This is a genomic window from Streptomyces sp. NPDC001153 (assembly GCF_053598315.1).
Map to the genome: position 1 here is coordinate 55,281 of NZ_JBSFJZ010000004.1, position 56,433 is coordinate 111,713.

The 56,433-nt window shown below is 71.6% G+C and carries 51 protein-coding genes and 2 tRNA genes (2 of these 53 running past the window's edge); 31 read left to right on the plus strand and 22 right to left on the minus strand.

Going from position 1 to position 56,433, the window contains the following annotated elements:
• On the plus strand, positions 1-795 hold the 3' portion of the coding sequence (locus tag ACWDEN_RS05485; protein WP_351608905.1) for an acyl-CoA dehydrogenase family protein. It extends 366 nt beyond the left edge of the window; only the last 795 of its 1,161 coding nucleotides appear in the window; its start codon lies off the left edge, out of view; its stop codon occupies positions 793-795.
• Positions 796-849: 54 nt separating this feature from the next.
• On the opposite strand, the gene ACWDEN_RS05490 is transcribed toward ACWDEN_RS05485, so the two are convergent.
• From ACWDEN_RS05490 to ACWDEN_RS05500, 3 genes are all read right to left on the minus strand, one after another.
• Positions 850-1,593: a dienelactone hydrolase family protein gene (locus ACWDEN_RS05490; protein WP_450857401.1), complete on the minus strand. Its 744-nt coding sequence runs from the start codon at positions 1,591-1,593 to the stop codon at positions 850-852.
• A 232-nt stretch (positions 1,594-1,825) separates the two neighbouring features.
• Positions 1,826-2,518: a biliverdin-producing heme oxygenase gene (locus tag ACWDEN_RS05495; RefSeq protein ID WP_351608910.1), complete on the minus strand. Its 693-nt coding sequence runs from the start codon at positions 2,516-2,518 to the stop codon at positions 1,826-1,828.
• Complete coding sequence (locus ACWDEN_RS05500; RefSeq protein WP_351608912.1) at positions 2,515-3,648, minus strand: polyprenyl synthetase family protein; 1,134 nt, start codon at positions 3,646-3,648, stop codon at positions 2,515-2,517. The genes ACWDEN_RS05495 and ACWDEN_RS05500 overlap by 4 nt, the downstream gene beginning before the upstream one ends.
• Before the next feature lie 243 nt (positions 3,649-3,891).
• On the opposite strand from ACWDEN_RS05500, the gene ACWDEN_RS05505 reads away from it, so the two are divergent.
• The 6 genes from ACWDEN_RS05505 (at position 3,892) to ACWDEN_RS05530 (ending at position 10,930) form a co-directional block, all read left to right on the plus strand.
• Positions 3,892-4,935 carry an ABC transporter substrate-binding protein gene (locus tag ACWDEN_RS05505; RefSeq protein ID WP_450857403.1) on the plus strand — a complete coding sequence of 348 codons (1,044 nt, stop codon included), beginning with the start codon at positions 3,892-3,894 and terminating at the stop codon, positions 4,933-4,935.
• A 10-nt stretch (positions 4,936-4,945) separates the two neighbouring features.
• The gene (locus ACWDEN_RS05510; RefSeq protein WP_450857405.1) at positions 4,946-5,800 is read left to right on the plus strand and encodes a siderophore-interacting protein; all 855 of its coding nucleotides are present in this window, start codon (positions 4,946-4,948) and stop codon (positions 5,798-5,800) included.
• Positions 5,801-5,927: 127 nt separating this feature from the next.
• On the plus strand, positions 5,928-7,370 hold the full coding sequence (desA, locus tag ACWDEN_RS05515) for a lysine decarboxylase DesA (protein ID WP_450857407.1): 1,443 nt from the start codon (positions 5,928-5,930) through the stop codon (positions 7,368-7,370).
• Positions 7,354-8,634: a lysine N(6)-hydroxylase/L-ornithine N(5)-oxygenase family protein gene (locus tag ACWDEN_RS05520; protein ID WP_450857409.1), complete on the plus strand. Its 1,281-nt coding sequence runs from the start codon at positions 7,354-7,356 to the stop codon at positions 8,632-8,634. Before desA ends, ACWDEN_RS05520 begins: the two co-directional genes overlap by 17 nt.
• Positions 8,631-9,161: a GNAT family N-acetyltransferase gene (locus ACWDEN_RS05525; protein ID WP_450857411.1), complete on the plus strand. Its 531-nt coding sequence runs from the start codon at positions 8,631-8,633 to the stop codon at positions 9,159-9,161. Before ACWDEN_RS05520 ends, ACWDEN_RS05525 begins: the two co-directional genes overlap by 4 nt.
• Positions 9,158-10,930 carry an IucA/IucC family protein gene (locus ACWDEN_RS05530; RefSeq protein ID WP_450857413.1) on the plus strand — a complete coding sequence of 591 codons (1,773 nt, stop codon included), beginning with the start codon at positions 9,158-9,160 and terminating at the stop codon, positions 10,928-10,930. Before ACWDEN_RS05525 ends, ACWDEN_RS05530 begins: the two co-directional genes overlap by 4 nt.
• 124 nt (positions 10,931-11,054) lie before the next feature.
• On the opposite strand, the gene ACWDEN_RS05535 is transcribed toward ACWDEN_RS05530, so the two are convergent.
• The gene (locus tag ACWDEN_RS05535; protein ID WP_450857415.1) at positions 11,055-12,656 is read right to left on the minus strand and encodes a beta-N-acetylhexosaminidase; all 1,602 of its coding nucleotides are present in this window, start codon (positions 12,654-12,656) and stop codon (positions 11,055-11,057) included.
• Between the two features lie 62 nt (positions 12,657-12,718).
• Here ACWDEN_RS05535 and ACWDEN_RS05540 point away from each other — a divergent pair, with 62 nt between their 5' ends.
• A complete protein-coding gene (locus tag ACWDEN_RS05540; RefSeq protein WP_450857417.1) occupies positions 12,719-13,618 on the plus strand; it encodes a DUF4429 domain-containing protein in 900 nt (299 codons plus the stop codon).
• Positions 13,619-13,662: 44 nt separating this feature from the next.
• Here the strand turns inward: ACWDEN_RS05540 and ACWDEN_RS05545 are convergent, their stop codons facing one another.
• A complete protein-coding gene (locus ACWDEN_RS05545; protein WP_450857419.1) occupies positions 13,663-15,228 on the minus strand; it encodes a fibronectin type III domain-containing protein in 1,566 nt (521 codons plus the stop codon).
• A 165-nt stretch (positions 15,229-15,393) separates the two neighbouring features.
• Between ACWDEN_RS05545 and ACWDEN_RS05550 the strand changes: the two genes are divergently transcribed.
• Both ACWDEN_RS05550 and glmS read left to right on the plus strand, forming a co-directional pair.
• Complete coding sequence (locus ACWDEN_RS05550; protein ID WP_351608938.1) at positions 15,394-15,651, plus strand: hypothetical protein; 258 nt, start codon at positions 15,394-15,396, stop codon at positions 15,649-15,651.
• Positions 15,652-15,663: 12 nt separating this feature from the next.
• On the plus strand, positions 15,664-17,481 hold the full coding sequence (gene glmS / locus ACWDEN_RS05555) for a glutamine--fructose-6-phosphate transaminase (isomerizing) (protein ID WP_351608941.1): 1,818 nt from the start codon (positions 15,664-15,666) through the stop codon (positions 17,479-17,481).
• Between the two features lie 69 nt (positions 17,482-17,550).
• On the opposite strand, the gene ACWDEN_RS05560 is transcribed toward glmS, so the two are convergent.
• Positions 17,551-18,093 carry a GPR1/FUN34/YaaH family transporter gene (locus ACWDEN_RS05560; protein ID WP_450857421.1) on the minus strand — a complete coding sequence of 181 codons (543 nt, stop codon included), beginning with the start codon at positions 18,091-18,093 and terminating at the stop codon, positions 17,551-17,553.
• Between the two features lie 115 nt (positions 18,094-18,208).
• Positions 18,209-18,736 (minus strand): universal stress protein, encoded by a 528-nt coding sequence (locus ACWDEN_RS05565; RefSeq protein ID WP_351207354.1) that lies wholly within the window; start codon positions 18,734-18,736, stop codon positions 18,209-18,211.
• Positions 18,737-19,052: 316 nt separating this feature from the next.
• On the opposite strand from ACWDEN_RS05565, the gene ACWDEN_RS05570 reads away from it, so the two are divergent.
• From ACWDEN_RS05570 to ACWDEN_RS05585, 4 genes are all read left to right on the plus strand, one after another.
• Positions 19,053-19,322, plus strand: a complete 270-nt coding sequence (locus tag ACWDEN_RS05570; RefSeq protein ID WP_351608947.1) for a hypothetical protein — start codon at positions 19,053-19,055, stop codon at positions 19,320-19,322.
• 378 nt (positions 19,323-19,700) lie between these two features.
• Positions 19,701-20,918 carry a helix-turn-helix domain-containing protein gene (locus ACWDEN_RS05575; protein WP_351608950.1) on the plus strand — a complete coding sequence of 406 codons (1,218 nt, stop codon included), beginning with the start codon at positions 19,701-19,703 and terminating at the stop codon, positions 20,916-20,918.
• Between the two features lie 117 nt (positions 20,919-21,035).
• Positions 21,036-21,638 (plus strand): oligoribonuclease, encoded by a 603-nt coding sequence (orn, locus tag ACWDEN_RS05580; protein ID WP_351608953.1) that lies wholly within the window; start codon positions 21,036-21,038, stop codon positions 21,636-21,638.
• A gap of 129 nt (positions 21,639-21,767) precedes the next feature.
• Positions 21,768-21,840, plus strand: a tRNA-His gene (locus ACWDEN_RS05585).
• A gap of 99 nt (positions 21,841-21,939) precedes the next feature.
• Here the strand turns inward: ACWDEN_RS05585 and sigJ are convergent.
• Positions 21,940-22,884, minus strand: a complete 945-nt coding sequence (gene sigJ, locus ACWDEN_RS05590) for an RNA polymerase sigma factor SigJ (RefSeq protein ID WP_351608955.1) — start codon at positions 22,882-22,884, stop codon at positions 21,940-21,942.
• Positions 22,885-23,014: 130 nt separating this feature from the next.
• Between sigJ and ACWDEN_RS05595 the strand changes: the two genes are divergently transcribed.
• Positions 23,015-23,401 (plus strand): DoxX family protein, encoded by a 387-nt coding sequence (locus ACWDEN_RS05595; protein WP_351608958.1) that lies wholly within the window; start codon positions 23,015-23,017, stop codon positions 23,399-23,401.
• 212 nt (positions 23,402-23,613) lie between these two features.
• Here ACWDEN_RS05595 and ACWDEN_RS05600 read toward each other — a convergent pair whose 3' ends face one another.
• Positions 23,614-24,669 carry a LacI family DNA-binding transcriptional regulator gene (locus ACWDEN_RS05600; RefSeq protein ID WP_351608961.1) on the minus strand — a complete coding sequence of 352 codons (1,056 nt, stop codon included), beginning with the start codon at positions 24,667-24,669 and terminating at the stop codon, positions 23,614-23,616.
• A 320-nt stretch (positions 24,670-24,989) separates the two neighbouring features.
• On the opposite strand from ACWDEN_RS05600, the gene ACWDEN_RS05605 reads away from it, so the two are divergent.
• From ACWDEN_RS05605 to ACWDEN_RS05620, 4 genes are all read left to right on the plus strand, one after another.
• Complete coding sequence (locus ACWDEN_RS05605; RefSeq protein WP_351608963.1) at positions 24,990-26,324, plus strand: ABC transporter substrate-binding protein; 1,335 nt, start codon at positions 24,990-24,992, stop codon at positions 26,322-26,324.
• The gene (locus tag ACWDEN_RS05610) at positions 26,321-27,346 is read left to right on the plus strand and encodes a carbohydrate ABC transporter permease (protein ID WP_450857425.1); all 1,026 of its coding nucleotides are present in this window, start codon (positions 26,321-26,323) and stop codon (positions 27,344-27,346) included. The genes ACWDEN_RS05605 and ACWDEN_RS05610 overlap by 4 nt, the downstream gene beginning before the upstream one ends.
• Positions 27,343-28,227 (plus strand): carbohydrate ABC transporter permease, encoded by an 885-nt coding sequence (locus ACWDEN_RS05615; protein WP_450857427.1) that lies wholly within the window; start codon positions 27,343-27,345, stop codon positions 28,225-28,227. Before ACWDEN_RS05610 ends, ACWDEN_RS05615 begins: the two co-directional genes overlap by 4 nt.
• Positions 28,228-28,337: 110 nt before the next feature.
• Positions 28,338-29,765, plus strand: coding sequence for a GH1 family beta-glucosidase (locus ACWDEN_RS05620; protein ID WP_450857429.1), 1,428 nt, complete (start codon positions 28,338-28,340; stop codon positions 29,763-29,765).
• Positions 29,766-29,875: 110 nt separating this feature from the next.
• Here ACWDEN_RS05620 and ACWDEN_RS05625 read toward each other — a convergent pair whose 3' ends face one another.
• The 4 genes from ACWDEN_RS05625 to ACWDEN_RS05640 all read right to left on the minus strand — a co-directional run bounded on the left by ACWDEN_RS05625 (position 29,876) and on the right by ACWDEN_RS05640 (position 34,857).
• A complete protein-coding gene (locus tag ACWDEN_RS05625; RefSeq protein ID WP_450857431.1) occupies positions 29,876-30,940 on the minus strand; it encodes an IS110 family transposase in 1,065 nt (354 codons plus the stop codon).
• Positions 30,941-31,171: 231 nt separating this feature from the next.
• Entirely contained in the window at positions 31,172-32,638 is a 1,467-nt protein-coding gene (locus ACWDEN_RS05630; RefSeq protein WP_450857433.1) for a glycoside hydrolase family 18 protein, read from the minus strand.
• 132 nt (positions 32,639-32,770) lie between these two features.
• Positions 32,771-34,153, minus strand: a complete 1,383-nt coding sequence (locus ACWDEN_RS05635; protein WP_351621923.1) for a sensor histidine kinase — start codon at positions 34,151-34,153, stop codon at positions 32,771-32,773.
• Complete coding sequence (locus ACWDEN_RS05640; protein ID WP_351621921.1) at positions 34,150-34,857, minus strand: response regulator transcription factor; 708 nt, start codon at positions 34,855-34,857, stop codon at positions 34,150-34,152. Before ACWDEN_RS05640 ends, ACWDEN_RS05635 begins: the two co-directional genes overlap by 4 nt.
• Positions 34,858-34,956: 99 nt before the next feature.
• On the opposite strand from ACWDEN_RS05640, the gene ACWDEN_RS05645 reads away from it, so the two are divergent.
• Positions 34,957-35,469 carry a hypothetical protein gene (locus tag ACWDEN_RS05645; RefSeq protein WP_351621918.1) on the plus strand — a complete coding sequence of 171 codons (513 nt, stop codon included), beginning with the start codon at positions 34,957-34,959 and terminating at the stop codon, positions 35,467-35,469.
• A 54-nt stretch (positions 35,470-35,523) separates the two neighbouring features.
• Here ACWDEN_RS05645 and ACWDEN_RS05650 read toward each other — a convergent pair whose 3' ends face one another.
• Together ACWDEN_RS05650 and ACWDEN_RS05655 are read right to left on the minus strand one after the other, a co-directional pair.
• The gene (locus ACWDEN_RS05650; RefSeq protein ID WP_351621915.1) at positions 35,524-36,411 is read right to left on the minus strand and encodes a spermidine synthase; all 888 of its coding nucleotides are present in this window, start codon (positions 36,409-36,411) and stop codon (positions 35,524-35,526) included.
• 461 nt (positions 36,412-36,872) lie between these two features.
• Positions 36,873-37,295, minus strand: a complete 423-nt coding sequence (locus tag ACWDEN_RS05655; protein ID WP_351621912.1) for a hypothetical protein — start codon at positions 37,293-37,295, stop codon at positions 36,873-36,875.
• 264 nt (positions 37,296-37,559) lie between these two features.
• On the opposite strand from ACWDEN_RS05655, the gene ACWDEN_RS05660 reads away from it, so the two are divergent.
• Positions 37,560-39,032 (plus strand): hypothetical protein, encoded by a 1,473-nt coding sequence (locus tag ACWDEN_RS05660; protein ID WP_450857437.1) that lies wholly within the window; start codon positions 37,560-37,562, stop codon positions 39,030-39,032.
• Positions 39,033-39,052: 20 nt separating this feature from the next.
• On the opposite strand, the gene ACWDEN_RS05665 is transcribed toward ACWDEN_RS05660, so the two are convergent.
• Positions 39,053-39,649: a histidine phosphatase family protein gene (locus ACWDEN_RS05665; protein ID WP_450857439.1), complete on the minus strand. Its 597-nt coding sequence runs from the start codon at positions 39,647-39,649 to the stop codon at positions 39,053-39,055.
• Positions 39,650-39,834: 185 nt separating this feature from the next.
• On the opposite strand from ACWDEN_RS05665, the gene ACWDEN_RS05670 reads away from it, so the two are divergent.
• From ACWDEN_RS05670 to ACWDEN_RS05700, 7 genes are all read left to right on the plus strand, one after another.
• Complete coding sequence (locus ACWDEN_RS05670; RefSeq protein ID WP_450857441.1) at positions 39,835-40,779, plus strand: phosphatase PAP2 family protein; 945 nt, start codon at positions 39,835-39,837, stop codon at positions 40,777-40,779.
• Complete coding sequence (locus ACWDEN_RS05675; RefSeq protein ID WP_450857443.1) at positions 40,676-41,899, plus strand: hypothetical protein; 1,224 nt, start codon at positions 40,676-40,678, stop codon at positions 41,897-41,899. The genes ACWDEN_RS05670 and ACWDEN_RS05675 overlap by 104 nt, the downstream gene beginning before the upstream one ends.
• The gene (locus ACWDEN_RS05680; RefSeq protein ID WP_351618755.1) at positions 41,890-43,488 is read left to right on the plus strand and encodes a hypothetical protein; all 1,599 of its coding nucleotides are present in this window, start codon (positions 41,890-41,892) and stop codon (positions 43,486-43,488) included. Before ACWDEN_RS05675 ends, ACWDEN_RS05680 begins: the two co-directional genes overlap by 10 nt.
• Positions 43,485-44,822, plus strand: coding sequence for an AAA domain-containing protein (locus ACWDEN_RS05685; protein WP_450857445.1), 1,338 nt, complete (start codon positions 43,485-43,487; stop codon positions 44,820-44,822). The genes ACWDEN_RS05680 and ACWDEN_RS05685 overlap by 4 nt, the downstream gene beginning before the upstream one ends.
• 317 nt (positions 44,823-45,139) lie before the next feature.
• On the plus strand, positions 45,140-45,508 hold the full coding sequence (locus tag ACWDEN_RS05690; RefSeq protein ID WP_351618750.1) for a hypothetical protein: 369 nt from the start codon (positions 45,140-45,142) through the stop codon (positions 45,506-45,508).
• A 111-nt stretch (positions 45,509-45,619) separates the two neighbouring features.
• Positions 45,620-46,189 carry a bifunctional DNA primase/polymerase gene (locus tag ACWDEN_RS05695; RefSeq protein ID WP_351618748.1) on the plus strand — a complete coding sequence of 190 codons (570 nt, stop codon included), beginning with the start codon at positions 45,620-45,622 and terminating at the stop codon, positions 46,187-46,189.
• Positions 46,180-46,253 (plus strand) — tRNA-Lys (locus tag ACWDEN_RS05700). Before ACWDEN_RS05695 ends, ACWDEN_RS05700 begins: the two co-directional genes overlap by 10 nt.
• A gap of 69 nt (positions 46,254-46,322) precedes the next feature.
• On the opposite strand, the gene ACWDEN_RS05705 is transcribed toward ACWDEN_RS05700, so the two are convergent.
• Entirely contained in the window at positions 46,323-47,582 is a 1,260-nt protein-coding gene (locus tag ACWDEN_RS05705) for a M6 family metalloprotease domain-containing protein (protein WP_351618745.1), read from the minus strand.
• Positions 47,583-47,912: 330 nt separating this feature from the next.
• Here ACWDEN_RS05705 and ACWDEN_RS05710 point away from each other — a divergent pair, with 330 nt between their 5' ends.
• Entirely contained in the window at positions 47,913-49,712 is a 1,800-nt protein-coding gene (locus ACWDEN_RS05710; protein WP_351618742.1) for a putative bifunctional diguanylate cyclase/phosphodiesterase, read from the plus strand.
• 218 nt (positions 49,713-49,930) lie between these two features.
• Here ACWDEN_RS05710 and ACWDEN_RS05715 read toward each other — a convergent pair whose 3' ends face one another.
• The 3 genes from ACWDEN_RS05715 to ACWDEN_RS05725 all read right to left on the minus strand — a co-directional run bounded on the left by ACWDEN_RS05715 (position 49,931) and on the right by ACWDEN_RS05725 (position 52,725).
• Positions 49,931-51,049, minus strand: a complete 1,119-nt coding sequence (locus tag ACWDEN_RS05715; RefSeq protein ID WP_450857449.1) for an LLM class flavin-dependent oxidoreductase — start codon at positions 51,047-51,049, stop codon at positions 49,931-49,933.
• Between the two features lie 129 nt (positions 51,050-51,178).
• A complete protein-coding gene (locus ACWDEN_RS05720; protein ID WP_351618736.1) occupies positions 51,179-51,916 on the minus strand; it encodes a maleate cis-trans isomerase family protein in 738 nt (245 codons plus the stop codon).
• On the minus strand, positions 51,913-52,725 hold the full coding sequence (locus ACWDEN_RS05725) for a maleate cis-trans isomerase family protein (RefSeq protein WP_351618734.1): 813 nt from the start codon (positions 52,723-52,725) through the stop codon (positions 51,913-51,915). The genes ACWDEN_RS05720 and ACWDEN_RS05725 overlap by 4 nt, the downstream gene beginning before the upstream one ends.
• Before the next feature lie 161 nt (positions 52,726-52,886).
• Here ACWDEN_RS05725 and ACWDEN_RS05730 point away from each other — a divergent pair, with 161 nt between their 5' ends.
• Positions 52,887-53,837, plus strand: coding sequence for a D-2-hydroxyacid dehydrogenase (locus ACWDEN_RS05730; RefSeq protein ID WP_351618732.1), 951 nt, complete (start codon positions 52,887-52,889; stop codon positions 53,835-53,837).
• A 40-nt stretch (positions 53,838-53,877) separates the two neighbouring features.
• Positions 53,878-55,254, plus strand: a complete 1,377-nt coding sequence (locus ACWDEN_RS05735; RefSeq protein WP_450857452.1) for an amidase — start codon at positions 53,878-53,880, stop codon at positions 55,252-55,254.
• A gap of 36 nt (positions 55,255-55,290) precedes the next feature.
• Here the strand turns inward: ACWDEN_RS05735 and ACWDEN_RS05740 are convergent, their stop codons facing one another.
• Positions 55,291-56,112 (minus strand): MerR family transcriptional regulator, encoded by an 822-nt coding sequence (locus ACWDEN_RS05740; protein WP_351618727.1) that lies wholly within the window; start codon positions 56,110-56,112, stop codon positions 55,291-55,293.
• Positions 56,113-56,278: 166 nt separating this feature from the next.
• Positions 56,279-56,433, minus strand: partial view of a MazG-like family protein gene (locus ACWDEN_RS05745; RefSeq protein ID WP_450857455.1) — the end only. It continues 229 nt past the right edge of the window; the window shows 155 of its 384 coding nt (coding positions 230-384); its start codon lies beyond the right edge, outside the window; its stop codon occupies positions 56,279-56,281.

Below are 56,433 nucleotides of genomic sequence, written 5' to 3' on the forward strand. Positions count from 1 at the left end.
TTCGGCCTGACCGAGCCGGACGGCGGCAGCGACGCCGGGGCGACCCGTACGACGGCCCGCCTGGACCCGGACACGAACGAATGGGTGATCAACGGCACCAAGTGCTTCATCACCAACTCGGGCACGGACATCACGGGCCTGGTGACGGTGACCGCCGTGACCGGCCGCAAGCCGGACGGCAAGCCGCAGATCTCGGCGATCATCGTGCCGTCCGGCACGCCCGGCTTCACGGTGGCGGCGCCCTACTCCAAGGTGGGCTGGAACGCCTCCGACACCCGTGAGCTGTCCTTCGCCGATGTCCGTGTCCCGGCCGCCAACCTGCTCGGCGAGGAGGGCCGCGGCTACGCCCAGTTCCTGCGCATCCTGGACGAGGGCCGGATCGCCATCGCGGCCCTCGCGACGGGCCTGGCCCAGGGCTGTGTGGACGAGTCGGTGAAGTACGCCAAGGAACGCCACGCCTTCGGCCGGCCGATCGGCGCGAACCAGGCGATCCAGTTCAAGATCGCCGACATGGAGATGAAGGCCCACACGGCCCGCCTGGCCTGGCGCGACGCGGCGAGCCGTCTGGTGGCGGGCGAACCCTTCAAGAAGGAGGCGGCCCTCGCCAAGCTCTACTCCTCCACGGTCGCCGTCGACAACGCCCGGGACGCCACCCAGATCCACGGCGGCTACGGCTTCATGAACGAGTACCCGGTGGCCCGCATGTGGCGCGACTCCAAGATCCTGGAGATCGGCGAGGGCACGAGCGAGGTCCAGCGGATGCTGATCGCGCGGGAACTGGGGCTGGTGAGCTGAGGCAGCGGCCCGATGTGAGGGCGAGCGGGGCCCGCCCTCACCCGGGCCGGAGCCTCAGCTCTTGGTCAGCGTGCGGCCGAGGAGGGGCAGCAGGCGGTCCCAGTGGCGCTGCAGTGCGTCGGGGTTGAAGGCGTCGGTGTCGGACATGGTGAAGCCGTGGACGGTGCCGGGGTAGATCTCGGAGGTGTAGCCGACACCCGCGGCGTCCAGGGCCTGGTTGAGCTCGTCGAGGGCCTCGGGCGTCATGTCGGTCTCGGCGTGGCCGAGGTGGACCTCGGCGGTGAGCTGGGACACGAGGCGGTGCATCTCGGGCCCGTCGGCGCCCACGGGGCCGTGGAACTCGGCGACGGCGGCCACCTGGCCGGGGTGGGCCGCGGCGGTGCGCATCGCCAGGAGGCCGCCGAAGCAGTAGCCGGTCACCGCGACCGGTCCGGCGCCGACCTCCGGCTGGGCGGTGAGGAACCCGAGGTAGGCGTCGGCGTCGCTCAGGGCACGTTCGGTGGTGTGCGCCTCGATCAGGGGCATCAGCTGGGCGATGAGCTCGCGCCGGGCGTCTCCCCCGATGAACCCGGGAAGCTCGATCACCGGTGTCGGGCCGTGCCGGTAGAAGAAGTTGGGGACGAGCACGTAGTACCCGTGCCCGGCCAGTTCGCCGGCCATCTCCCGCAGCACGGGCCGGATGCCGAAGGCGTCCGGGTACATCAGCACCCCTGGGTGCCGCTCGCCGTCGTCGGGGAAGGCGGCGAAGGCGTCGGCCTGGCCGTCCGCGGTGGGGATCTGCAGCATCTTGGTGGGCAAGGGTTCTCCTGTCGTGGTCGAGGTGTCGAGCCTGTGATCAACACGAAGGAGGCGGAGCCCGCGCCGCAGTGCGGGCTCCTCGATCCGACGGCGGGCCCGCACCGGCCCCTTCGGCGCTCAGCAGAGCACCGGGTCAACAATCCGTGTGTGGCCCGCTGCCGTCCCGGTAGTCATCGCCGCCCAACCTAGCCGACCGGCCGAAGCCGATGCCAGAACCCTTCGCCACGCCCACTCAGTCGGCCTGGTGCCGGCGGGAGCGACCGGCGAGAACGGCCTCGCCCTGCTGCGCGGGCCCGTCGGCCGGGGGCAGCCCGGTCGAGAGGGCCCCGGTGATGCGGGCCGTGTGCCGGTAGGCCCGCAGGGCGGCGGCCAGGGCGCGGTCCTGGGCGGCCGGGTCGGCCAGGGCTCCGTCCAGCCGGGTGGTGAACCGGGTCCAGCGGGCCCGGTCGCCGCTCGCGTAGTAGGCGATGCCGCCGGTGCCGTGCAGGCCGTAGGCACGGCTGACGTACCGGCACAGGTGCAGGGCGCCGAGGGTGGAGCCCTCCAGGACGTACAGGAAGCCCAGCAGTGAGAGCGGGTCCGCGGCCGCCGTCGTACGGATGTCCGCCGCGAAGGCCGCCGCGTGCGCCGCGGGCCACCGGCCGGGGGTGCTGCCCCGGCCCGCGAAGTGGTGCAGATCGCGCTCGATCAGCGGGGCCTTCCGCAGGTCCTCCGCCGCCCACAGACCGGCGACGGACGGGGCTGCGGCTCGGGAGAGTTCCGTCTCCAGCTCCCCCAGCACCAGGCGCAGAGCGGCCAGTTGGCCCGTGTAGCGGGCGAGGGGGAGGGTGCCGGCGAACAGTGCGGTGGCGAAGCCGGTGCGCTCCAGGGCGTCGTGCCACTCCCGGGTGCCGGCGCGCAGCCGGGCCGATGCCGTCGTTGTCATGCGGCGCTCCGGTGCCCGAGGGTGTCGTGGAGGCGGTCGATGAGGTGGCCCTTGCGTTCGACGGTGAGGTCGAAGTAGGCGGCGCTGTGCGGGGAGCGGCAGACGCGGCGGACGGCGTCCTTGGCGGCCTGTTTGCGCTCGACGGCCTCGGCGGACAGGGCGAGGAGCGTGCGGTCGAGTTCGGGATGGCCGAGGACGTACGAGCGCAGCGGCTCGCCGGACAGTGCCGCGCGGCCGGTCGGGGGCGCGGAGTCGAGGAGTTCCAGGAAGACGCGGTTGCTCAGACCGTCGTAGTCCTCGTGGGTGCGGGGGCCGGCGAACTCGGGCACGAAGTCGGTCAGGTCGTTGAACAGCTGGCTGGCCAGCCCGAGTTGGCGCATGGCCTCGTTCAGGGTGTCGCGCTCGTCCGCGACGACGCGCAGGGCGGCCAGTGCCGCGTCGAGCGGCATCCGGAAGAGCGTTCCGGTCTTCAGCGCGGCCATCGACTCCCAGAACGCGACCCGCTCCTCGTGCGGCGCGTCGGCCAGTTCGGCGCGGGTGCGGGGGGAGCGGGTGGCGATGTCGAGGGCCTGCCCCTCGAAGCCCTGGGCCACCGATGCGAGCAGGCTGTCGACGACGGCGGGGTCGGCCGCGTGCGCCAGGGCGGCCGCGATCAGCCACGAGCCGGTGTTGACGGCGAGCGGCACACCGTGGGTGCTGTGCAGCGCGGGTTCGCCGTAGCGGACGGCGCTGCCGTCCTGGACGTCGTCGAGCGCGACCGCGGCCTTCAGCAGGACGCGGACGGATACGGCGGACCGGCGGACCGCGGCGAGTCCCTCGCCCTCCGCCTCCGGTGCGCCGAACCCCCGGTAGTTGCGGTAGGCCCAGTAGACCATCGACGGCCGCAGCGGTCGTCCTCCGCCGGGCGCGCCGGGAGCGGGCCGCAGGGCCTCCTGGCCGGCCTTGGATCCGACGGCGTCGGCCACCGGTCCGTACAGGGCGCGCCCGAGGGCTGCGCCGCGGACGGAGTCCGCCGCGCCGGACGGCACCGGGGCCAGGGTGGCGAGGAACCGGTCCAGGTCCGCCTCCAGAAGTGCGGCGTCCTCCCGGACCACCGCCTCCACCTGCACGTCGCTCGACGTCGTTGTCACGCACACCTCCGTCTCGATCGGCACCTCACAGCAGCCGACGCGCGACTCAACGTAGTGAGACATGATCCAAACGGCCATGGCGGAGAAGCGAAGTAGCGAGGCAGACGACGGAAGTTGACCGGATTCGCTCGCCCCGCGCGGGACGCGTGAGCCGCCCCCTCCTGGACATCAAGGAAGGTTAGGCTAACCTACCTTCGAACCTGTCCGGCGGGCGCTCCGCCCCGTTCGAAAGCAGTCATACCCATGTCGCATGCCCGTGCCACCCACCTCACTCGCCGCGGCCTCCTCGCCGCCGGCGGCGCCGTCGGACTCGGCGCCGCGCTCGCCGCCTGCGGGGACGGCAAGGGCAAAGACAGTGGCTCCGGCAAGGGCACGACGGCCGCCAAGTCCGGGCCCTGGTCCTTCAAGGACGACCGCGGCACGACCGTGAAGCTCGACAGGGTCCCCGCGAACATCGTCGCCTTCACCGGTGTCGGCGCCGCGCTCCACGACTACGGCGTCCAGGTCAGGGGCGTCTTCGGACCGACGACCAAGGACGGCAAGGCCGACGTCCAGGCCGGCGACATGGACGTCAGCAAGGTGACCGTCCTCGGCAACGCCTGGGGCCAGTTCAGCATCGAGAAGTTCGCCTCGCTCGCGCCGGACCTGCTGATCACGACGATGTTCGACGACGCCGGCACCCTCTGGTACGTCCCCGAGGAATCGAAGAAGAAGATCGCCCAGCTGGCCCCCAGCATCGGCATCTCCGTATACGACCGCCAGCTCACCCAACCGCTGCAGCGCATGTGGGACTTGGCCGAATCGCTGGGGGCGGACATGAAGGCCGCGAAGGTGGCCGACGCCAGGAAGCGGTTCGAGGCCGCGGCCGCCCGGCTGCGCGCCGCCGCCAAGGCCAAGCCGGACATCAAGGTGATGGCCGGCAGCGCCAGCGACCCGCTGTTCTACGTCTCCGGCACCAACCTCTCGATCGACCTGGAGTACTTCAAGGCCCTGGGCGTGAACTTCGTCGAGCCGCCGGAGAGCGCCAAGAAGCAGGGCGGTGGCTGGTACGAGTCGCTGAGCTGGGAGAACGTCGACAAATACAAGGCCGACATCATCATGATGGACGACCGGTCGTCGGCGATCCAGCCGGCCGGCATCACCAAGCCGACGTGGAAGAAGCTGCCCGCGGTGAAGGCGGGGCAGGTCATCGCCCGGTCGCCCGAGCCGATCCTTTCGTACGACAAGTGCGTGCCGCTTGTGAACAGCCTGGCCGAGGCCCTGGAGAAGGCCAAGAAGGTCAGCTGAGGAGCCCCTGATGACGACGGCCGTGGCCACCCCCTTCCGCTTCTTCTCCCTGCAGGTCGTACGGACGAGGCGGCTGGGGCCGTCTCTCGTCCGCGTCACCTTCGGCGGAGCCGGTCTGCACGCGTTCCACTCCGACGGGCGCGACCAGTCCCTCTCCCTGTTCCTGCCGCATCCGGGTCAGCCGGAGCCCGTCGTGCCCCTGGACCTGGGGGACGGCTGGTGGCAGGCCTGGCGTGAACTGCCCGATGACGTACGGGCGGTGATGCGTTCGTACACGCTGCGGTCCCTGCGCCGGGACGCCGAGGGCAGCACGGTCGAGATCGACATCGACTTCGCGCTGCACGGCATCGGACCCGGCGCCCCCACCCCCGCCGGCCCCGCCTCCCACTGGGCCTCCCGTGCCACCCCCGGCGACCGGGTGCTGCTGCTCGGTCCGGCGATCGCCGACAACCGCGCCATCCGCTTCCGCCCGCCCGAGGACACCGACCTCGTCGTCCTGTGCGGCGACGAGACCGCCGTACCGGCCGCGACCGCCATCCTGGAGTCCCTGCCCGCCGGCACATGCGCCCGGGCCTGGCTGGAGGTGCCGCACGCCGGTGACATCCAGGACGTGCGCACGCAGGCGGACGCGGAGATCACGTGGCTCGTACGGCACGACGGGTCCCCCATGGCCGTCGACGCCGTACGAGCCGCCCGACTTCCCCGTGCCGGGCGGCCGTACGTGTGGATCGCCGGTGAGTCGGGGCAGGTGAAGGCGCTGCGGCGGCACTTCGTCGGCGAGCGCGGGGTCGACCGGCGCCGGGTGACCTTCGTCGGGTACTGGCGGCAGGGGATGGCCGAGGACCAGCTGCGGGCGGCCGGGTAACTCCCTTGCGGGTGACACCGGTCACGGGTGACGCACGCCTTGATCCAATAAACTTAGGTTAGGCTAACCTAAGTTGAAAGCGGTTCCGTTCACACCCGCACGGACTGTCCCCTCGGAGGACCCCCACATGCGCTCGCACCTGCTCAATGGCCTCACCGCGGAGCACTACCGCAGCTCCGTGACCGAAGGAGTCGAGCGGGTGGCGGCCAAACTCGCCACCACCGACCGTCCGTTCACCGGCGTCACCGCCGACGCCCTCTCCCCCCGGATCGACGCCATCGACCTGGACCGCCCGCTCGGCGACACCGCCGCGGTCCTGGACGAGCTGGAGGACGTCTACCTCCGCGACGCGGTCTACTTCCACCACCCCCGCTACCTCGCCCACCTCAACTGCCCCGTCGCCATCCCCGCGGTGCTCGGCGAGGCCGTGCTCTCGGCGGTCAACTCCTCCCTCGACACCTGGGACCAGTCGGCCGGCGGCACCCTCATCGAGCGCAGGCTCATCGACTGGACGGCCCACCGGATCGGCCTCGGGCCCGCCGCCGACGGCGTGTTCACCTCGGGCGGCACCCAGTCCAACCTCCAGGCGCTGCTGCTGGCACGGGAGGAGGCGAAGACCGACAGCCCGGCCCGACTGCGGATCTTCGCCTCCGAGGTCAGCCACTTCAGCGTGAAGAAGTCCGCCAAACTCCTCGGGCTCGGCCAGGAGGCGGTCGTCCCCGTCCCCGTGGACCACGACAAGCGGCTGCAGACCGTCACCCTCGCCCATGAGCTGGAGCGCTGCCGGCGCGACGGGCTGGTGCCGATGGCGGTCGTCGCCACCGCCGGCACCACCGACTTCGGCTCCATCGACCCCCTCCCGGAGATCGCCGGGCTGTGCGCCCAGTACGGCGTGTGGATGCACGTCGACGCCGCCTACGGCTGCGGGCTGCTCGCCTCGCCCACCCGCCGCCACCTCCTCACCGGCATCGAACGCGCCGACTCCGTCACCGTCGACTACCACAAGTCCTTCTTCCAGCCGGTGAGTTCGTCCGCCGTCCTGGTGCGGGACGCGGCCACCCTGCGCCACGCCACCTACCACGCGGAGTACCTCAACCCGCGCCGCATGGTGCAGGAACGCATCCCCAACCAGGTCGACAAGTCCCTGCAGACCACCCGCCGCTTCGACGCCCTCAAACTGTGGATGACCCTGCGGGTGATGGGCGCCGACGGCATCGGGCAGCTCTTCGACGAGGTCTGCGACCTGGCGGCCGAGGGCTGGAAACTGCTCGCCGCCGACCCCCGCTTCGACGTCGTCGTGGAACCCACCCTGTCCACCCTGGTCTTCCGCTGCATCCCGGCGGCCGTCACCGACCCGGCCGAGATCGACCGCGCCAACCTCTACGCCCGCAAGGCCCTGTTCGCCTCCGGGGACGCCGTGGTCGCGGGCACCGAGGCCGGCGGCCGCCACTACCTGAAGTTCACCCTGCTCAACCCCGAGACGACGCCGGCCGACATCGCCGCCGTCCTCGACCTGATCGCCGGCCACGCCGAGCAGTACCTGGGAGAGTCCCTTGACCGCGCGTCCTGAAGCCCTGGAAAAGACCTACGACTTCGTGGGGATCGGGCTCGGCCCCTTCAACCTCGGCCTCGCCTGCCTCACCGAACCCATCGCGGGCCTGAACGGGGTCTTCCTGGACTCCAAGCCGGACTTCGAGTGGCACGCCGGGATGTTCCTGGACGGCGCCCACCTCCAGACCCCGTTCATGTCGGACCTGGTCACCCTCGCCGACCCGACCTCGCCGTACTCCTTCCTCAACTACCTGAAGGAGAAGGGGAGGCTGTACTCGTTCTACATCCGCGAGAACTTCTATCCGCTGCGCGTCGAGTACGACGACTACTGCCGCTGGGCGGCGGGCAAACTCAGCAGCGTCCGCTTCGGCACGACGGTCACCGAGGTGACGTACGAGGACGGGCTGTACGGCGTGCACACGCAGGCCGGTGAAACGTTCCGCGCCCGGCACCTGGTCCTCGGCACGGGGACGACCCCCCACATCCCGCAGCCCTGTCAGGGTCTGGCCGGTGACGGTGTGCTGCACACCTCCCAGTACATGCACCGCAAGACGGAGCTGCAGGCGAAGAAGTCCATCACCGTCGTCGGCAGCGGCCAGAGCGCGGCCGAGATCTACCACGAGCTGCTCGCCGAGATCGACGTCCACGGCTACCAGCTCAACTGGGTCACCCGCTCCCCCCGCTTCTTCCCCCTCGAATACACCAAACTCACCCTGGAGATGACCAGCCCGGACTACATCGACTACTTCCGCGCGCTGCCCGAGGAGACCCGCTACCGGCTGGAGAAGCAGCAGAAGGGCCTGTTCAAGGGCATCAACTCGGATCTGATCGACTCGATCTTCGACCTGCTCTACCAGAAGAACCTCACCGGCCCCCTGCCGACGCGGCTGCTCACCAACTCCACCCTGCGCAGCGCCACTTACTCGGACGGCGCGTACACCCTGGGCTTCCGCCAGGACGAGCAGGACAAGGACTTCGAGATCCGCACCGAGGGCCTGCTGCTGGCCACCGGCTACCACTACCAGCCCCCGGCCTTCCTCGCCCCGGTCCGTGACCGCCTCCGCTTCGACGGACACGGCCGCTTCGACGTGGCCCGCAACTACGCCATCGACGTCACCGGCCGAGGCGTCTTCCTGCAGAACGCCGGCGTCCACACCCACAGCATCACCAGCCCCGACCTGGGCATGGGGGCGTACCGCAACGCGTACATCATCCGCGAGCTGCTCGGCAGCGAGTACTACCCGGTCGAGAAGACCATCGCGTTCCAGGAGTTCGCAGTATGACTTTCACTTTCCGTACCGTAGATCCGCTGCAGGACGCCGAGCTGCTGCACTCCTGGGTCACCCACCCCAAGGCGGCCTTCTGGATGATGCAGGACGCGAGGCTGGAGGACGTCGAACGCGCGTACATGGAGATCGCGGCTGACGAACACCATCACGCGCTGCTCGGGCTGCTGGACGGGGTGCCGGTGTTCCTGATGGAGCAGTACGACCCCGCACACCGCGAACTGGTCGGCCTGTACGAGCCCCGGCCGGGCGACGTCGGCATGCACTTCCTGGTCCCACCGACCGACACGCCCGTGCACGGGTTCACGCGGACCGTCATCACCGCCGTGATGGCGCACCTCTTCGAGGACGCCGCCGTGGAACGCGTGGTGGTCGAACCGGACGTGGCCAACAAGGCCGTGCACGCCCTGAACGAGGCCGTCGGGTTCGTGCCCGAGCGGGAGATCCAGAAGCCGGAGAAGAAGGCGTTGCTGAGCTTCTGCACCCGCGAGCAGTTCGTCGCCGCGACGGGGGTGGCCCTGTGAGTCTCGCCGACGCGGTGGCCCACCTCTCCCCCGAGCGCTGGGCGACCGCCAACCGTCTGCTCATCCGCAAGGCGCTCGCGGAGTTCGCGCACGAGCGGCTGATCACGCCGGAGGCCCTCGACGACGAACGGTACGCGGTCCACAGCGACGACGGGGGAACCACGTACCGTTTCTCCGCCGTCCGCCGCGCCCTCGACCACTGGCAGATCGACGCCGACTCCATCACCCGCCACCGGGGAGCCACCGAACTTCCCTTGGCAGCCTTCGACTTCTTCATAGAACTGAAGAACTCCCTGGGCCTGAGCGACGAGATCCTGCCCGTCTACCTGGAGGAGATCTCCTCGACCCTCTCCGGCACCTGCTACAAGCTCACCAAACCGAAGGTGACCTCCGCCGAGCTCGCCCGCCAGGGCTTCCAGGCCATCGAGACCGGGATGACCGAGGGTCACCCCTGCTTCGTCGCGAACAACGGACGGCTCGGGTTCGGCATCCACGAGTACCTGTCGTACGCCCCGGAGACGGCGAGCCCGGTCCGGCTGGTGTGGCTGGCCGCGCACCGCTCGCGGGCCGCGTTCACGGCGGGTGCCGGGATCGAGTACGAGTCCTTCCTGCGGGAGGAGCTGGGCGAGGAGACGCTGAACCGTTTCCGTACGCTCCTCACCGACCAGGACCTGGACCCCGCCGACTACCTCCTCATCCCCGTTCACCCCTGGCAGTGGTGGAACAAGCTCTCCGTCACCTTCGCCGCCGAGGTGGCTCGCCGGCGCCTGGTCTGCCTCGGCGAGGGCGACGACGAGTACCTGGCCCAGCAGTCGATACGCACCTTCTTCAACACCAGCAATCCGCGCAAGCACTATGTGAAGACGGCCCTGTCGGTCCTCAACATGGGCTTCATGCGCGGCCTGTCCGCCGCCTACATGGAGTCCACCCCCGCCATCAACGACTGGCTGGCCCAGCTGATCGAGAACGACCCCGTGCTGAAGTCGACGGGCCTGACGATCATCCGCGAGCGCGCGGCCGTCGGTTACCGCCACCTGGAGTACGAGCAGGCCACCGACCGCTACTCGCCGTACCGTAAGATGCTGGCCGCGCTGTGGCGGGAGAGCCCCGTGCCCTCCCTCGGGGAGGGCGAGTCCCTCGCCACCATGGCCTCCCTCCTCCACGTGGACCACACCGGCGCCTCCTTCGCGGGCGCGCTGATCGACCGGTCGGGCCTCACACCGACGCAGTGGCTACGGCGCTACCTCCGTGCCTACTACACCCCGCTCCTGCACAGCTTCTACGCCTACGACCTCGTCTTCATGCCGCACGGCGAGAACGTGATCCTGGTGCTGAAGGACGGGGTGGTGCAGCGGGCGGTCTACAAGGACATCGCCGAGGAGATCGCGGTGATGGACCCGGACGCGGTCCTGCCGCCGGAGGTCGCACGCATCCGCGTCGAGGTCCCGGAGGAGCAGAAGCTCCTCTCCATCTTCACGGACGTCTTCGACTGCTTCTTCCGCTTCCTCGCCGCGCGTCTCGCCGCCGAGGGGATCCTGGAGGAGGACACCTTCTGGCGCACGGTCGCGGAGGTCACCCGCGAGTACCAGGACGCCAACCCCGAACTGTCCGACAGATTCCGCCAGTACGACATGTTCGCCCCGGAGTTCGCCCTGTCCTGCCTGAACCGGCTCCAACTGCGCGACAACAGGCAGATGGTGGACCTGGCCGATCCCTCGGGCGCGCTTCAACTCGTCGGCGCGCTGAAGAACCCGATCGCCGGGCTCTGAGGCCGGCCCCTGGAACCCCCGGTGGCCAGCCACCACGCGTGGTGGTGGCTTCAGTCGCTCAGGAGCGCGGCCGTGGGCACCCCGGGGTACGGTCCCCCGGGGTGCCCGTCGTGTCCGTGATCGGCTACTGGGACGGCCAGGGGACCTGCGGCGAGCGGTAGTAGGTGATGCCCAGGGCGTCCCAGCGCGGGGCCTGGGCGGCCAGGCGGAGCTTGTAGGTGGTCCAGTCGTGGGTGGCCGATGGGGACCAGCCCAGTTCGGCCGCGCCCGGGAGGCGGGGGAACGCCATGTAGTCGAGGTCGGCGTTCGTCTTCAGGGTCTCCGTCCACAGGGGGGTCTCCACGCCCCTGATGGACGATGCCGGGGCGCCCGGGAGGTAGTTGCCGGGGTTCCAGTCGTACGACCGCTGCACCTCGACGTAACCGGCCCACTTCGTGCCCAGCTTGGTGCCGCTGGTGTACTTCATGTCGAGGTAGACGCGGTCCGCCGGGGACAGGATCAGCCCGGTGCCGTTCTGGGCGGCCTGGGCGACCTGGGCCTTCTCGGCGGCGCTGGTGCTGTCCAGGCCCCAGTACTGGGCGAGGGCGCCCTTGGCGGGGTGGGCGCCGGTGAGCTGGTGCCAGCCGATGACGGTCTTGCCGTACTTGGCGACGATCGGCTGTACGCGGTCCATGAACTTCACGTAGTCGTCGTGGCTGGTGGAGTGCGCCTCGTCGCCGCCGATGTGGAGGTAGCGGCCCGGGGTGAGCGCGGCCAGCTCCCTGATCACGTCGTCCGCGAAGGTGTACGTGACCTCCTTCGGTACGCACAGGGAGCTGAAGCCGACCTGGGTGCCGGTGTACAGCGGGGGTGCCACGCCGCCGCAGTTGAGGTCGGCGTAGGAGGCGAGGGCCGCGTTGGTGTGGCCGGGCATGTCGATCTCGGGGACCACCTCCAGATAGCGGGAGGCGGCATACGCCACGATCTCCCGGTACTGGTCCTTGGTGTAGTAGCCGCCCTTGCCGCCGCCGACCTCGGTGGAGCCGCCGAAGGTGGCCTGGCGCGGCCAGGAGTCGACGGCGATGCGCCAGCCCTGGTCGTCGCTGAGGTGCAGATGCAGCTCGTTGATCTTGTAGAGGGCCAGCTGGTCGATGTAGCGCTTGACCTGGTCGACCGTGAAGAAGTGCCGGGAGACGTCCAGCATGGCGCCCCGGTAGGAGTAGCGGGGGTGGTCTTCCACGGTGCCGCCCGCGATCTGCCAGGGGCCCGGCTGGACCGTCTTCCGCTCCACGGCCGCCGGGAGCAGCTGGCGCAGGGTCTGGACGCCGTGGAAGAGGCCGGCGGGCGCGCTCGCGGTGATGGTGACGCCGGCCGGGTCGCTGTGCAGCCGGTAGCCCTCGGCCCCGAAGTCGCCCTGGGTGAGGTGGAGCCGGATGCCGCCGGTGCCGTGGTCGGTGAGCGGCAGTGGATAGCCGGTGGAGGGGCGGAGGATGCCGGTGAGGTAGGTGCCGATGCGGCGGACCTCGGCGGAGTCGTCGACGTGGACGCCGGTCGCCCAGGTGATGCGGTACGGGGCCCCGCCGGGCTCGGCCGACGCGGGGGCCGGCACCACCTGGTCCAGCGGTTCCGGGGCGGCCGCGCGCGCCGTGGGGGCGGCGCCGAGGGTGAAGGCTCCGGCCGCCGCCAGAAGCAGCAGTGATCCGAGGATGCGAGGTGTCCGGGGAGTCGTGCTGTGGTCGCGTCTCACATGCGCTCCCTTCAGATGTGGTCGAGACCACTCTCCCGCAGATCCGATGAAACAATCCCTCCATGGCGGAAATCATCCAGAAGGACGGCACCTGGGCCTTCGACGGCGATGCCCTGCGGCTCACCCCGGGGCGGGACAAGAACGTGAGCCTGCTCCGTCGCGAGCTGGGGGAACTCGTCGTACCGCTGGGGGCGTTGGCCGGTGTCTCCTTCGAGCAGGGGCGGCGGTCGGGCCGGCTGAGGCTGCGGCTGCGCGACGGCGCCGATCCACTGACGCAGGCCACCGGCGGCCGGCTGGCCGAGCCGAACGACCCGTACCAGCTGACGGTGGAGTCGGACCGGTACGGCGTCGCCGAGTACTTCGCGGACGAGGTGCGCAACGCCCTGCTGCTGGACGGGGTTTCACCGGATCCGGTCGACGGGTACCTGCTCCCGGGGCCGCCGCTGCCGGTGTCCGCCTCCGCCGGGGACGGCACCGCGGGCTTCGACGGGGAGCGGGTGCGGCTGGAGTGGAACTGGAAGACGGAGGACGCCAAGTCCTCCGGCGGCCCCCGTACGATCCCCCTCGCGGACGTCGTCGGCGTGGAGTGGCAGCCGGCGGCCGGGCTGGAGAACGGGCATCTGCGGTTCCTGGTGCGCGGCGCCCCGGTGACGGCCCAGCCCAAGTACGACCCGAACGCGGTCGAGCTGTGGGGGTTCAAGAAGGATCCGCTGATGGCGCTGGTCGCCGCCGCCGTACAGGCGCGGCTGCCGCATCCCGCGGCTCCCGCGGTTCCCGCGGCCCGCGCCGGGGAGGACGGCGTACGCCCGCAGCCCGTGCCGCTCGCCAAGGAGCCGGCCGCCGAGAGCGAGCACGACGCCCTGCTGCGGCGCCTGCGCGAGCTGGGCGAACTGCGCCGCGACGGGGTGCTGACCGACGAGGAGTTCGCCCTGGCCAAGCAGGCGGTCCTCAAGCGCATGTAGAGCGCGGGTGAGGACCGCCCGGGCCCGGAGACGCTGACGAATCCTTACTTCGCGGTGCGGGACACCGTGAAGTGGTCGATGCGGTCACCGGTCTCGGCGATGCCCGACACCGTCAGCGTGGTCTGGCGGCCCTTCGGCGCGGGGGTGACGTCCACGCGCAGGAAGGAGTAGTTCAGGTAGCGGACCCGGGACCAGGCGACGGTCTCGTTGACCTTGCCGTCCTTGGTGTTGATGAAGGAGGCGACGGAGTCGACCTCGTTCTCGTGGCCCTCGTAGGAGTCCGGGGCGCTGAACGCGTACAGGCTGCGGCCCGCCGCGCCCGCGGTGACGTAGACCACGCCCTCGGTCTCGGGGTAGGCGGTGCCGCCGATCGGGAGCTTCTTGGTGACCTTGTTGTCCTTGATCACGTCGGTGCGCTCGTACTGGTGGTTGTGGCCGTTGATGACCAGGTCCACCTGGTACTTCTCGAACAGCGGCACCCACTCCTGGCGCACGCCCCCCTCCGAGGCGTGCGCCGTGGACGTGCAGTACGCGCAGTGGTGGAAGAAGACGACGATGAAGTCGATGTCGTCACACGACCGGTACTTCTTCAGCTGGGCCTCGAACCACGACGTCTGGGTTCCACCCGAAATGCCCAGGTTCGCCGGGATCTCGAAGGAGACGTCGTTGGGGTCCAGCGAGACGACCGCGGTGTTGCCGTGGACGAAGGAGTAGACGCCGGGCAGGTTCTTCGCATCCGGGCCGTTGTCCGGGAGGGTCCAGCGGGCCTCCTCGCCGCCGTAGCCGTTGGGCGAGTACCAGGCCTCCATGTCGTGGTTGCCGTAACTGACCATCCACGGGACCTGCTTGGCGACCGACTCGGTCTGGTACAGGAACTGGTCCCAGGTGCGCGAGTCGAAGCCCGTGTCGGTGGTCTTGCCCTGGCCGGCCGGGTCACCGTAGGCGATGTCGCCGGCGTGCAGGTGGAAGGCGGGGTTCTGGCCGAGGATCAGGCTGTCGTTGGCGAGGGCGTGGTAGCTGACGCCCTGGTCGCCGAAGGCGGTGAAGGTGAACGGCGCCTTGTGGGCGGGGGCGGTGGTGAAGGTGCCCAGGGTGCCCAGCAGGTGCCGCTCGGCCGGGTCGAAGCCCTCGTGGCCGACGCCGTAGTAGTAGGTCCGGCCCGGGCGCAGGTGACTGAGCCGGGCGTGCAGGTAGTACTGCGTGTGGTCGCCGCTCGCGCCGACGCCGGCCGGGGTGTAGAGGGTGCGGACCTCGGCCTCGATCTTGCGGGAGAGGTCCCAGGGGTGGGCGCCGATGCGGATGAACGGGTTCTTCACGGCGACCGGGACCTGCCAGGAGACGGTCATCTCGGTGCGCGGGTCGTTGCCGTAGGCGAGGTGGCGGCCGAAGGGGGCCACCAGGGCGCCGTCGACCGTCTCGGTGGCGGGGGCGGTGGCCTGCGTCGGCACGGCCGCCTGGGCGGTGGCGCCCGGCACGAACGCGCCACCCGCGACGGCGCCGAGCGTGACGGCGCCGCCTCTGATCATGGTGCGCCGGGAGAATCTGGCGCGCAGGTACTCGTGCTGCTCGGCCATGCTCATGCGCGCGGCCAGCTTCTCCGGTACTCCCATACGAGGAATGTCCATGGAGCCTGAAAATGGTCCACATCTCCAACGAGACGCAGGACACAGGATGGACAGCCGGCGAACAGAGATCCACCAGACCGACAACAGGCATCTGCCCGATATCGGGCACGATTCTTGCGAAACCGGCGCCGGTGGCTCAGGATCTACCGGGTGCACGACGAACTGCTTGATCATCTGACGCGGTCCACGCCCCTGAGCCGGGGCGAGGCGCTGCGGGTGGTCCAGGACGTGCTCGCCTACTTCGACGAGTCGACGGAGGACTACGTCCGGCGCCGCCACCGCGAACTCCAGGCCCAGGGCCTGGTGAACGCGGAGATCTTCGAACGGATCGGGGCGGACCTCAAATATCGAGCGGTGGCACCGCCCGAGCTGACGCTCAGGCAGCTGCGCCGCATCGTCTACGGCTAGGAATACCTGTATATGTGCGGAATTGTCGGATACATCGGGAAGCGTGACGTCGCCCCTCTCCTCCTGGAGGGCCTGCAGCGGCTGGAGTACCGCGGCTACGACTCCGCGGGCATCGTCGTCACCTCTCCGAAGGCGCCCGGCCTGAAGATGGTCAAGGCCAAGGGCCGGGTGCGCGACCTGGAGGCCAAGGTCCCGGCGCGCTTCAAGGGCACCACCGGTATCGCCCACACCCGCTGGGCCACCCACGGCGCCCCCTCCGACACCAACGCCCACCCGCACATGTCGGCCGACAACAAGGTCGCCGTCGTGCACAACGGCATCATCGACAACGCCGCCGACCTGCGCCGCAAGCTGGAGGCGGACGGTGTCGAGTTCCTCTCCGAGACCGACACCGAGGTCCTCACCCACCTCATCGCCCGCGCCACCGCCGAGAAGCTGGAGGACAAGGTCCGCCAGGCGGTCCGGGTGATCGAGGGCACGTACGGCATCGCGGTCCTGCACGCCGACTTCCCCGACCGGATCGTGGTGGCCCGCAACGGCTCCCCGGTCGTCCTCGGCATCGGCGAGAAGGAGATGTTCGTCGCGTCCGACATCGCCGCCCTGGTCATGCACACCCGCCAGATAGTGACCCTGGACGACGGCGAGATGGCCACCCTCAAGGCCGACGACTTCCGCACCTACACCACCGAGGGCACGCGCACCACCGCCGAGCCCACCACGGTGGAGTGGGAGGCCGAGTCGTACGACATGGGCGGCCACGACACCTACATGCACAAGGAGATCTTCGAGCAGGCCGACGCCGTGGACCGCGTGCTGCGCGGCCGCATCGACGACCGCTTCTCCACCGTGCACCTCGGCGGCCTCAACCTGGACGCCCGCGAGGCCCGGCAGATCCGCCGCGTGAAGATCCTCGGCTGCGGCACCTCGTACCACGCGGGCATGATCGGCGCCCAGATGATCGAGGAACTGGCCCGCATCCCCGCCGACGCCGAGCCCGCCTCCGAGTTCCGCTACCGCAACGCGGTCGTCGACCCCGACACCCTGTACGTGGCGGTCTCCCAGTCCGGTGAGACGTACGACGTCCTCGCCGCCGTTCAGGAGCTGAAGCGCAAGGGCGCCCGGGTCTTCGGCGTCGTCAACGTGGTCGGCTCGGCGATCGCCCGCGAGGCGGACGCCGGCATCTACGTGCACGCCGGCCCCGAGGTCTGCGTGGTGTCGACCAAGTGCTTCACCAACATGACGGTCGCCTTCGCGCTGCTCGCCCTGCACCTGGGCCGCACCCGTGACCTCTCGGTCCGGGACGGCAAGCGGATCATCGAGGGCCTCAGGAAGCTGCCCGAGCAGATCACCGAGATCCTCAAGCAGGAGGAGCGGATCAAGGAGCTGGCCGAGCTGTACGCCGACGCCCGCTCGATGCTCTTCATCGGCCGCGTGCGGGGCTACCCGGTGGCCCGCGAGGCCTCCCTGAAGCTCAAGGAGGTCTCCTACATCCACGCCGAGGCCTACCCCGCCTCCGAGCTGAAGCACGGCCCGCTGGCCCTGATCGAGCCGGCCCTGCCCACGGTCGCGATCGTCCCCGACGACGACCTGCTGGAGAAGAACCGCGCGGCCCTGGAGGAGATCAAGGCCCGCAGCGGCAAGATCCTCGCGGTGGCCCACCAGCACCAGGAGAAGGCCGACCAGACGATCGTCGTCCCGAAGAACGAGGACGAGCTCGACCCGATCCTGATGGGCATCCCGCTCCAGCTCCTGGCGTACCACACGGCGAAGGCCCTGGGCCGGGACATCGACAAGCCCCGCAACCTCGCGAAGTCGGTGACGGTGGAGTAATTCCGCCACAGCAGAACGGGACCCCCACGTGGCCACCTTCACGTGGGGGTCCGTTCAGTGCTGCTGGAATCAGCCGGCGGCCGTCACCCCCCGGCCGGCAGCACGTCCGGGAAGCGCCGTCGGCCAGTGGGCCAGCGCGGCCGTGGCCGCGTACCAGGCCACCGCACCCGACACGGCCGCCAGCCAGCCCCCGACCTTGGTCAGAGAAGAGCTGTCGGCGAAGGCCGCCACCGCCAGCACCAGCATCGCCAGGAACAGCAGCCCGTGCATGACCTGGCCCAGGCCGTCCCCGCCCGCGAGGGTCAGGGTGAGCGCCACCAGGGCGAAGAGGAGCAGGAAGAGTCCGGCCGCGTCGGCCGAGCCCTGACCTGCGACGGCCCAGGTGAACCACAGTGCGCCGAGGGCCACGAAGCCCGTACCGGAGGCGGCGTCCCCGCCGCGGAAGGCCAGCAGGCCGACCAGGAACAGAGCAACTCCACCCACATAGTGGGCCACTGACACGGCGTCGGAGGCTGCCACACCGTGGATCACGCCTGTCGTACCGAGACCGAATGCCAACAGGGTGATTCCCAGGGCGAGTCGGCCGACCACCGTAGTACTTCCGTTGTCCACGGCGGGCTCCCTTCATGCTGTGCTGTTGCGCGGTGACCGATATATGCCCTTCACAAGGGCACAAACCACCTCTACGCGCGAGTAGTTTCGCGCTGCACAAAGGGAGTTGGGACGCTCAGGGAATGACGATCACCGGCCGCTGCGCCCGCTTGGCGAGCCGCCCCGCGACCGAGCCGAAGATGCGGCCGACGATGCCGTGCGTGGAGCCGACGACGATCGCGTCGGCCTCGTACTCCCGCCCCACCTCTTCGAGTTCGTGGCAGATGTCCCCGCCCCGCTCGACCAGGATCCACGGCACCTCGGCGAGATAGTCCGCGCACGCCAGCTCCAGGCCGAGGACCTCGGTGCGGTGGTCCGGCACGTCCACGAAGACGGGCGGCTCGCAGCCGGCCCACACGGTGGTCGGCAGCCGGTTGGCGACATGGACGATGATCAGGCCCGAGTGGGAGCGGTGGGCCATGCCGATGGCGTAGGCGAGGGCGCGCTCGCTGGAGGTGGAGCCGTCGAAGCCGACGACGACTCCGTGCCGGAAGGCAGGGTCGCATGAGGGACGTGGCTCTTCCGCCGCCAGGGGATCGGCCGCCGTGGGATCGGCGACCGGCCGCTTGCGGTCCGCGGGTTCGAAGAATTCGTGACCGGCCATGGCTGTCTCGGCGTTGTGATCCTTTTATGGGTGGGACGACAGTGTGCGGCGGAGCTGTGTCCGGGAAACATCTTCCCAACCCCATACCCCCAAGGGTACGGCGGCACGCCTCCCGAGCCCAGATCCCGCGCACGCTCCGTAAGCGGTCCCCCGACATCCGTAGGGGTTCACCGGAGCATGCACGAGCGGCGCCCGTAACGCAATGGTTGCTGCCCCGTACAGGCGGTTTGCACAGGATCAACAGTTGTACGGGCGGTGACCGACCGGTCGAACAGACGTTGAACCGGACGAGCCACCGCCACAGGGAGTACGAGTCATGCCCGGTCACCGATCCACCTCCGAGCCGCCACCCGCGCCGGACACCGTGAGCGATGTGATCCGCTGGGCCGTCTTCAGCTGCGTCCTCGTCCCCGTGGTCCTCGTCTGGTACGGAACCTCGCTGGCCGGCGCGGCGGGCGCCGCCCTGGGCCTGGCCGCCGTCACGGCCGCGTGCCGCTTCCTGCTGCGCCGGTCGGAGCGGTGTGCGGCGGGTTGCGCCGAGCAAAGAGGCGGACGTCACACCCGCCGACGGACACCGGTCGACTGACCTGTTTTCGTACCCCCGAACGCTTCTTTTCAGCCAACTTCTGAATGGTGCCGAAAAGGGTCCCCAACCACCCTCCAACCCCCGTTCGACCTGCACGGAAAGGGTCCACGGGCGGCTGCGCACCCTACGCGGTTTGGCCACTGCGACAAGGCGCACTTCCCTGCACGCTCCGCGAGTGCAACGCTTCGTGATCGAATGCTTCACGCCAAGTTGTCATGTCGACAATCTCGGGCGTGTGGAACTGGTCACCGTGAGACCGCGGGAGCCAGTAGATTCGATCTTGACTGTCTTACGGCGGGGGACTCGTGCAGGACCGAGGGGAAACGTGCAGGAGCGACACAACCGAGGAGCCGCGACCACCGAGGGGGGCTTAGCAGTATGAGCCACGACTCCACTGCCGCGCCGGAAGCCGCAGCCCGGAAACTCTCCGGGCGACGTCGCAAGGAGATCGTCGCGGTGCTGCTGTTCAGCGGCGGCCCCATCTTCGAGAGTTCCATTCCGCTGTCGGTGTTCGGGATAGACCGCCAGGACGCCGGCGTACCGCGCTACCGGCTGCTGGTGTGCGCCGGCGAGGAAGGCCCGCTGCGGACCACAGGGGGCCTGGAACTCAGCGCACCGCATGGACTGGAGGCGATATCCCGCGCCGGGACGGTCGTCGTACCGGCCTGGCGGTCGATCACCGCGCCGCCACCGGAGGAGGCGCTCGACGCGCTGCGCCGGGCGCACGAGGAGGGCGCCCGCATCGTCGGGCTGTGCACCGGCGCCTTCGTCCTCGCGGCGGCGGGCCTGCTGGACGGCCGCCCGGCGACGACCCACTGGATGTACGCGCCGACGCTGGCCAAGCGCTATCCGTCGGTGCACGTCGATCCACGAGAGCTCTTCGTGGACGACGGCGACGTCCTGACATCGGCGGGTACGGCGGCCGGAATCGATCTCTGTCTCCACATCGTGCGGACGGACCACGGCAACGAGGCGGCCGGCGCGCTGGCCCGCCGCCTGGTGGTCCCACCGCGCCGCAGCGGCGGTCAGGAGCGCTACCTCGATCGGTCTTTACCCGAGGAGATCGGCGCCGACCCGCTCGCCGAGGTCGTCGCCTGGGCGCTGGAACACCTCCACGAGCAGTTCGACGTGGAGACCCTGGCGGCACGCGCCTATATGAGCCGTCGTACGTTCGACCGCCGGTTCCGCTCGCTGACCGGCAGCGCACCGCTGCAGTGGCTGATCACCCAGCGGGTGCTGCAGGCACAGCGTCTTCTGGAGACGTCGGACTACTCCGTGGACGAGGTGGCGGGCCGCTGCGGCTTCCGCTCCCCCGTCGCGCTGCGCGGGCACTTCCGCCGCCAGCTCGGCTCCTCCCCCGCCGCCTACCGGGCCGCCTACCGGGCCCGCAGGCCACAGGGCGAGAGGGCGGCCGACAGCGAGCCGTCCCTGTCCGCGTCCGGCCAGCCGGGCCCACCCACGGCCCTCGCGGGCCCCGGACCGGTGGGTCACGCACCCATGCTGCACCCGGACCGGGACAACGGGGTGCCCGTGCAGAGCCGCCGTACGGCGGCGGGCGCGGTGGGGCTGCTGCCGGGGCCGCGGGCCGGTAGCTGATCGGGAGGGGGCGAGCACAGGCTCGCCCCCTTTTCGGCGCCCCGCCGGCCGGCTCCGGTGCCTTCCCCGCCGAACACGGGGGACCCCAAAAGCCGACGTCAGCTTTAGGGTGGTCGCATGAACGATCGCATGGTGTGGATCGACTGCGAGATGACCGGCCTCTCGCTGTCCGACGACGCGCTCATCGAGGTGGCCGCCCTCGTCACCGACTCCGAGCTGAACGTACTCGGCGAGGGGGTGGACATCGTCATCCGCCCGCCGGACCAGGCGCTGGAGACGATGCCGGAAGTGGTGCGTCAGATGCACACCGCGTCCGGGCTGCTCGCCGAGCTCCCGAACGGCACGACCCTCCAGGACGCCGAGGAGCAGGTCCTCGCGTATGTGAAGGAGTACGTGAAGGAGCCCGGCAAGGCCCCGCTGTGCGGCAACTCCGTCGGCACCGACCGCGGCTTCCTGCTGCGGGACATGCCGGCCGTGGAGGACTACCTGCACTACCGGATCGTCGACGTGTCCTCCATCAAGGAGCTGGCCCGCCGCTGGTACCCCCGGGCGTACTTCAACAGCCCGGAGAAGAACGGCAACCACCGGGCCCTCGCCGACATCCGCGAGTCGATCGCCGAGCTGCGCTACTACCGCGAGGCCATCTTCGTCCCGCAGCCCGGCCCGGACTCCGACACGGCGAAGGCGATCGCCGCCAAGCACGTGCTGCCCGCGCAGTAACGACACATCTGCGCCCTTTCGGGGTCCGCTCGGCGGCCCGCGCGAAAACCTGTGCGCGAGCACCCCTTCGGACCCTGTAGACTTCTTCTCGGCCGGTCGGGGAAACGACGAGTTCAACCGCCGGTCGTGGTGGGTGTAGCTCAGCTGGTAGAGCACCTGGTTGTGGTCCAGGATGTCGCGGGTTCGAGTCCCGTCACTCACCCTCATCGGTCAGCCGGTGACTCCGTCGAGAGACGAGTCACCGGCTGATCCGTTTTCCCGGGCCCCCGGCGCGGGTCGCCGTACCGGTGGACGCCGGCCGTCAGTGATCGGCGGCCCGCCGCTCCGGCAGCCGCCCGAGGTCCGACACCGGGCCGAGGTGGTCGAGCTTGTCGGGGTTGGACACGGAACGGATCGCCTGGATCCTCCCCTCGGCGATGTCGACCTCGATCACACTGGCCACGCGCCCTTCCGCGTCGTAGATCACGCCGCCCGGGCGGCCGTTGACCCGGACCGCCTCGAGGCAGGCGCCGAGTCTTCCGACCCGGCGCAGGCCGCCGACCAGGAGCTGGGCGACGCGCCGCGCGTCGGTCACCGACCTGGCGAGCGCCCGCGCCTTGCCGCCGCCGTCGCCCTGGAACACCACGTCGGGCGCCAGCATGCCGAGCAGCGCCTCCATGTCGCCGCCCTCGGCGGCCGCGAAGAACTTGCGGGCGAGTTCCTCGCTCTCCGCCCGCCGCCCCGGGGACGGGCTGTCGACGGCCTGTCCGCCGGGGGCGATGCGCTTTCTGGCGCGGGCGAAGATCTGCCGGCAGTTCGCCTCGGACTTGCCGGTGAGCCGCGCCACCTCCGGGTAGCCGTACCCGAAGACCTCGCGCAGCACGAACACCGCCCGCTCCACCGGGGAGAGGGCCTCCAGCAGCACGAGGAAGGCCATCGACAGCGAGTCGGACAGTTCGGCGTGCTCGGCCGGTCCGGGCCGGTCGGCGGACACGACGACCGGTTCGGGCAGCCAGTCGCCCACATAGGTCTCCCGCCGAACCCGCGCCGAGCCCAGGTAGTTGATGCCCAGCCGCGTCACCGCGGTGGTCAGATACGCCTTCAGGTTCACGACCGGGGTCCCGGCCCGGCGCGCCCGGGTCAGACCGAGGAAGGCGTCCTGCACGATGTCCTCGGCGTCGCCCACGGAACCGGTCATCCCGTAGGCGATGGAGAACAGCAGCGACCGGTATCCGTCCGCGTCCGTCTCCACCGCTGTTGCCGGCACGGATTCCCCCCTTCGAACATCCGCATGACGTCCAGCAGCGTATCCGCTCCTGTCACAGATTGCCGGGGTGCCCTGTCTCAGAGGGCCGACAGCGAACGACAGGACCAAGGGGAAACAAGGGGAACAGGTCATGGACCTCGCACTGTGGATCGTCACCGGACTGCTCGCCGTCGCCTATCTGCTCGGCGGCGGCGGCAAGGTGGTCATGGCGAAGGAGAAGATCGCCGCGTTCGGGCCCAGTTCGCAGTGGGTCCACGACTTCAGCGGCGGCGGCGTGAAGGCCATCGGAGCGCTGGAGGTGCTGGCCGCGGTCGGGCTGATCCTGCCCGCCGCGCTCGGCATCGCGCCGGTTCTGGTGCCGCTGGCCGCCCTCGGCCTGGTGATCCTGATGACCGGTGCGGCGATCACCCGGCTCCGGCGTCACGAGGTCCGGTTCATGGTGGTGGACGTGGTCTACATCGTCCTGGCCGCGTTCGTGGCGTGGGGCCGCTTCGGCCCCGAGTCCTTTCTCCACTGACGGGAGGAGGCCGCGGTCGTGATCACCGACCTGCCCTCGGCGGCCGACCTGGTCACCGCGCCGGCCGCCCAGGCGGAGGAGGCACTGAACCGGGCCTGCGGCCGCTGACCCGGTCTGCCGACGCCGTCCGCGTCCGCCCGGCCACCCTCTCCGGGCCCGGCGCGAGCGAACGTACGCGGACGCTCGCAGGCCGACGTACGTGGACGCCGGCGTCACGAGGACGCCCGCGCCACCAGTTCCGTCGGCAGTACCGCGTGCTGCCGCTCCAGCCCCCGGGACGCGGGCGGGCGGCGGTCGGCGATCTCCGTGAGGAGGAGGTCGATCATGGCGCGGCCCATCTCCTCGATGGGCTGGCGGACGCTGGTCAGCGGCGGGTCCATGTGGCGGGCGATGGCCGAGTCGTCGTAGCCGACGAGGGCCACGTCGTCCGGGATACGACGGCCCGCCTCGCGCAGCACCTGCCGGGCGCCGGCCGCCATCACGTCCGAGCCGGCGAAGACCGCGTCCAGGCCGGGACGGCGGTCGAGGAGCACGGACATGGCGCGGCGGCCGCCCTCTTCCGTGAAGTCCCCTGGTTCGACCAGGAGTTCGTCCACCTCCTGGCCCGCGTCGCGCAGGGCGTCGCGGTAGCCGTCGGCGCGGCGCTGGGCGCCGTAGACGTCGAGGCGGCCGGTGACATGGGCGATGCGGGTGCGGCCGCGGGAGAGCAGGTGCTCCACGGCCGAGCGGGCGCCGCCGTAGTTGTCGGAGTCCACCGAGGTGAGCGTCTCGCCGGCCGAGCGGGGACCGCTGATCACCGCCGGGATCTCCAGCTGGGCCAGCAGATCGGGCAGGGGGTCGTCGGCGTGGACCGAGACCAGCAGGACGCCGTCCACCCGGTGGGCGGCCAGGTACTGCGCGAGGCGTCGGCGCTCGCGGTCGCTGCCCGCGAAGATCAGCAGCAACTGCATCTCGGTGTCGGAGAGTTCGGAACCGACTCCGCGCAGCATGTCGGAGAAGTACGGTTCCGCGAAGAAACGGGTCTCCGGCTCGGGGACGACCAGCGCGATGGCGTCGGTGCGGTTGGCGGCGAGGGCCCGAGCGGCGGTGTTGGGGACGTAGCCGAGCTCGGCGACCGCCGCCTCGACCGCCGCGCGGGTGGCGTCGCTGACCCGGGGCGAGCCGTTGATCACCCGCGAGACCGTGCCCCGGCCGACCCCGGCCCGGGCGGCGACCTCCTCGAGCGTGGGCCGGCCCCCGCTCCGGCCCCGCGCTCCGTGGCTTGCCATGGGCTCCGCCTTTCTCGACCGGCTCCTGGTGCTGGCCTGGAATGTAACAGCACCGTTCGCCGCAGTGACCGTCCCGGGGGATGCGCCCCCGGCTCGCCCCGGTTAACGCTCAGATAACTGAACGCAGTTGCCGCTGTCCGCTCCCTTGACACCCCGCCCCGCACCGGCGACCCTTCAACGCATCACTTATGGGAGCGCTCCCACAGTACCTGGCACCTACACATCCCGCACGTTCCCCGCCCGAGCCGCAGCGAGCACGAACGGGCCCTGTTCCATGCAGTTGGCCGGGGGGTCGGCACGTCAGGCAACAGGAGGACGCAATGCGCACGAGCATCCGCCGGTCCCAGCGGCTGATGGCCCTCGCGGCCGTTGCCGCGTTGACCACGGGGCTGCTGGCCGGCTGCGCCAAGGACTCGAACGACGGCTCGTCGGACGGCTCCGGCGGCGGCAACGGCAGTGGCAAAGGCAAGATCACGCTGACCATCGGCACCTTCGGCGTCTTCGGCTACAAGCAGTCCGGCCTCTATGACGAGTACATGAAGCTGCACCCGGACATCAACATCAAGGAGAACGTCACCACCCGCACCGACGTGTACTGGCCGAAGGTGCTCACCCGCCTCCAGGCCGGCTCCGGCACCGACGACATCCAGGCCATCGAGATCGGCAACATCACCGAGGCCGTGCAGACCCAGGCGAACAAGTTCGTCGACCTGGGCAAGGAGGTCGACAAGTCCCAGTGGCTGGACTGGAAGAACGCCCAGGCCACCACCAAGGACGGCAAGCTCATCGGGCTCGGGACCGACATCGGGCCGATGGCCGTCTGCTACCGGAAGGACCTTTTCCAGAAGGCGGGGCTGCCGACCGACCGGACCAAGCTCGCCGAGATGTGGAAGGGCGACTGGAGCAAGTACGTCGACGTCGGCAAGCAGTACATGAAGAAGGCTCCCCAGGGCACCAAGTTCGTGGACTCCGCGTCCTCCGTCTACAACGCGGCCCTCGGCGGCGCCGACGAGCGGTACTACGACAAGGCGACCGGCAACGTCGTCTGGGACAAGTCCGACGGCGTGAAGAAGGCGTGGAACGTCGCCATGGACGTCGCCACCAGCAACATGTCGGCGAAGCTGAAGCAGTTCGACCCGACCTGGGACCAGGGCTACGCCAACGCCGCCTTCGCCACCGTCGCCTGCCCGGCGTGGATGATCGGCTACATCGAGCAGAAGTCCGGCGACGCCGGCAAGGGCCAGTGGGACGTGGCGGCGGCGCCCACCGCGGCCAACTGGGGCGGCTCCTTCCTCGGCGTGCCGACGGCGGGCAAGCACCAGAAGGAGGCCGTCGCGCTCGCCAAGTGGCTGACCGCGCCCGAGCAGCAGGCCAAGGTCTTCGCCAAGCAGGCGAGCTTCCCCTCGACCCCGTCGGCGTACCCGAGCCTGAAGCCGGCCGCGGACACCACGGCGTACTTCTCGAACGCGCCGCTCACCCAGATCTTCTCCGACTCGGCCAAGACGATCCCGACGCAGTACTTCGGCATCAAGGACCAGCCGATCAACACCGCGATCACCGACGTCGGCATCCTCCAGGTCGAGCAGAAGGGCAAGTCGCCGTCCCAGGGCTGGGACGCGGCGTCCAAGGAGATCAAGGACGTGCTCGGCCAGTGACCAGCCCCAAGCAGGCTCTCGCGCACCCCGCGTCGAGCGCCGACGCCGCGCCCGGCACCCCGCCGGGCGCGGCGCGGGGCGCTCACGGTCGCGGTACGCCGGCGGGCGCCGACTCCTGGCCCAGCCGGCTGTACCGCTGGGACATGAAGTCGTCGCCGTACGCGTTCGTGTCCCCGTTCTTCGTCCTGTTCGGGGCGTTCACGCTGGTCCCGCTGCTCTACACGGCCTGGTACTCGCTGCACGACGTGCAGCTGTCCTCGCTGGACCACCAGACCTGGGCGGGCCTGGACAACTACAAGAACCTGTGGTCGTCGGACTTCTTCTGGAACGCCCTGAAGAACACCCTGACCATCGGTGTCATCTCGACCGTGCCGCAGCTGCTGGCCGCGATCGGGCTCGCGCATCTGCTGAACTACCGGCTGCGGGGCTCGACCGTCTGGCGTGTGGTGATGCTGACCCCGTACGCCACCTCGGTGGCCGCGGCGACCCTGGTGTTCACGCTGCTGTACTCGTGGGACGGCGGCATGGTCAACTGGATCCTGCACTTCTTCGGCGTGAACCCTGTCAACTGGCGTGAGTCCGACTGGGGTTCGCAGTTCGCGGTGTCGTCCATCGTGATCTGGCGGTGGACCGGCTACAACGCGCTGATCTATCTGGCGGCCATGCAGGCGATCCCGACCGATCTGTACGAGTCGGCGGCGATCGACGGCGCCAACCGCTGGCAGCAGTTCCGGCATGTGACGATCCCGCAGCTGCGGCCGACGATCCTCTTCACGGTGGTCGTCTCCACCATCGGCGCGACCCAGCTCTTCGGCGAGCCGCTGCTGTTCGGCGGGGTCAGCGGCTCCAAGGGCGGCTCCGACCACCAGTACCAGACGCTCGGTCTGTACATGTACGACCAGGGCTGGATCATCGGCAACCTCGGCAAGGCGTCCGCGATCGCCTGGTCGATGTTCCTGATCCTGCTGGTCATCGCCGCGGTCAATCTGCTGCTCACCCGACGGCTGAGGAAGTCCCAATGACGACCGGTGAACTGACACTGCCCCGCAAGGCCGTCCGGCACCGGGGCCGGATGGGCGCGGGCAGACAGCTGCACGCGGGCCCGGTGACGTACGTCGTGCTGACCGTCTTCGCGCTGGTCTCGCTCGCCCCGCTGGTGTGGACGGCGATCGCCGCGTCCCGCACCGACCGGCGGCTCGCGCAGACACCGCCGCCGCTGTGGTTCGGCGGCAACCTGTTCAAGAACCTGCAGACGGCCTGGGACCAGGCGGGGCTGGGCACCGCGATGTTCAACTCGGTGATCGTGGCGGGCACGATCACGGTGAGCACGGTGCTGTTCTCGACCCTGGCCGGCTTCGCCTTCGCCAAGCTGCGGTTCCGGTTCTCCAGCCTGCTGTTGCTGCTGACCATCGGCACGATGATGATCCCGCCGCAACTGGCCGTCGTACCGCTGTATCTGTGGATGTCGGACCTCGGCTGGTCCAACCAGCTGCAGACGGTGATCCTGCCGAGTCTCGTCACCGCCTTCGGTACGTTCTTCATGCGGCAGTACCTGGTGCAGGCGCTGCCGACGGAGCTGATCGAGGCGGCCCGGGTGGACGGGGCGAGCAGCATCCGGATCGTCTGGCACGTGGTCTTCCCGGCGGCGCGGCCCGCGATGGCCGTACTCGGCCTGCTGACGTTCGTGTTCGCCTGGAACGACTTCCTGTGGCCGATCATCGCCCTGAACCAGCAGAACCCGACCGTGCAGGTGGCCCTGAACTCGCTCGGCACCGGATACGTCCCGGACCAGGCGGTGATCATGGCGGGCGCGCTGCTGGGCACGCTGCCGCTGCTGGTCGCGTTCGTGCTGTTCGGCAAGCAGATCGTGGGCGGGATCATGCAGGGCGCGATCAAGGGCTGACACCTCCTGTGCACGGGGGCCGGGCCACCGCCGCCCCGGCCCCTCCTCCGCCTCCTCCCTTCCCCCTCCATCGACCCCTGGTCTCCTACGACCCCATTGGGAGCGCTTCCATGCCTCAACCCGTTACCTCCGTGACCTTTCCTCCCGCCTTCCTCTGGGGCGCCGCGACCTCGGCCTACCAGATCGAGGGGGCGGTGCGGGAGGACGGCCGCACCCCCTCGATCTGGGACACCTTCAGCCATACGCCGGGCAGGACGGCCGGCGGTGAGACCGGTGACATCGCCGTCGACCACTACCACCGCTTCCGCGAGGACGTGGCGCTGATGGCGGAGCTGGGCCTGACCGCGTACCGCTTCTCGGTGTCCTGGTCCCGGGTGCAGCCCACCGGCCGGGGCCCGGCGGTCCAGCGCGGCCTGGACTTCTACCGGCGTCTGGTGGACGAGCTCCTCGCCCACGGCATCAGGCCGGCGCTCACCCTCTACCACTGGGACCTGCCGCAGGAGCTGGAGGACGCGGGCGGCTGGCCGCAGCGGGACACCGCGTTCCGGTTCGCCGAGTACGCGGGGCTGGTCGGCGAGGCGCTGGGCGACCGGGTGGAGCAGTGGATCACCCTCAACGAGCCCTGGTGCAGCGCCTTCCTGGGCTACGGCTCGGGTGTCCACGCCCCCGGCCGTACCGACCCGGCGGCCTCGCTGCGCGCCGCCCACCACCTCAACCTCGCGCACGGTCTCGCGGCTTCCGCCCTGCGCTCGGTGATGCCGGCCCGCAACGAGATCGCGATCAGCCTCAACTCCTCCGTCGTACGGCCCTTTTCGCAGGACCCGGCCGACCTGGCCGCGGCCCGCCGGATCGACGACCTGGCCAACGGGATCTTCCACGGCCCGATGCTGCACGGGGCGTACCCCGAGTCGCTGCTCTCCGCGACGGCCTCGGTCACCGACTGGTCGTACGTCCTGGACGGCGACACCCGCACGATCAACGTCCCGCTGGACGCGCTGGGCCTGAACTACTACACCCCGGCCCTGGTCTCGGCCGCGTCCGGGGAGGTCAAGGGCCCCCGGGCGGACGGCCACGGGGCCAGTGAGCACTCGCCGTGGCCGGGCGCCGACGACGTGCTCTTCCACCAGACCCCGGGCGAGCACACGGAGATGGGCTGGACGATCGATCCGACCGGCCTGTACGACCTGCTCATGCGCTACACGCGCGAGGCACCGGGTCTGCCGCTGTACGTGACCGAGAACGGCGCCGCCTACGACGACAAGCCCGACCCCGAGGGCCGCGTCCACGACCCCGAGCGCATCGCCTACCTGCACGGCCACCTGTCCGAGGTCCGCCGCGCCCTCACGGACGGCGCCGATGTGCGCGGCTACTACCTGTGGTCCCTGATGGACAACTTCGAGTGGGCGTACGGCTACGGCAAGCGCTTCGGCGCGGTGTACGTCGACTACACGACGCTGGAGCGGACACCGAAGTCGAGCGCGCGGTGGTACGGGGAGGCGGCGCGGACGGGGGTGTTGCCGACGGTGGAGGCCGACTAGAGACGAACGCGGCCCGTCCGGAGCGGGCCGCGTCTCCTCAGAGCTGTCAGACGCGCACGTGTGCGATGCCGCCACACGCCCGGTCTCCGCAGGGAAGCTCCTATAGATCGTCAAGCGGTCTGTGGGAGCGGTTCGGTGGTGCGGGTCGCATGGGGTAGGTGGCGGTAGATCTCGCGGGCGACGAACCGTTTCAGGCAGCGGACCACGTCTTTCTTCGTCATGCCTTGGGCGGTGCGTCGGGCCATGTAGTCCTGCGTCCGCTGGTCGTATCGGATGCGGACCAAGACGATCGTGTGCAGGGCGTTGTTGGCCGCGCGGTCGCCGCCGCGGTTGAGGCGGTGGCGTTTGGTGCGGCCGGATGAGGCGGGAACGGGGGAGGCACCGCACAGGTGGGCGAAGGCCGCTTCGGAGTGGAGCCGGTCGGAGTTGTCGCCCGCACTGGTCAGCAGCTGCCCGGCGGTCTCGGGGCCGACGCCTGGAAGGGCGACCAGGTTCGGGGCGGCCTTGGTGACCAGTGGCCCGATCTCCCGGTCCGCGTCTTTGATCTCCTCGTCGAGTGCCTGGTAGCGGCGTGCGAGCCGCCGCAGGGCGATGCGCACTGCGCAGGCCGGATCGTCGAGTTCGCCGGCCGGGCGGGAGCGGGCCAGGGTGTCGACCAGCGCGCTGGTCGACAGGCCCCTCAGCCTGTCTCGCACCGCCGACGGGGCGGTGACGATCAGAGTCCGGATCTGATTGATGGTCTGGGTGCGGGCCTTGACGGCGCTCTTGCGGGCCACCCGCAGAGCCCGGATCGCCTCCACGATCCCGTTCCTGGCCTTCGGTGTCCCGCCGGCCCGGCCGGACAGGACCGCGGTCGCCGCCGCGTAGGCGTCGATGGGGTCGGACTTGCCGCTGTCCCGGCGGGCCTTGCGGTCCGGCCGGTCGACCTCGACCACGGTGACACCGTGCGCGGTCAGGAACCGGGCCACCTCAGCGCCGTAGGCACCGGTCCCCTCGATGCCCACCGCCAGGACCTCGCCGTGCGACTTCAGCCAAGCCAGCAGCCGTGTGTATCCCTCGGGGGTGGTCTCGAACGCCTCGGTGGCCAGGTGCCGGCCGATGCTGTCGATGACGGCGACCTGGTGGAGGTCGGTGTGGGTGTCGATCCCGCCGATCACCGCTATCTCGTCTGCCATGCTGTTGCGTACTGCCCTTCCAACGCTCGCCTGTGGGAGGGCACGGGCCGGTCGGGCCGACGGACAAGACAGTGATGGGACCTCTGGCCAGGCTATGAAGTCACAGACGCCCGACCGGCCACGCGCCAAGCGGCACCGCCCGGCAGGCCGACGATTCCCCACAAGGACAACCGAAGCGTCAGTCAGTCGGAGAGTCAGACCCCCGAGCGATGCCATCGCCAATCCTCACTGTCAGTTGAAGGCGCCGAACGCCTTCGAGAAGGCGAACGTGTCCTGGACTACGGAGCTGCACGTGGGGTCGGCGGAGTTCTTCGCGCCGCCTGCGCACTGCTTGTCGCGGGCCGCGGACCACATCGACAGGCCGCCGAGGCCCTTGGACTTGGCGAAGTTCACCAGCTGGGTGGCGTCGTCCACCTTGAAGATCTCGGAGGAGACGTCGTTGACGCCGATCATCGGCGTGACGGCGACCGTCTTCCAGGCGGCGCCGTCGGACAGGCCGAGGACGCTCTTGACCTGGGCCTGGGTGGCCGTCGCGGCCTGCTGGGCGTAGTCGCCCATGTCGCCGTTGTACGAGGCGCCGTAGTCCATCGCCATGATGTTGACGGTGGAGACCTTCACGCCGTTGGACTTGGCGTTGGAGAGGAGGTTCACGCCGTCCTGGGTGAGGCCCTCGGGCATCACCGGGAGGGTGAAGGAGACGTCCAGGCCCGGGTGCTGCGCCTGGAGCTTCGCTATCGCCTTCGCCCGGAGGGTGTTCGCCGCCGTGTTCGGCAGCGCGCCGCCTTCGACGTCGAAGTCGACCTTGGTCAGCTTGAACGCGTCGACCGCCTTGCCGTACGCCGCCGCCAGCGCGTCCGCCGAGGAGCAGGTGGTGGCCAGTTCGGAGCCGGAGGCGCCGCCGAAGGAGACCCGGACGTCACCGCCCTTGGCGCGCAGCGAGCCGATCTGCGCGGCGACGGCGTCGCTGGTCAGGTCGGTGACACCGCCCCACTTGGGGGTGCAGCCGCCGCCGTCGGTGATGAAGGCGAGGTTGTAGTTCTTCACGCCGGTCGCGTCGGCCGCGCCCACCAGGTCGAAGGCCGGGTAGAGGGAGGTGTCGACGTACGGTGCGAAGCCGGCGGAGGCGGTGGTGCCGCTGCCGGTCGTCTGCGAGGCGGTCGGGGTCGGGGTGGCCGTCCTGGTCGGGGTGGGAGTGGCGCTCCTGGTCGGGGCGGCTGTCGGGGTCGGCGACTGGGTCGCGGTGGGACGGCCGCTGGGCTCGGGGATGGCGCCGCCGTCCGCGGAGCACTGGGAGTTGTCGATACGACAGCCCGTCGGGTCGCCCTTGCCCTCGACCACGAAACCGACGGTCACCGACTTCCCGGCGGCGAGGCCCTCGGTGTCCCACTTCGCGGGCTTCACGGTGACGTGCGAACCGCTGACGCTCGACTCGCCGTTCCACAGGGAGCCGAGCCGGGCGCCCGCCGGGAGGTCGAACTCCAGGGTCCAGGTCTTCTCGGTCTGGCCGCTGTTGTTGGTGACGACGTACTGCGCGGTGTAGCCGGTCGACCAGTCGCTGGTCTTGGTGTACGCGGCGTTCACGCCGGCCGCGTTGGCCGTGCCGGTGAGCAGGAGCGCGCCACCGCCGACCACGGCCGCGGCCACGAGACCGCCTATCGCCTTGTTCCTGCCACTGATCCTGCGCCGGTGCGTGGTCATGCGCGTGCCTGCCTTCGCTGTTCACGGGGGTGAGGTGCGGCAGCACGCTAGCGATCCGGAATCGGGCAAACGGCCTGATCCGGACGGCCGTTGCAGACCTTAGGGTTCGCTTAAGGAAGGGATCGGGGACGATTAATGGTCGAGACCACTGGGGACCGGTTTGCCCGATCGGCGTCTTCGGACACGGCCCCGCGCCACCGGCCGCCGCCCGTCCAGCTGGAACCAGATCCGCACCTCGGTGCCGCCCAGCACCGAGGTGCCGACCCGGACGTCCCCGCCGGTGGACTCGGCGAGCCTGCGCACGATGTCGAGCCCGAGTCCGGTCGAACCGGCGCTTCCGGAGCCGCGGCCGCGGGCCATCGCCGCCTCCGGGTCGGCTATGCCGGGGCCCGCGTCGGAGACCAGCACGATCACCGCGTCCTCGCCGTTGTGCACGTCGACCGCGAAGGCGGTGCCCTCGGCGGTGTGCCGGAACACATTGCCGAGCAGGGCGTCGAGGGCGGCGGCCAGATCGGCGCGGGCCACGGGTATGCGCACCGGCCGCTCGACTCCGGCCACCCGCCACTTGCGGCCCTCGTCCTCGGCGAGCGCGGACCAGAACTCCATGCGCTCGCGCACCACTTCGGCCGCGTCGCACCCGGCACCGGGGCCGGGGGCGGCGGTCTGCGGCTTGGCCTCCCGGGCCGTACGGATGATGGTGTCGACCTCGCGCTCCAGCTGGGCGACCGCGGCCCGGGTCTGCTCGGCGGCCGGTCCGCCGCCCAGGGAGGCCGCGTTGAGCCGCAGCACGGTCAACGGCGTACGCAGGCGATGCGAGAGGTCCGCCGCCAGCTCTCTCTCGTTGGCGAGGAGCTGGACGACCTGGTCGGCCATGGAGTTGAACGCCACGGCCGCGAGCCGCAGTTCGGTCGGACCGTCCTCCGGCACCCGGGCGCCCAGCTTGCCCTCGCCCAGATCGTGCGCCCCCTCGACCAGCCGCTGGGCGGGCCGCACCATACGCACCCCGAGCCGGTCGGCGACCGCGACCGAGCCGACGATCAGCGCGAGGCCGACGGCCGCGAGCACCGCCCAGGCCGTGCCGACGCCGTTGGTCACCTCGGCCTCGGGGACGTACACCTCGACGACCGCGATGTCACCGGAGCTCAGCGCGACCGGCTGCAGCAGCGTGGAGCCGCCGGCCACCGAGGTCGTGGAGGCCCGGCCCAGCTTCCGTACCGCCTGGATGTCGCGGTCGGCGGCGCGCCGGCGGCCGATGTCCAGGGCGGACCGGCCACCGTCGGCGGGCAGGTGCACGGCCATCCCGGAGTCGGCGCCGGCCGAGGCCACCACACGCTCCAGTTTGTCCCGGTCGGTGGTGATGGACAGCGCGGGCGCGACGGCGGCGGCCTCCCGCTCGGCGTTCGAGAACGCCCGGTCGCGGGCCATCTCCTTGACGACCAGGCCGAGCGGGACCGCGAAGGCGACCACGACCATCGTGGTGACCGCCAGGCAGACCTTGACCAGAGCCCATCTCATCGCACCGGCTCCCCGTCGGCCGGGGGTTCGAGCTTGACGCCGACCCCCCGGAGGGTGTGCAGATAGCGGGGCCGGGCGGCCGTCTCCCCCAGTTTCCGGCGCAGCCAGGACAGATGGACGTCGATGGTCTGGTCGTCGCCGTAGGACTGCTGCCAGACCTCGGCGAGCAGTTCCCTGCGCGGGACGACCACCCCGGGGCGGCCGGCGAGGAAGGCGAGCAGGTCGAACTCGCGGCGGGTGAGGTCGAGGCGGATCCCGTCCAGCTCGGCCTGGCGGCGCAGCGGGTCGACGGTCAGGCCGCCGACCCGCAGCACGGAGGAGGGCGCGGCCTCCGTGCCCCCGGAGCGGGCCCGGCGCAGTACGGCCGCCATCCGCGCGGAGAGGTGCTCGACGGAGAACGGCTTGGTCAGGTAGTCGTCCGCGCCGGCGTTGAGCAGCCGGACGATCTCCGTCTCGTCGTCCCGGGCGGTGGCGACGATCACCGGCACGTCCGTGATGCCGCGCAGCATCTTCAGCGCCTCGGAGCCGTCCAGGTCCGGCAGTCCGAGGTCCAGGACGACCACGTCGAAACGGAAATGGGCGACCTCGCGCAGCGCCTCCAGTGCCGTACCGACGCTGCGCACGGTGTGTGCGGCCTCGGTCAGATGCCGGATGAGCGCCGAGCGTACGAACTGGTCGTCCTCGACCACGAGCACACTTGCCATGCGCCGCACCGTACGCCATGCGGCCCGCACCGGGCGGACGCCTGTGGATAACTCGGGGCGTGTGCGCACGGCGGTCCCCCTGGGGCAGTATGGCCCGCGATGCGCAGAGGACTCGTACACGTACTGGCGTGGCTGCTCGCGACGGGAGCGGCGGTCACGCTGTCGTGGTGGGGTGTGCACACGGTGATGGCCGGGACGGCGTACGACCCGCCGCGCGCCCTGCCGGTCACGGCCGCCGACGCGACGGCCCAGGGCTCGAAGTCCCTGAACTCGCCGACGCACCGGCCTCCCTCGTCCGCCGGCCCGTCGCCCAGGCCTCCGGCCACGGCCCCCGCACCCACCCGGACCTCGGGCCCCTCCCCCACCGCCTCCTCGTCCCCGTCCGTGTCCGGCCGGGTCAAGTCGTACGACACCGACGGCGGCCGGGCCGTGTTCGACCTCGGCCCGTCCAGTGCCACGCTCGTCTCGGCGACGCCGGGGACCGGCTGGTCGATGCAGGTGTGGAAGACCGAGACCTGGATCCGGGTGGAGTTCAGCAGCGGCACGGAGCGGGTGTCGGTGATGTGCACCTGGCACGACGGGCCGCCGCATGTGGACATCGGGAACTACTGAGCCCACGCCCGGGAAGAGCCGGGTCAGCTGAGCCCCGTGCTCGGGCAGAGCCGGTCAGCGGAACACCGACGGCGGCGGGGCCGGGGAGGCCACGGCCGCCGCGTCCGTCACGGGGGCCGCGCCGCCCGTGAAGTCGGTGAGCGGCTTGCCGTGTTCGACCCGGCCCGGGTGCGGGTCGGAGGCGGCGCGGCGGGTGAGTTCGGCGACGGGGAGCGGGGTGTCGGAGGCGACCAGGACGGCGTTGCCGAAGCGCTTGCCGCGCAGGACGGCGGGGTCGGCGATCAGCGCGAGCTCGGCGAACCGGGCGGCAGCGGTGGCGATCTGGCCACGCAGATGGGCGAGCGGCGGGCCGTCGGCGAGGTTGGCGGCGTAGACCCCGTTCGGCTTCAGGGCCCGGCGGACCTCGTCCAGGAACTCGGTGGAGGTGAGATGGGCCGGGGTGCGGGCGCCGCTGAAGACGTCCGCGATGAGCAGGTCCGCCCAGCCGTCGGGCACCTTGGCGAGGCCCGCGCGGGCGTCCGCCGATCTGACCCGGATCCGGGCGTTCGGGTCCAACGGCAGCTCCCGGCGGACCAGTTGGACCAAGGCCGCGTCCCGCTCGACGATCTGCTGGGTGGAGCGGGGCCGGGTTGCGGCGGCGTACCGGGCGAGGGTGAACGCGCCGCCGCCGAGATGCACGACACGCACGGGCTTGCCGGGAGGGGCGACGAGGTCGATGACATGCCCGAGACGGCGCTGGTACTCGAAGGAGAGATACGCGGGGTCGTCCAGGTCGACGTGCGACTGGGGCGCGCCGTCGATCAGCAGCGTCCAGGCACGGCCTCGGTCGGGGTCGGGCACGAGCTGTGCGAGGCCGCCGTCGACCGCCTCCACGACGGCTTCGACGGCCGCCGGCCTGCGCCGCGTGTGCTGCGCCTTCCGCGTGCTCCTGGACCCACCCATCGAACCATTGTCGCAGCCCGCCGGGGCCCGCGCCGCACAGACAGCCACCGCCCTCCCGACCGACCGGTCCGCTCCACCGGCTGCTGTCGGTCCCCCGACCCGCGGATCGTTTCACCGGCAGCCGTCCGCACCTCGACCGACCGGTACGCTCCACCGGCTGCCGTCGCCCCCCGACCGGGCCGGGCCGCTCCACCGGCAGCCGCCCGCCGCTCGACCAGCCGAGTCGCTCCACCGAAGCCGTCGCCCCCTCGGCCGGCCGGGCCGCCCCGCCGACAGCTGTCGCCCCCCGACCGGGACGGATCGTTCCACCGCCAGCCGTCGACCCGTCGGCCGGCCAGTCCGCTCCACCGACAGCTGTCGGCCCCTCGGCGAGCCCGGGCCGCTCCACCAGCCGCTGTCGGTCCCTCGAGCGGCGGATCGTTTCGTCGGCAGTCGTCCGCGCCTCGAGCGGCCGGGTCGTCTCACTGGCAGCCGTCGGCCGCCTCGATCAGCCGAGCCGCCTCTCCGAGGGCCCGGCGCAGCACCATCGGGTCGGTGGCGAGGTCGGCCTCGCCGGGCGGCAGCAGCCAGTCGGAGCCCTCCACCGGCGGCTCGGGGTTCAGTCTGAGTCCGCGCCCGTCGGTCTCCGTACAGGTGCTGCCCGGCACGTCCCAACCGGCCGCCGTGCCCGCCGGAACCAGGAAGCCGAGGGTGGCGCAACCGCCGTCGTGCAGCACGGGCCCCATCGCCTCACCGACGCCGCGCCGCAGGATGTCGACCGCCTCGAGACCCTGCCGCGCCGGTACCGTCACAAGGTCGCAGGCCGCCGCGTCCACGCAGTCTCCCCCGGCCGACGACGGCGACGTACAAGGTTCGTTGCTCTGGCTGGACTCCCTGGTCTCCATGACGGCCTCCACCACACAGCCCTGTTGCGGTCCACGGAGTCCAACGCGCAAGCCCGTCAACGGCTACGCACAAGTGCGCCGCAAAGAATGGCACTTCATGGCAGATCGTGGATGAGATATCCGGTTTGTAGCCAAACACTGCGTGGCGGGTCCTTCACAGCAGGTACGTTCATGCCCGCCGGAACCAGGGCGCCACTCGGACAACTCGTCGCGTATCGCCCCGGCCCCGGCATGGTTCGACGGTTCGCACGAGAGGACCCGGCCATGGCGTCGTCAACCGAGACCTCGTCACAGCCCGAACGGCCACCACGGCCGAACCTCGCCTTCCGGCACCTGCGCGGCAGGCGTTCACCGGCCGAGTTCGCGGCGCTCGTACGGCGCGCCGCGCGCGAGATCGGTGAGCGGGTGAGTTGTGACGCGCGGTACATCGGCAGGGTCGAGGCGGGCGAGATCCGCTGCCCGAACTACGCGTACGAACGGGTGTTCCTGCACATGTTCCCCGGCCGCACGCTCACCGACCTCGGCTTCGCGCCGCGCTCGGCCGTCCGCGGCCGCGCGGCGCGTCCGGCGGCGGAGGTGCCCGGGGAACCCGTCGCCGACCAGGCGCCCGGTGAGTCGCATGAGTCACGGGGGGCTGCAGAACCGTATGACACGCAGGACCCGTACGGCGCGCCAGAACCGTACGCGAAAGACCATCTGAACCACGAGGAGAGCGACGTGCTGCGTCGCGCATTCATGACCGGCGGAGGCGCCACGGTTGCCGCCGCCACGCTGGCCCCGCTGGGGCTCACCACGGACGCCGCGGCCGCGGTCCGGACCGCCCGCCGGCCCGGGACCCCGGAGGCGCTCGCCCTGGAGGAGGCCGTCCGCCGGATCCGGCTGCTCGACGACCGGCACGGCGCGGACGGCCTCTACCGGCGCGCGGCGGCTCCGTTGCGCGCGGCCTACGCACTCCTGGACGCCGGCGCGACCCGGCAGACCACCGCCGAACGGCTGCACTCGGGCGCCGGTGAACTCGCCATCTCCGTGGGCTGGCTGGCGCACGACTCCGGCCGCTTCGACGACGCCCGCTCGCACTACGCGGAGGCGCTGGCCACGGCCCGTATGACCGGGGACCCGGCGCTGGAGGCGCACGCCTTCTGCAACACCGCGTTCCTGGCGCGGGACGCCGGCCGCCCCCGCGAGGCGGTCCGCGCCGCGCAGGCCGCACAGCGCGCGGCCGCGCCGCTGGGCTCGGCGCGCCTGATGTCCCTGCTCGCGCTGCGGGAAGCCGGCGGCTGGGCGGGGCTCGCCGACCGCACCGGCTGTGAACAGGTGCTCGTCCGGGCGCAGGCGCTCTTCGCGCGGGGCCGCTCGGACGCCGACCCCGAGTGGATGAGCTTCTACGGGGAGGCCGAGCTGGAGGGTCTGGAGGCGCAGTGCTGGTCCATGCTGGGCGACTGGCGGCGCGCGGCGCGGCACGCGCGCCGGGCTGCGCATCTGCAGGATCCGCACTTCACCCGCAACATCGCGCTCTACACCGCGGAACTCGCCGACGACCTCGCGCGTGAGGGCCGTCCGGACGAGGCGGCCGCCGCCGGTTTGCAGGTGCTGTCGTTGCTGGACCAGGTCCAGTCCTCACGGATCCAGAGCATGCTGGCCGGGACGGCCCGGGTGCTGTTGCCTCACCGGCGCGCGTCGGGGGTCTCCGAGTTCCTCGACCGGCATGCCTCGGTGCCGAGGACGGCGAGGGCGTAGGCGGAACGGGAGGGGTGTGGCTATCCCGCCAGGTGCCCCAGGTCGTTCCAGCTCTCGATCGCCGGTTCCCCGTAGGCCCATCCCAGCACGGACAGCGACGTCGGGTTCAGGCGTATCCGGGCGGCGAAGTCCAGCGGCAGGCCCAGCCATCGCGCGCCTATGGAGCGGAGGATGTGGCCGTGCGCGAAGACCAGGACGTCGCGGTCGGCCGACCGGGCCCACGCCACCACCTCGTCCGCGCGCGCGGTCACGTCGGCGATGCTCTCCCCGTCCGGCACCCCGTCCCGCCAGATCAGCCAGCCCGGCCGGACGGCCTGGATCTGGGCCGGGGTCATGCCCTCGTAGGCGCCGTAGTCCCACTCCATGAGCGTGTCCCAGGTGGTGGCCCGGTCGCCGAAACCGGCCAGTTCGCACGTCTCACGCGCGCGTGCCAGCGGACTCGTGCGCACCTCCGCCGCCGGCAGCCCGTCCAGCGGGGCCCGGTGCAGTCGCTCGCCGAGCAGTTTGGCCCCCCGCCGGCCCTCCTCCAGCAGCGGTACGTCTGTCCTGCCGGTGTGCTTGCCGGACAGTGACCAGTCCGTCTGTCCGTGCCGGGCCAGCAGGATGCGCGGTGCCATGGGAGACCTTTCCGGGAGCGAAGGGGACCCTCCCATCATCGCTCAACCGGTTCCGGGGCAACCCGGCGGGCGATCTCGGCGTCTTCGTGGGCCGGAGCGCCCTCATGGGCGGGGACACGGACACCGTAAAGTGACACGGTCGCCCTGCGGGGCGGGCCGCAAGCGACAAGGGGGAGGACGATCGGATGCCGCAGACCGAGACACCGGGCACCGAGGTGCTCCCGCGTACCCGGCTGCGCTGGTGGACCGAGCTGCCCCTGATCCTCCTCGTCTACGGCTGCTACTCGGCCGGCCGCCTCCTCGCCCGCGGTGACGTCTCCTCCGCCGTCGACCACGGCCTGGCGATCCTGCGCCTCGAGCAGACCCTGCACCTCAACGCCGAGCACCCGCTCAACCGGCTGTTCACGCGCGAGCCCTGGCTCGGGGTGCCGGCCGACTTCTGGTACGCCTCGCTGCACTACCTGATCACGCCCGCCGTCCTCGTCTGGCTGTTCCGCAGGCGCGCCGAGTACTACCGGCGGGCCCGGACCTGGCTGATGACGTCCACGTTCCTCGGCCTGATCGGCTTCACGCTGCTGCCGACCTGCCCGCCCCGGCTGCTGTCCGCCGGCCACGGTTTCGTGGACACCATGGCGCACTACAGCTCGTACGGCTGGTGGGGCGGCGAGGCGAGTGCGCCGCGCGGCATGGGCGGGATGACCAACCAGTACGCGGCCATGCCGAGCCTGCACGTCGGCTGGGCGCTGTGGTGCGGGGTGATGCTGTGGCGGCACGGCGGCACGCGCGGGGCGAAGATCATCGGTGTCCTCTATCCGCTGGGCACCGCGCTCGTGGTCATGGGCACCGCCAACCACTACCTCCTCGACGCGGTCGCCGGTGTGGCCGTGATGGGCGCCGGCCTGCTGCTCGCGCCGCGCGTCATGCGGCTCCTGGACCTGGTCCGGGCCCGCCTGTTCCCGCGCCGCACACCGGTCACGGACGGCACGGGTTCCCCGATTGTCAGTGCCGGATGCCAGACTTCCGCGGGTGAGCGAATTCCACGGCAGCGCGAGTCGCAGCTCGACGCCGGGGCCGAACCCGACGCCTCCCCCAGCGACGCGGGAGAAGGGGCTGCGGCACCGGCTCGCTGAGCTGCGCGGTCCCGACGTACCGGCCAAGGCCCTGGACGCGCGCGCCCTCGCGGCACTCGCCGCGAACCCCGGGTGCGCGCGGCGGGCGATCCTGGACGGCGCCGGGGTCGACAAGGCACGGCTGGCGAGCGCGCTGGGCGCGCCGTCCGGATTCGGGCAGTCGCAGTTCGCGCTGACCCGGGGGAACGCGTTCGAGACGAAGGTGAAGGCGGACGGCGGCGCGGCACTGCTGCGGCTGGCGCACGCCCGCCTGGATCCGGGCGCCGAACCGCCCGAGGGGGCCGCCGTACCCGACCTGACGGCGCACGGCCCCGAGGGGCGGACGGCCCGTACGGCGCTGGCGCTGCGCGAGGCCACGCGGGCGGGCGGCTGGACCCTGCTGGACCACCCGATGCTCGCCCTGGACGTGGCCGGCTCGCTCGCCTTCCTGGAGCCGGACGCGGTGGTGGTGCACCCGGACGGCAGCTGGTCGGTGGTGGAGATCAAGTCCTTCCCGATGCTGGACGGTTCGGCGGACCCGGCGAAGGTCGGCGCGGCGGCCCGGCAGGCGGCGGTGTACGTGCTGGCCCTGGAGGAGGTGGCGGGACGGCTCGGCGCGGAGCCGGAGGGGGCCGCCGGTGCCGAGGGGGCGCCGCGCGTGCATCACCGGATCCTGCTCGTGTGCCCGAAGGACTTCTCCAACCTGCCCGCGGCATCCGCCGTCGACATCCGCAAGCAGCGCGCGGTCACCGCCCGCCAGCTGGCCCGGCTCACCCGGATCGAGGAGATCGCCGGGACCCTGCCCGAGGGCACGTGCTTCGCGCCCGACCGGAGTGCCGAGGAGCTGACGGCGGCCGTCGAGGCGGTTCCGGCGACGTACGCGCCCGAGTGCCTGTCCGCGTGCGAACTGGCCTTCCACTGCCGGGAACGCTCCCGCGAGGAGGGCGCCGTCACCCGTCTGGGCCGGCCGCTGCGCGCCGAACTGGGCGGTCTGACCACGGTCGAGGACGTCCTCGCGGCGGCCCGCGGCGAGAGCGGCGACCCGGCCGACCCGGCGGTCGCGGCGCTGCGCAGGGCGGCCGCCCTGCGCGCGGAGGCGCTGACGGACGCGGCCCACCGGGAGGTCGCCCCGTGTCCCTGATCGCCGCCCTCTCCCGGCTCGAGGCCGTCAGCAGCGGCCGGGCCCAGCCCGCCGCTACCGTCCGGCACCGCCATCTGTCGACGCGCCCGCTGGTGTTCGTGCCGCTCACCACCGCCGGTGAGGCGGGCGCCCCGCTCGGCGCGCTGGTCGGCACCGACCGGGACGCGCCGCGCCTGCTGGTCGTACCGCAGCCCCGCGACCGCGACCTGCGCTTCGCCTTCCTCGCCGAACTGGCCGACGTCGTCCTGCCGTACATCGACTCCTGCGCCGAGTCGGTGGAGGCGGCCGAGCGCACCGAGACCGACCCGGAGACCGGCAAGCGGGTCAAGGTCGAGGTGGAGCTGTGCGCGGACGCCCCCCAGCTGATCGTGCCGAGCCGGGCCGGCCTGGACTTCGTACGGCTGCTGGGCCGCTCGATGCGGTTCCGCCGGACCGCCGAGCAGGACCCTGAAACCCCCTATCCGGCGCCGCCCCGGGTGCCGCTGCTGGGCCGCTGGCTCACCCACTACGGCGAGCGCTCCCGCGTTCCCGGCTCCTCCCTCCTCCTGGCCCTCACCGACGTGCTGTCCCGGCACTGGGCGACCGGCCAGTCCAGCCTGGAGGACCAGCACCTGGGCGCGCTGCTCGCCTGGATCGACCCTCCGGAGGGCACCTCCGGCGCCGAGGCCGCGCGCCGGGCCGAGCTCGCCCGGGACGCCGCCGGCCAGCTGCTGTGCCCGCCGGCCGGACCCGCCACCGACCCGGCGTTCGACAACAGGCTGCTGGCCCCCGCGATCGAGCGCTACGACCGCGCGCGCACCGCACTCGCCGCCGCCGAGGACGCCCTGGCCGCCGACGACCGGCTGGCCGCGCTCACGGCGGCCGAGCGGGAGATCCGCGACCTGGTGGAAAGCCGCACCCGGCCCACCTGGGACGCGGTGTGGCGGGGCCTGGACCTGCTGCGGGCGCTGCCGGAGGGCGCGCACGTGGAGGAGCGCTGGACCCGCGACCGCTGGTCCTTCACCGGGCACCGCGACCGGGTGCTGGCGGGCGAGCCCCCGCAGCCGCGCCGGGACGACGCGGTGACGGCGGCGAACAAGCTGGCCACGCGCGAGCGCGAGCAGGCCCGGCTGGAGGCGCAGGAGGCGCTGGACGACCCGCTGGTGATGGCGGGGCGGCGGCTGACCGGGGAGGCGTTCGCGGGTGAGGTGACCGATGTCGTCATGGCGTACAGCGAGGGCAAGCGGCCGAGCCCGCGCCCGCTGGTGACGGTCCGCACGGACGACCGGCCGCATCTCGCCGAGCGGGCGAAGGCGTACCGCTCGCTGGGCGGCAAGCCGCAGTCGGCGGAGTTCGTCGGGTACGAGGGCTCCTCGGACGGAGGTGTGCTGGTCCTCCGCGTCCTGGACAAGATGGGCCGCGGCAAGGAGCCGGAGCCCGGTTCGGTGCCGGAGAAGGGCGACCGGATCTGCTTCACCCTGTTCGAGCACGAGCAGCGCGGCGGCGCGAAGCTGCCCGACCCGGAGGAGACCCCGTGGACCCACGGCGGCCCGCCGGGTGAGGCCGTCCAGGAGGCGGCCGACCCCATCACCGAGGAGGACGTCCTGTGACGACGGTCGACTTCGACCCCGGAGCCGCTGCCGCCCGCGCCACCGAGGCGATCCTCCACGACACCCTGCACGGCAGCGAGCGCGGTGTGGTCGTGGACTCCCCGCCGGGCGCCGGCAAGTCGACGCTCGTGGTCCGCGCGGCCCTCGAACTGGCCGACGCCGGGCGCCCGTTGATGGTCGTGGCGCAGACGAACGCCCAGGTGGACGATCTCGTCCTCCGGCTCGCCGAGAAGAACCCGGACCTGCCGGTCGGCCGGCTGCACAGCAGCGACAGCGACCCCTACGACAAGGCGCTGGACGACCTGCCGCAGGTCCGCACGTCGGCGAAGGCGGCCGACCTGAACGGCCTGCCGGTCGTGCTGTCCACGGCGGCGAAGTGGGCGCATGTGAAGGCCGACGAGCCCTGGCGGCACGCGATCGTGGACGAGGCGTACCAGATGCGCTCGGACTCCCTGCTGGCCGTGGCGGGCCTGTTCGAGCGGGCGCTGTTCGTCGGCGACCCCGGGCAGCTGGACCCGTTCGCGATCGTCGGCAGCGAGCAGTGGGCGGGGCTGTCGTACGACCCCTCGGCCTCCGCCGTGACCACCCTGCTGGCCCACAACCCCGGCCTTCCCCAGCACCGCCTCCCGGTCTCCTGGCGCCTCCCGGCCTCCGCGGCCCCCCTGATCTCGGACGCGTTCTATCCGTACACCCCCTTCCGCAGCGGCACCGGCCACGGCGACCGCCGACTGGCCTTCGCGGTCCCCTCGGACGGCTCCGGCCCTGACCGGGTGATCGACGAGGCGGCTGAGTCCGGCTGGGGCCTGCTGGAGCTGCCCGCCCGGCACACCCCGCGCACGGATCCCGAGGCGGTGCGGGCGGTGGCGACCGTCGTGCGCCGTCTGCTGGACAGAGGCGGCGCGGCGCTCTCCGAGCGCTCGGATGAGCCCGCGCCCCTCACCGCCGACCGCGTCGCCGTCGGCACGGCCCACCGCGACCAGGCGGCGGCGGTGCGCACGGCGCTCGCCGAGCTGGGCGTGGCGGACGTCACGGTGGACACCGCGAACCGTCTCCAGGGCCGGGAGTACGACGTCACGGTCGTCCTGCACCCACTCTCGGGCCGCCCCGACGCCACCGCCTTCCACCTGGAGACCGGCCGCCTGTGCGTCCTGGCCTCCCGGCACCGGCACGCCTGCATCATGGTCTGCCGCGCGGGCGTCGGCGACCTCCTGGACGCCTACCCGTCCACGGAACCCGTCCAGCTGGGCACGCTGGTGAAATTCCCGGACGGCTGGGAGGCGAACCACGCGGTCCTGGCACACCTGACGGAACACAGGGTGAGCTGGCGACCATGACCACCCCTCCGGCACCCGCCCACGGGCGATCAGCGCCACACCACCCCACCGCCGGACGCAGTCCGGCACGCCGCCGGAGGCGGCACATGGTTACAGCCCCGGACGGCTGGGAGGCGAACCACGCGGTCCTGGCACACCTGACGGAACACAGGGTGGACTGGCGACCGTGAGCGCACACGAGTGCCGGCCCGGCCCGGAGAGTGGCGGAACACAGGGTGAGCCTTCGACCTTGAGGGCCCCTTGCGGGGGCGCGGGACAATGGACGGTGGCCCACCTGAAGGCGGTGCCGAGCGAACCGTACGAGGAGGAGACAGGACATGGCGGAGCCCACGCCGCGTCGGAATGAACCGCGGCTACGCCCCGCGCCTCTGATCTTCGAGCCCGCGGAGGCGGCCGGCGATCCCGAGCACTTCTTCGACCTGGAGTCGATCGAGGATCCGCGGGCGCTGCTGGCCAGGGCCACGGAGCTGACCCAGGCGTTCCGTGCGGCCGCCGACCGGGCCCTGGAGTTCCAGGCCGTCGCGGCGGCCCAGCTCGCCGACCCGCGCCGCTTCGACCGGCTGACCCCGGCGGACATCGCCGAGCGGGCGGAGTGGACCGAGGACTACGCGAAGAAGATGGTCGAGTTCGGCCGGGACCTGATGCGGGGCAACAGCGAGGGGCGGACGTACCCCGATCCGGTGTGATCCGCGCCTGGCATATGCCAGGCGGGCAAGATACTCCTGCCCACACCCCCCTGTCCCGGTTTTCCGCAACTCAGAAGAACCGCGCACTCACGGCCGGTACATGTAGGTGGCATGAGCAGCGCACCGAACGTCACCCGCGTCACCTCCGACGGCGTCGACTGGCTCGCCTCGGCGGGCACATATCCGCGGAGCACCCTCGCCCTCTGGGAGGAGCGCCCGGACGCCCCGGTCGTCCTGCCCTGCGGCACCGTCTTCGACGTGGTGAGCGCCCCGGCGATCTTCGGCCGCCGGATGCTGGACCGGCTGTGGGACGACGGCCCGGGCTCGGGCCCGGTCGCGGTGTTCCGGGGCCGCGTGCTGCTGTTCGCCGCGCCGGGCACGGCCCAGCGGCTGCCCTCGCTGCTGGCGTGGGAGGAGTGGGGCTCGAACCGTACGCAGGCGGTGCCGCCGCTGCTGTGTCACGGCACGGGCGACGCGGTGACCGTCCCGGCGCCGGCCGGCTGCGACACCCCCGGTGACTCCCGCTGGCTGGTCGCTCCGGACAACCGTCACCCCTGGCTGCCCGGGCCGGAAGTCGTGCTCTGGGCGGCCGTGCGAGCGGCCCGCGCCGCCGTGCGGATTTCGATTTTTCCTCCCGCCGACCAGGATGCTAAGGTCTACGACGTCAGCAGGCGCCGCTAGCTCAGTTGGTTAGAGCAGCTGACTCTTAATCAGCGGGTCCGGGGTTCGAGTCCCTGGCGGCGCACGCGAAGGAAACGGCGGGGCTGGTTCGAAAGAATCCGGCCCCGCCGTTTTCGTATGTGCGCATGCGCCCCTAGTCCCTGATCCCCGGCGTGATCCTCACCGTCCACGCCCCCGAAGCCGTCCTCCCCTCCACCTCCACCTGGACGCCCTCCCCGGGCACGGTGAAGCTCTCGCCGAGGGCGACCGGGGCGTCGGCGAGGGGCGGGTAGACCGAGCTCTCCCAGCAGGCCTCGGTGTGCGGGTGGGCGTCCACGACCTCCACCGGGCCGCCGCCGGACTCCGCTCCGCTTCTGACGCGGTACACGAGGACGCCCTGCCGGCAGGTGGCCCGGTCGTTGCCGCCCGTGCCGCGTGCCTCGAAGGCCAGGGCGCTGTCGGGCCCGGTGCGCACGATCGCCAGCTTCACCCCGTGCCCGAGGCCGAAGGCGGGGGTGCCCGCCGCGCCCTGCACCGGGATGCCCGGGCCGGCCTCCAGCGGCTCCAGGGTCAGCCGGGTCGGCCGTGCGCCGCGCACGCACACCACCTGGCGCGGATCCAGCCAGCCCAGCTTCCACTTGTGCCAGGCGAACATGTCGGGTGACAGCCCGAACTGGCTGCCCATCAGATCCCAGTCGCCGACGTAGGTGTCCCAGTCGCCCTTGCCGTCGACCGGGCGGTGGTAGAGGTCGGGCAGGTCGAACATGTGGCCGGTCTCGTGGGCGAGGACGAGGTGGTCCGGCGGGTGCTTCTCGAAGACGGTGACGACCCGGTGGATGTCGATGCCGTCCACGTGGACGGGTGTGTCGAGGTTCACGACCTTCGTGGCGTCCGAGTCGACGCCGGGCGCGTCCGGGTCGGCGACGAAGTACACGACCTGGTAGCGGGAGAAGTCGACCTCCTTGTCGGCCACGGCGAACGCGTCCTGGAGATAGGCGGCCCGGTCGTCCACGTCCCAGTCCCGCTTTATGGCGTACGCCGTGGACGGCCGGGGCATGCGCAGCCAGTGCCGCAAGGCGTGCGGGCGGAGGGTGAACCTGCCGTAGGAGGCCTGCTCGTAGTAGTGGCTGGTGGCCGGGAAGTGGTCGGCGGCGAGCTCGGCGGGCGTGGTGCGCGGGGCGGCGTCCGGGAAGGAGAGGAAGACCATCACGGCGTCGAGCGCGCCGGTCGGGCGGGTGTAGTCGGAGTTCCAGGAGTCCGCGCCCTCGGAGTGGTGGGCGTCGCTCCGGTGCAGGGCGCAGGGGGCCGTGGAGAAGGGCTCGGCGGCCGACGGGCCGCCGAGGATCGATGTCGCGGCGAGCGCCGACAGCGTGGTGCACACGGCGGCGGTGCTGCGCAGCTTGGTCACGGCCATGACCTCCGGACGCGGTTCACGGGACCCGCATCCAGATTGCTGGTATTTATTGCGGTATGCCCTGTTCGCCTGCACCACAAGGGTGAGCGCGCCCCCGAAAGCGCCGGCGCGCTCCGGCGCCCGACACCCCGGAACACTCACGGAACGTCACAACTGGTCGGGGGCCTGAAGAACCCGTCCACGTGCGGGCAGAAACGATCTGTCAGAAACTGTGCTCCGTCCGGGACACTGGACAGTGGCTGGAAGGGCCCGGGGCCAGCCTCTATGATCGGCACACTTTCCGGCACGGACAGGCACGGACTCAGATCGAGTGCACTGCGGGAGCGAGCGGTGAGCGGAACGTCCGAAGGGCCGACGCCCGCGGCAGACCTCGACCGGTCAGCCGTCACAGACAGTGACTACACCACCTACCACCGTGTCTTCGCGGCCGCCCCACTCGCCATGGCCGTCGTGGACCGCGCCGGACTCGTCGCCGGCGCCAACGCGGCCTTCGGCGAGCTGCTCGGCAGCGATCCGGACACACTCACCGGGCGGGTCGCCGCCGACCTGGTCGACCTCGCCTCCGACGCCCGCAGCTGGCACGCCTACCGCGAGGTCCTGCGCGGCCGGCAGGCGAGGCTGCGCTGCACCCGCCGGCTGAAGCACCCCGAGGGGCACTCGGTGTGGGTGCAGGTCACCGTCTCCCCGCTCGGCGACGGCCGGCCGGGGGTGCTGCTGTCCGTCGCCGACATCAGCGCCCGCCGTGAACTCCAGGCGCGGCTGCGGCACTTGCAGATGCACGACCCGGTGACCCGGCTGCCCAACCGCACGCTGTTCTTCGAGCGGCTGTCGGCCGCGCTGGAGGCGGAGTCGTACGAGCAGAGCGGCACCGGCCGGATCGGGCTGTGCTACCTGGACCTCGACGGCTTCAAGGCGGTCAACGACACCCTCGGCCACCGCGTCGGCGACCGGCTGCTCGCGGCCGTCGCCGAGCGTCTGACCCGGGTGGCGGACGAGGCCGGCTACGCCCGCGCGGTGACCCCGCTGGTGGCCCGGCTCGGCGGCGACGAGTTCGCGCTGCTCGTGGAGGACTCCACCGGCACCGAACAGCTCGCCGAGCTCGCCGAGTCGGCGCTGAAGGCCCTGGAGGAGCCCTTCGACCTGGCGGGCCAGCGCCTGTCCCTGACGGCGTCCATCGGGGTCGTCGAGCGGCACGCGGCCGGCACGACGGCCACCGGCCTGATGCAGGCCGCGGACACGACCCTGTACTGGGCGAAGGCCGACGGCAAGGGCCGCTGGACCCTGTTCGACCCCGAGCGCAACGCGCACCGGATGACCCGTCAGGCCCTGTCGTCCACTCTGCGCCCCGCCATCGACCGCGGCGAATTCGCGCTCGAATACCAGCCGTTGGTCGGCATGGAGGACGGACGCCTGTCCGGGGTGGAGGCGTTGATCCGCTGGAATCATCCTCAGTTCGGCACACTGACGCCGAATCGGTTCATCGGACTGGCCGAGGAGGACGGCTCGATCGTCCAGCTCGGCCGTTGGGCGCTCGCCACCGCCTGCCGCCAGGCCCGCCGCTGGCAGCTGGACCACCCCGAGGAGCCGCCCATCTTCGTCAGCGTCAACGTGGCCGTACGGCAGGTGTGGGACTCCGACCTGGTGGCCGACGTGGCCGGGATCCTGGCCGAGACGGGACTCGCCCCGCATCTGCTCCAGCTGGAGCTGACCGAGTCGGCGGTGATGGGCTCGGCAGGCCGGCCGCTCCAGGCCCTGCAGGCACTCAGCGACATGGGCGTGCGCATCGCCATCGACGACTTCGGCACCGGCTACTCGAACCTGGCGTACCTGAGCAGGCTGCCGGTGAAGGTCCTGAAGCTGGACGGCTCCTTCGTGCGCGGCTTCCAGTACGAGGAGGCGCCCAAGGGCGTTCCGCCCAACCCCGCCGACGAGGTCATCGTCGAGGCGATGATCCAGCTGGCCCACCGGCTCGGCCTGACCGTCACCGCCGAGTGCGTGGAGACCTCGGCCCAGGCCACCCGCCTGCGCCGCATCGGCTGCGACACCGGCCAGGGCTGGCTGTACTCCCGCCCGGTGCCGCCGGATCGTATCTCCGAGCTGCTCGGCGCCAAGGCCTGCCCTCAGCTCTGACCGTCCCGCACCCCGCGCACCGCCGGGTGTCCGGTCCGGTACGGGACTGCGTCATGTCCGGCCCGCGGAAGAGGCGGGCGCTGCTTGGGACATGAGCGAGGAGGAGCGGGGCATCGGCGACGGGTCGGCGCGGATGCCGCTGTACGTCGGCTCCGTCGCCACGGCCGTCGGGCGGCGGTGCCCCTCCGGCCGGACCTTCACCACGCCACGCCCTGCTGTCAGGCGGCCGGCAGGCCGTAGGCGTCCGCGATCAACTCGTAGGAGCGCAGCCGGAGTTCGCCGCGGTGGGCGTGGGAGACGAGCATCAGCTCGTCGGCGCCGGTGCGCTTGTGCAGGTCGTCCAGGCCGGTGCGGACCTCGTCGGCGGTGCCGTGCACGATGGTGGACGTCCAGGAGGTGATGAACTCCTCCTCCATCGGGCTGAACTCGTGCTTCTCCGCCTCGTCCGGGTCGGGGAAGAGGCCGGGCCGGCCGGTGCGCAGCCGGAGCATGTTGAGGGCCATCGCCCGGGTCTGGCGGCGGGCCTCGCGCGCGTCGTCGGTGGCGAGGGTGGAGACACCGATCAGGGCGTAGGGCTCGTCGAGGACCGCGGAGGGGCGGAAGGTCTGCCGGTACAGGTCCAGGGCCGGGATGGTGTTCTGCGCGGAGAAGTGGTGCGCGAAGGCGAACGGCAGGCCCAGCAGGCCGGCGAGACGGGCGCTGAAGCCGGAGGAGCCGAGCAGCCAGACCGGCGGGCGGTGCGGGGACTGGACGCCGCCGGGGGTGGTGGCCTGGACGGGACCCGGGATCGCGTGGATCCGCCGGTACGGGTGCCCGTCGGGGAAGTCGTCGTCCAGGAAGCGGGTGAGCTCGGCGAGCTGCTCCGGGAAGTCGTCGGCGCCCTCGTTCAGGGTGTCGGTACGGCGCAGGGCCGCGGCCGTGGCGCCGTCCGTGCCGGGGGCGCGGCCGAGGCCGAGGTCGATGCGGCCCGGCGCGAGCGCCTCCAGCGTGCCGAACTGCTCGGCGATGACGAGGGGCGCGTGGTTGGGCAGCATGACGCCGCCCGAGCCGAGCCGGATGCGCTCGGTGTGGGCGGCGAGGTGGGCGAGGATCACGGCGGGCGAGGAGGAGGCGACGCCGGGCATGGAGTGGTGCTCGGCGACCCAGTACCGGTGGAAGCCGCGGGCCTCGGCGAACCGGGACAGCGCCACGCTGGTGCGCAGGGCGTCGGAGGCGGTGCTGCCCGCGCCGACGGTCACCAGGTCCAGTACGGAGAGGGGGGCGGGGGCGGTCCCGTGCGTGGTGCCCCGGATCTCGTCCGCTGTGCCCCGGATCTCGTCTGCCTCGTCTGCCGACACGGTGTGGGCCTCCTGTTCGTGGCGTGCGCTGTCCTGGCCACACCTAACAGGAGGCAGTCTCCGGTTATTCCCGCAGCCGATTCCCGCAGCCGATTCCCGCAGCCGATTCCCGCAGCCGATTCCCGCAGCCTATTCCCGTACCTGGACCAGGGGCTCGCGGGTGAACAGCGTCCCCAGCGTCGGCGCGTTGACCCGCCGGTCGGCCAGCCTCAGCCCCTCCCACACCGTCACCTGGTTCGCCGTGAGCACCGGCTTGGACAGCGCCTTCTCCAGCAACGACAGATGCGCGGCCGTGTGCAGGGCCGTGTCCGGGAGCAGTACCGCCTCCGCGTCCGGGACGTCGGCCGCCCGGGCCAGCGTCAGCACGTCCTCCTCGCCCCACGTGCCGACCTCCGCCGCCGTGACGATCCCCGAGGACCGCATCCCGGTCACCTCGAGCCCCGCGGCCCGCAGGAAGTCCGCGAACAGCGCGGCGACGTCCTCCGGGTAGGTCGCGCCGACCGCGACCCGCCGCACCCCGATCTCCCGGGCCGCGTGCACGAAGGCGAACGACGTCGAGGACGCGGGCATCCCGGCCAGCCGGGCGAGCGTGCGCACCTGCTCCTGGGCGCCCTCCCAGCCGTGCACGAAGCCGCCGCTGGTGCAGGCCCACACCACCGTCTCGGCCCCGGTCAGCCGCAGGCTCTCCATGCCCGTCGCGAGCCGCTCGGTGGAGCCCATCTCGCGCAGCGCCGCCACCCGGTGCGCGTCCTCGCCGATGTCGGTGTGGACCAGGTCCACCCGGATGTCGCTGCCCAGGAGCTGCTCGATGCGTGGATAGTCGTCCTCGGCGGAGTGGCCCGGGTAGAGGAATCCGAGTGCGGTCATGTCCAGCCTTCCTGCGTCTCTTCCGGTGTCGCTTCCTGCGTCTCTTCCGGCAGTGCGGGGGGCCAGGCGCGCGCCGACTCGTCCAGCAGCGCCTGGTACGGCCCCACGGCTCGGGTACCCAGCCGGCGCAGCGCAGCCCACATCGTGACCTGGTTGGCAGACAGCACGGGAATGCGCAGCTCGGCCTCCAGCTGGGGGATCACGTCGTACGTCGGCAGGTTGGTGCAGGAGATGAAGAGCGCGTCGGCGGTGCCGGGGCGGACCGCCTGCCGGGCCATGGCGACGACGTCCCGGTAGGGCACCCGCCAGATATGCCGGGTCAGGCCCATGAAGGCGCACCCGGTGACCTCGACGCCGGCCTCGGCGACGAAGTCCTCCAGCGCCCGGGTCACGGACACGGTGTACGGCGTGACCAGCGCGACGCGCCGGACCCGCAGCTCGGCCAGCGCCTCCAGCAGCGCGCCGGAGGTGGTCACCGAGGGCGGCGCGCCCGCGAGCCGCATCGCCGCGCACATCGCCCGCTCCCCGGGGATCCCGCCGACGAAGCTGCCGGAGGCGCAGGCGTAGGCGACGACCTCGGGCGCGACGGCGGTCAGCGCGCGCACGGCGTCACCGAGGGTCTCGTGCTCGCTCACCAGACGAGCCAGGTCCAGGCTCACCTCGACCGGCACGAACGGGGTCCGGGTCAGATGCAGCGACACCTCGTCGGGCACCCAGCGCCACAGCTCCCGGTCGAGGGCGAAGTCGAAGGGGGCGACCACGCCCACACCGCGCTGGAGGCGGGGGCCGCCGAGAAAAGAGACGTCCATGGCTGGCACCGGCCTCACGCTGGGAGACGAGTGGGCAACGGATCGCGAGTACGCCCGTGTTGACGAAGGTAGATTCGGGTGCGAGCGTGGTCAATCCGCGCATAATCAGCGCACGTCAGCACACCTGGTCCGCGCACATCAGACGCTCGGAGCCGCCCCGTATGACGACCCTCCCGACCCTCCTCGTGCTGGACGCCGACCCGCCGCCGCGCCTCGGCCGGCTGACCGGCCGCGCCCGGATCGTGCACACCGACGCCGCCCACCTGGCCGAGCGGCTGCCGCAGGCGGACGTCCTGCTGGTCTGGGACTTCACCTCGCACGCGGTCCGCGAGGCCTGGCCCGGGGAGGGGCCCCGCCCGCGCTGGGTGCACACGGCGAGCGCGGGCGTGGACCATCTGCTGGGCCCGGAGCTGGCCGCGTCGGACACGGTGGTCACGAACGCGCGCGGGATCTTCGACCAGCCGATCGCCGAGTACGTGGCGGCCCTGGTGCTGGCGGTCGCCAAGGACCTGCCGCGCACCCTGGAGTACCAGCGGGAGCGGACCTGGCGGCACCGGGAGGGCCGGCGGGTGGCGGGCACGCGCGCGTGCGTGGTCGGCTCGGGCCCGATCGGCCGGGCGATCGTACGCACCCTGAAGGCCCTCGGCGTGACGACGGCGCTGGTCGGGCGGGTGCCGCGGACCGGCATCCACGGGCCGGCCGACCTGGACCGGCTGATCTCCCGCGCGGACTGGGTGATCGCGGCGGCACCGCTCACCGAGGAGACGTACCGCATGTTCGACGGCCACCGGTTCGGCGTGATGCAGCCGTCGGCGTTCTTCGTGAACGTCGGCCGGGGCGCGCTCGTGGACGAGGACGCCCTCGCCCACGCCCTGACCCGGCGCTGGATCACGGGCGCGGCCCTGGACGTCTTCACTACCGAACCCCTCCCCCCGGACAGCCCGCTGTGGGGGCTGCCGGGGCTGATCGTCTCCCCGCACATGAGCGGGGACACGGTCGGCTGGCGGGACGAACTGGGCGCGCAGTTCGTGGAGTTGTACGAGCGGTGGGCGGCGGGCAGATCATTGGTGAACGTGGTCGACAAGAAACGCGGTTACGTGCCCGGTCACTGATCTCTCGGACCTCTTGACCTCTTGGCCTCTTGGAGGGTGCATGCAGCTCACCGACCTGACCGCCGTACAACTCCTCGACGGCTACCGCAAGGGCGAGTTCAGCCCCGTGGAGGCGACCGCGCAGGCCCTGGAACGGGCCCGCCGCATCCAGCCGGAGGTGAACGCGTTCGTACGCCTCACCGAGCAGGACGCGCTGACCCGGGCGCGGGAGTCGGAGGAGCGCTGGCGGCGCGGCGAGCCGGCCGGGCTGCTCGACGGGGTCCCGGTGACGGTGAAGGACATCCTCCTGCTGCGCGGCCACCCCACCCTGCGGGGCTCCAAGACGATCTCCGAGCAGGGGAGTTGGGACGAGGACGCCCCCTCGGTGGCCCGGCTCCGCGAGCACGGCGCGGTGTTCCTGGGCAAGACGACGACCCCCGAGTTCGGCTGGAAGGGCGTGACGGACTCCCCGCTGTCCGGCACCACCCGCAACCCGCACGACCACTCCCGCACCGCCGGCGGCTCCAGCGGGGGCAGCGCGGCGGCCGTGGCGCTCGGCGCGGGCCCGCTGTCGCTGGGCACGGACGGCGGGGGCAGCATCCGCATCCCGGCCGCGTTCTGCGGCATCTTCGGCCTGAAGCCGACGTACGGCAGGGTGCCCCTCTATCCGGCGAGCGCGTTCGGCACCCTCTCCCACGCGGGCCCGATGACCCGGGACGCGGCCGACGCGGCCCTGCTGCTGGACGTCATCAGCGCCCCGGACCCCCGCGACTGGTCGGGCCTGCCGCCCGCGCCCGGCTCCTTCACGGAGGGGCTCAGGGGCGGTGTGCACGGACTGCGGGTGGCGTACTCCCCGTCCCTCGGCGGCCAGGTCCCGGTCCAGCCGGCGGTCGCGGCGGCGGTACGGCGGGCGGTGGCCTTGCTGGCCGACCTCGGCGCGTACGTCGAGGAGACCGACCCGGACTTCAGCGAACCGGTGGAGGCCTTCCACACCCTGTGGTTCAGCGGCGCGGCCCGGCTCACCGAGCGCTTCTCCGCGCGCAAGCGCCAGCTGCTCGACCCCGGCCTGCGGGAGATCTGCGTGCGGGGCGCCCGCTACAGCGCGCTGGACTACCTGGCCGCGGTCGACGTCCGCATGGACCTCGGCCGGCGCATGGGCCGCTTCCACGAGCGCTTCCACCTCCTGGTCACCCCGACCCTGCCCCTGACGGCGTTCGAGGCGGGCGTGGAGACGCCGAGGGGTTCGGCCCACCGGCGCTGGACGGGCTGGACACCCTTCACCTACCCGTTCAACCTCACCCAGCAGCCCGCGGCGACCGTCCCGGTGGGGACGGACGGGGACGGGCTGCCGGTGGGGATGCAGCTCGTGGCGGCCCGGCACCGGGATGATCTGGTACTGCGGGCGGCGCACGCGTTGTACGAGGCCGGAGCGGTGTGACGGGTACGGGGCCGGCCCTGCGGCTACCGCCGGGAATCAGGCCCGGGTCACCGGTGCCTGGAGTTCCGTCACCCAGTCGTCGCGGTTCCCGGGGCACTCCAGGTTGACCTCGCGGGGGTATCCGGTCGCCCGGTAGCCGCCCGCGTCGATCCAGCGGGCCAGGGTCTGGGCGGTGGGCAGGACGGTGTCCATCGAGCCGCGGTGCACGATGGTCGCCGCCCGGTCGAGGGGCGGCAGGTCGAGGATGCGCAGGGCGCCGTCCTGGACAGGGGCCGAGACCTGGACCGCGGCGTGGACGGTGATCCTGCCGCCGCCCTCCGGGGCGTCCTCGTAGGAGGCGATGCCGGGGCCCGTGGGGGTGACACCTGCCGCCTCCAGGCGCCGGAACAGCTCGTCGTAGAGCGGCCCGATGACAGGGCCGATGTCCTCGGGCTGGAAACTCGCGGCGGTCGCGGTCAGCTCCGCCACCCGGACGGCAGGAACGTTCTTGATGACGACGTCGTTCGCGGGCATGTGCCCCTCGCTCTCGATCGCTCGGAGCCTCGCCTCGACCTGGACCAGCCGTGCCTCCGCGGCCGCCATGGCGGTCTCCAGTTCGGCCCGCCGCAGCCGCAGCATGCCGCGCAGTTCCTCGGCGCCCACCTTCTCGTCCACGATGTCGCGCACCTGCTGGAGGGTGAATCCGAGGTCCTTGAGCGCGATGATCCGGTTGAGCCGGGCGAGCTGCGCGGCGGTGTAGTGGCGGTAGCCGCTGGCGGGGTCGACGTGGGCCGGGCGCAGCAGGCCGGTCGCGTCGTAGTGACGCAGCATCCGGACCGAGACACGGCCGTGCCGGGCGAAGTCTCCGATGGTGAACATGATGTCTCCGAGTCGACCGCCTGACACGGTGTGAGGGTCAAGAAATCACATGGGTCGACGGCCTCAATGCCGGAATCGCTGCCGTTCCTTGCCATGCGGTGCCCGCCACACAATCGCCCTGGCGGCCAGGCCAGGGCGATTGTGTGGCGGGTGTGGCGAGCCGACATCAGGCGGCGGCAACCTCCAGGGCCTCACGGCCGCGACGGGTGCGCCTGAAGACGATCCGGTTGAACTCCTCGGGCGCCCTGTCGCCGTTGACGTACCGGAGGGCGATCATCGCCGCGAGGACGGCACCCACGAGGTCGTTCGTCACCTCGTCCC

Coding starts and splice junctions, on each gene's coding strand:
- ACWDEN_RS05495 (WP_351608910.1), bottom strand. CDS start 2,518: ATGACAACGACGGCATCGGCCCGGCTGCGCGCCGGCACCCGGGAGTGG.
- ACWDEN_RS05505 (WP_450857403.1), top strand. CDS start 3,892: ATGTCGCATGCCCGTGCCACCCACCTCACTCGCCGCGGCCTCCTCGCC.
- ACWDEN_RS05510 (WP_450857405.1), top strand. CDS start 4,946: ATGACGACGGCCGTGGCCACCCCCTTCCGCTTCTTCTCCCTGCAGGTC.
- desA (WP_450857407.1), top strand. CDS start 5,928: ATGCGCTCGCACCTGCTCAATGGCCTCACCGCGGAGCACTACCGCAGC.
- ACWDEN_RS05525 (WP_450857411.1), top strand. CDS start 8,631: ATGACTTTCACTTTCCGTACCGTAGATCCGCTGCAGGACGCCGAGCTG.
- ACWDEN_RS05540 (WP_450857417.1), top strand. CDS start 12,719: ATGGCGGAAATCATCCAGAAGGACGGCACCTGGGCCTTCGACGGCGAT.
- ACWDEN_RS05545 (WP_450857419.1), bottom strand. CDS start 15,228: ATGGGAGTACCGGAGAAGCTGGCCGCGCGCATGAGCATGGCCGAGCAG.
- glmS (WP_351608941.1), top strand. CDS start 15,664: ATGTGCGGAATTGTCGGATACATCGGGAAGCGTGACGTCGCCCCTCTC.
- ACWDEN_RS05565 (WP_351207354.1), bottom strand. CDS start 18,736: ATGGCCGGTCACGAATTCTTCGAACCCGCGGACCGCAAGCGGCCGGTC.
- ACWDEN_RS05570 (WP_351608947.1), top strand. CDS start 19,053: ATGCCCGGTCACCGATCCACCTCCGAGCCGCCACCCGCGCCGGACACC.
- ACWDEN_RS05575 (WP_351608950.1), top strand. CDS start 19,701: ATGAGCCACGACTCCACTGCCGCGCCGGAAGCCGCAGCCCGGAAACTC.
- orn (WP_351608953.1), top strand. CDS start 21,036: ATGAACGATCGCATGGTGTGGATCGACTGCGAGATGACCGGCCTCTCG.
- ACWDEN_RS05595 (WP_351608958.1), top strand. CDS start 23,015: ATGGACCTCGCACTGTGGATCGTCACCGGACTGCTCGCCGTCGCCTAT.
- ACWDEN_RS05600 (WP_351608961.1), bottom strand. CDS start 24,669: ATGGCAAGCCACGGAGCGCGGGGCCGGAGCGGGGGCCGGCCCACGCTC.
- ACWDEN_RS05605 (WP_351608963.1), top strand. CDS start 24,990: ATGCGCACGAGCATCCGCCGGTCCCAGCGGCTGATGGCCCTCGCGGCC.
- ACWDEN_RS05615 (WP_450857427.1), top strand. CDS start 27,343: ATGACGACCGGTGAACTGACACTGCCCCGCAAGGCCGTCCGGCACCGG.
- ACWDEN_RS05620 (WP_450857429.1), top strand. CDS start 28,338: ATGCCTCAACCCGTTACCTCCGTGACCTTTCCTCCCGCCTTCCTCTGG.
- ACWDEN_RS05625 (WP_450857431.1), bottom strand. CDS start 30,940: ATGGCAGACGAGATAGCGGTGATCGGCGGGATCGACACCCACACCGAC.
- ACWDEN_RS05630 (WP_450857433.1), bottom strand. CDS start 32,638: ATGACCACGCACCGGCGCAGGATCAGTGGCAGGAACAAGGCGATAGGC.
- ACWDEN_RS05635 (WP_351621923.1), bottom strand. CDS start 34,153: ATGAGATGGGCTCTGGTCAAGGTCTGCCTGGCGGTCACCACGATGGTC.
- ACWDEN_RS05640 (WP_351621921.1), bottom strand. CDS start 34,857: ATGGCAAGTGTGCTCGTGGTCGAGGACGACCAGTTCGTACGCTCGGCG.
- ACWDEN_RS05645 (WP_351621918.1), top strand. CDS start 34,957: ATGCGCAGAGGACTCGTACACGTACTGGCGTGGCTGCTCGCGACGGGA.
- ACWDEN_RS05650 (WP_351621915.1), bottom strand. CDS start 36,411: ATGGGTGGGTCCAGGAGCACGCGGAAGGCGCAGCACACGCGGCGCAGG.
- ACWDEN_RS05655 (WP_351621912.1), bottom strand. CDS start 37,295: ATGGAGACCAGGGAGTCCAGCCAGAGCAACGAACCTTGTACGTCGCCG.
- ACWDEN_RS05660 (WP_450857437.1), top strand. CDS start 37,560: ATGGCGTCGTCAACCGAGACCTCGTCACAGCCCGAACGGCCACCACGG.
- ACWDEN_RS05665 (WP_450857439.1), bottom strand. CDS start 39,649: ATGGCACCGCGCATCCTGCTGGCCCGGCACGGACAGACGGACTGGTCA.
- ACWDEN_RS05670 (WP_450857441.1), top strand. CDS start 39,835: ATGCCGCAGACCGAGACACCGGGCACCGAGGTGCTCCCGCGTACCCGG.
- ACWDEN_RS05690 (WP_351618750.1), top strand. CDS start 45,140: ATGGCGGAGCCCACGCCGCGTCGGAATGAACCGCGGCTACGCCCCGCG.
- ACWDEN_RS05695 (WP_351618748.1), top strand. CDS start 45,620: ATGAGCAGCGCACCGAACGTCACCCGCGTCACCTCCGACGGCGTCGAC.
- ACWDEN_RS05705 (WP_351618745.1), bottom strand. CDS start 47,582: ATGGCCGTGACCAAGCTGCGCAGCACCGCCGCCGTGTGCACCACGCTG.
- ACWDEN_RS05720 (WP_351618736.1), bottom strand. CDS start 51,916: ATGACCGCACTCGGATTCCTCTACCCGGGCCACTCCGCCGAGGACGAC.
- ACWDEN_RS05725 (WP_351618734.1), bottom strand. CDS start 52,725: ATGGACGTCTCTTTTCTCGGCGGCCCCCGCCTCCAGCGCGGTGTGGGC.
- ACWDEN_RS05730 (WP_351618732.1), top strand. CDS start 52,887: ATGACGACCCTCCCGACCCTCCTCGTGCTGGACGCCGACCCGCCGCCG.
- ACWDEN_RS05735 (WP_450857452.1), top strand. CDS start 53,878: ATGCAGCTCACCGACCTGACCGCCGTACAACTCCTCGACGGCTACCGC.
- ACWDEN_RS05740 (WP_351618727.1), bottom strand. CDS start 56,112: ATGTTCACCATCGGAGACTTCGCCCGGCACGGCCGTGTCTCGGTCCGG.